This window comes from Colwellia sp. RSH04, assembly GCF_003545765.1.
Taxonomy (GTDB): Bacteria; Pseudomonadota; Gammaproteobacteria; order Enterobacterales; family Alteromonadaceae; genus Colwellia.
Genome location: NZ_QXIO01000002.1, coordinates 57,672 through 115,342, shown reverse-complemented (window position 1 = coordinate 115,342; position 57,671 = coordinate 57,672). Strand labels below are relative to the sequence as shown.

The 57,671-nt window shown below is 35.3% G+C and carries 53 protein-coding genes and 2 pseudogenes (2 of these 55 cut by a window edge); 15 read left to right on the top strand and 40 right to left on the bottom strand.

The features are described 5' to 3' along the window. Together D1094_RS04025 and D1094_RS04020 are read right to left on the bottom strand one after the other, a co-directional pair. A protein-coding gene (locus D1094_RS04025; RefSeq protein WP_118958816.1) for an ABC transporter permease crosses the window boundary here: on the bottom strand, window positions 1–1,296 show its 5' portion. The gene continues 1,209 nt to the left of window position 1, outside the view; the window shows 1,296 of its 2,505 coding nt (coding positions 1–1,296); its start codon is at window positions 1,294–1,296; its stop codon lies beyond the left edge, outside the window. Beyond that, the gene (locus D1094_RS04020; RefSeq protein WP_118958815.1) at window positions 1,286–1,999 is read right to left on the bottom strand and encodes an ABC transporter ATP-binding protein; all 714 of its coding nucleotides are present in this window, start codon (window positions 1,997–1,999) and stop codon (window positions 1,286–1,288) included. Before D1094_RS04020 ends, D1094_RS04025 begins: the two co-directional genes overlap by 11 nt. On the opposite strand from D1094_RS04020, the gene D1094_RS04015 reads away from it, so the two are divergent. Then, a complete protein-coding gene (locus D1094_RS04015) occupies window positions 1,998–2,627 on the top strand; it encodes an arylesterase (protein ID WP_118958814.1) in 630 nt (209 codons plus the stop codon). The genes D1094_RS04020 and D1094_RS04015 overlap by 2 nt on opposite strands. Before the next feature lie 216 nt (window positions 2,628–2,843). Next, window positions 2,844–4,427, top strand: coding sequence for a cation:proton antiporter family protein (locus D1094_RS04010; protein ID WP_118958813.1), 1,584 nt, complete (start codon window positions 2,844–2,846; stop codon window positions 4,425–4,427). A 211-nt stretch (window positions 4,428–4,638) separates the two neighbouring features. Here D1094_RS04010 and D1094_RS04005 read toward each other — a convergent pair whose 3' ends face one another. From D1094_RS04005 to yceD, 15 genes are all read right to left on the bottom strand, one after another. Next, entirely contained in the window at window positions 4,639–5,550 is a 912-nt protein-coding gene (locus D1094_RS04005; protein ID WP_182440094.1) for a hypothetical protein, read from the bottom strand. A gap of 50 nt (window positions 5,551–5,600) precedes the next feature. Next, window positions 5,601–5,945: a DUF4156 domain-containing protein gene (locus D1094_RS04000; RefSeq protein WP_118958812.1), complete on the bottom strand. Its 345-nt coding sequence runs from the start codon at window positions 5,943–5,945 to the stop codon at window positions 5,601–5,603. A gap of 539 nt (window positions 5,946–6,484) precedes the next feature. After that, a complete protein-coding gene (locus tag D1094_RS03995; RefSeq protein ID WP_118958811.1) occupies window positions 6,485–7,252 on the bottom strand; it encodes a TatD family hydrolase in 768 nt (255 codons plus the stop codon). 80 nt (window positions 7,253–7,332) lie between these two features. Continuing rightward, complete coding sequence (locus tag D1094_RS03990; RefSeq protein WP_118958810.1) at window positions 7,333–7,659, bottom strand: PilZ domain-containing protein; 327 nt, start codon at window positions 7,657–7,659, stop codon at window positions 7,333–7,335. 16 nt (window positions 7,660–7,675) lie between these two features. Further along, window positions 7,676–8,608: a DNA polymerase III subunit delta' gene (locus D1094_RS03985; RefSeq protein WP_118958809.1), complete on the bottom strand. Its 933-nt coding sequence runs from the start codon at window positions 8,606–8,608 to the stop codon at window positions 7,676–7,678. Between the two features lie 11 nt (window positions 8,609–8,619). Next, window positions 8,620–9,243 carry a dTMP kinase gene (gene tmk / locus D1094_RS03980; RefSeq protein WP_118958808.1) on the bottom strand — a complete coding sequence of 208 codons (624 nt, stop codon included), beginning with the start codon at window positions 9,241–9,243 and terminating at the stop codon, window positions 8,620–8,622. A 20-nt stretch (window positions 9,244–9,263) separates the two neighbouring features. Beyond that, on the bottom strand, window positions 9,264–10,271 hold the full coding sequence (gene mltG, locus D1094_RS03975) for an endolytic transglycosylase MltG (protein WP_118958807.1): 1,008 nt from the start codon (window positions 10,269–10,271) through the stop codon (window positions 9,264–9,266). Then, window positions 10,264–11,064 (bottom strand): aminodeoxychorismate lyase, encoded by an 801-nt coding sequence (gene pabC, locus D1094_RS03970; RefSeq protein ID WP_118958806.1) that lies wholly within the window; start codon window positions 11,062–11,064, stop codon window positions 10,264–10,266. Before pabC ends, mltG begins: the two co-directional genes overlap by 8 nt. A 109-nt stretch (window positions 11,065–11,173) precedes the next feature. Then, the gene (fabF, locus tag D1094_RS03965) at window positions 11,174–12,412 is read right to left on the bottom strand and encodes a beta-ketoacyl-ACP synthase II (RefSeq protein ID WP_118958805.1); all 1,239 of its coding nucleotides are present in this window, start codon (window positions 12,410–12,412) and stop codon (window positions 11,174–11,176) included. A gap of 132 nt (window positions 12,413–12,544) precedes the next feature. Continuing rightward, window positions 12,545–12,778, bottom strand: a complete 234-nt coding sequence (gene acpP, locus D1094_RS03960; protein ID WP_118958804.1) for an acyl carrier protein — start codon at window positions 12,776–12,778, stop codon at window positions 12,545–12,547. Window positions 12,779–12,954: 176 nt separating this feature from the next. Further along, complete coding sequence (gene fabG, locus D1094_RS03955; protein WP_118958803.1) at window positions 12,955–13,689, bottom strand: 3-oxoacyl-ACP reductase FabG; 735 nt, start codon at window positions 13,687–13,689, stop codon at window positions 12,955–12,957. Window positions 13,690–13,697: 8 nt separating this feature from the next. Next, complete coding sequence (fabD, locus tag D1094_RS03950) at window positions 13,698–14,633, bottom strand: ACP S-malonyltransferase (protein WP_118958802.1); 936 nt, start codon at window positions 14,631–14,633, stop codon at window positions 13,698–13,700. 62 nt (window positions 14,634–14,695) lie between these two features. Further along, window positions 14,696–15,751 (bottom strand): phosphate acyltransferase PlsX, encoded by a 1,056-nt coding sequence (gene plsX, locus D1094_RS03945; RefSeq protein ID WP_118958801.1) that lies wholly within the window; start codon window positions 15,749–15,751, stop codon window positions 14,696–14,698. 23 nt (window positions 15,752–15,774) lie between these two features. Beyond that, a complete protein-coding gene (rpmF, locus tag D1094_RS03940; RefSeq protein ID WP_116000475.1) occupies window positions 15,775–15,945 on the bottom strand; it encodes a 50S ribosomal protein L32 in 171 nt (56 codons plus the stop codon). A gap of 47 nt (window positions 15,946–15,992) precedes the next feature. Next, a complete protein-coding gene (yceD, locus tag D1094_RS03935) occupies window positions 15,993–16,505 on the bottom strand; it encodes a 23S rRNA accumulation protein YceD (protein WP_118959110.1) in 513 nt (170 codons plus the stop codon). Between the two features lie 154 nt (window positions 16,506–16,659). On the opposite strand from yceD, the gene D1094_RS03930 reads away from it, so the two are divergent. Beyond that, entirely contained in the window at window positions 16,660–17,253 is a 594-nt protein-coding gene (locus tag D1094_RS03930) for a nucleoside triphosphate pyrophosphatase (protein ID WP_118958800.1), read from the top strand. A gap of 54 nt (window positions 17,254–17,307) precedes the next feature. Here the strand turns inward: D1094_RS03930 and rluC are convergent, their stop codons facing one another. Continuing rightward, window positions 17,308–18,324 (bottom strand): 23S rRNA pseudouridine(955/2504/2580) synthase RluC, encoded by a 1,017-nt coding sequence (gene rluC, locus D1094_RS03925; RefSeq protein ID WP_118958799.1) that lies wholly within the window; start codon window positions 18,322–18,324, stop codon window positions 17,308–17,310. A gap of 794 nt (window positions 18,325–19,118) precedes the next feature. Here rluC and rne point away from each other — a divergent pair. From rne to D1094_RS03910, 3 genes are all read left to right on the top strand, one after another. Further along, window positions 19,119–22,133 carry a ribonuclease E gene (rne, locus tag D1094_RS03920; RefSeq protein ID WP_118958798.1) on the top strand — a complete coding sequence of 1,005 codons (3,015 nt, stop codon included), beginning with the start codon at window positions 19,119–19,121 and terminating at the stop codon, window positions 22,131–22,133. Window positions 22,134–22,401: 268 nt separating this feature from the next. After that, complete coding sequence (locus tag D1094_RS03915; RefSeq protein ID WP_118958797.1) at window positions 22,402–22,839, top strand: GYF domain-containing protein; 438 nt, start codon at window positions 22,402–22,404, stop codon at window positions 22,837–22,839. A gap of 65 nt (window positions 22,840–22,904) precedes the next feature. Next, window positions 22,905–23,813, top strand: coding sequence for a DUF4339 domain-containing protein (locus D1094_RS03910; RefSeq protein WP_118958796.1), 909 nt, complete (start codon window positions 22,905–22,907; stop codon window positions 23,811–23,813). A 113-nt stretch (window positions 23,814–23,926) separates the two neighbouring features. Here the strand turns inward: D1094_RS03910 and D1094_RS03905 are convergent, their stop codons facing one another. The 4 genes from D1094_RS03905 to zwf form a co-directional block, all read right to left on the bottom strand. Continuing rightward, window positions 23,927–24,583, bottom strand: coding sequence for a bifunctional 4-hydroxy-2-oxoglutarate aldolase/2-dehydro-3-deoxy-phosphogluconate aldolase (locus D1094_RS03905; protein ID WP_118958795.1), 657 nt, complete (start codon window positions 24,581–24,583; stop codon window positions 23,927–23,929). Between the two features lie 76 nt (window positions 24,584–24,659). Further along, window positions 24,660–26,474 (bottom strand): phosphogluconate dehydratase, encoded by a 1,815-nt coding sequence (edd, locus tag D1094_RS03900; RefSeq protein ID WP_118958794.1) that lies wholly within the window; start codon window positions 26,472–26,474, stop codon window positions 24,660–24,662. A 59-nt stretch (window positions 26,475–26,533) separates the two neighbouring features. Next, window positions 26,534–27,229 carry a 6-phosphogluconolactonase gene (gene pgl, locus D1094_RS03895; protein ID WP_118958793.1) on the bottom strand — a complete coding sequence of 232 codons (696 nt, stop codon included), beginning with the start codon at window positions 27,227–27,229 and terminating at the stop codon, window positions 26,534–26,536. After that, window positions 27,229–28,698 carry a glucose-6-phosphate dehydrogenase gene (gene zwf, locus D1094_RS03890; protein ID WP_118958792.1) on the bottom strand — a complete coding sequence of 490 codons (1,470 nt, stop codon included), beginning with the start codon at window positions 28,696–28,698 and terminating at the stop codon, window positions 27,229–27,231. Before zwf ends, pgl begins: the two co-directional genes overlap by 1 nt. A gap of 404 nt (window positions 28,699–29,102) precedes the next feature. Here zwf and D1094_RS03885 point away from each other — a divergent pair, with 404 nt between their 5' ends. Next, entirely contained in the window at window positions 29,103–29,951 is an 849-nt protein-coding gene (locus tag D1094_RS03885) for a MurR/RpiR family transcriptional regulator (RefSeq protein WP_118958791.1), read from the top strand. Between the two features lie 47 nt (window positions 29,952–29,998). Here D1094_RS03885 and D1094_RS18835 read toward each other — a convergent pair. Further along, window positions 29,999–30,199: pseudogene (locus D1094_RS18835) on the bottom strand (hypothetical protein); the annotation flags it as partial. A gap of 112 nt (window positions 30,200–30,311) precedes the next feature. On the opposite strand from D1094_RS18835, the gene pyk reads away from it, so the two are divergent. Continuing rightward, window positions 30,312–31,760 carry a pyruvate kinase gene (gene pyk, locus D1094_RS03875; RefSeq protein WP_118958790.1) on the top strand — a complete coding sequence of 483 codons (1,449 nt, stop codon included), beginning with the start codon at window positions 30,312–30,314 and terminating at the stop codon, window positions 31,758–31,760. Between the two features lie 63 nt (window positions 31,761–31,823). On the opposite strand, the gene D1094_RS03870 is transcribed toward pyk, so the two are convergent. The 3 genes from D1094_RS03870 to D1094_RS03860 form a co-directional block, all read right to left on the bottom strand. Continuing rightward, window positions 31,824–32,657: a LytTR family DNA-binding domain-containing protein gene (locus D1094_RS03870; protein ID WP_118958789.1), complete on the bottom strand. Its 834-nt coding sequence runs from the start codon at window positions 32,655–32,657 to the stop codon at window positions 31,824–31,826. 14 nt (window positions 32,658–32,671) lie between these two features. Then, the gene (locus tag D1094_RS03865) at window positions 32,672–33,736 is read right to left on the bottom strand and encodes a sensor histidine kinase (RefSeq protein ID WP_118958788.1); all 1,065 of its coding nucleotides are present in this window, start codon (window positions 33,734–33,736) and stop codon (window positions 32,672–32,674) included. A gap of 119 nt (window positions 33,737–33,855) precedes the next feature. After that, entirely contained in the window at window positions 33,856–34,206 is a 351-nt protein-coding gene (locus tag D1094_RS03860; protein ID WP_118958787.1) for an HIT domain-containing protein, read from the bottom strand. Between the two features lie 223 nt (window positions 34,207–34,429). On the opposite strand from D1094_RS03860, the gene D1094_RS03855 reads away from it, so the two are divergent. Continuing rightward, the gene (locus D1094_RS03855) at window positions 34,430–35,500 is read left to right on the top strand and encodes a succinylglutamate desuccinylase/aspartoacylase family protein (protein ID WP_118958786.1); all 1,071 of its coding nucleotides are present in this window, start codon (window positions 34,430–34,432) and stop codon (window positions 35,498–35,500) included. Between the two features lie 115 nt (window positions 35,501–35,615). Here D1094_RS03855 and D1094_RS03850 read toward each other — a convergent pair whose 3' ends face one another. Next, on the bottom strand, window positions 35,616–36,794 hold the full coding sequence (locus D1094_RS03850; protein ID WP_118958785.1) for a cystathionine beta-lyase: 1,179 nt from the start codon (window positions 36,792–36,794) through the stop codon (window positions 35,616–35,618). A gap of 140 nt (window positions 36,795–36,934) precedes the next feature. Then, a complete protein-coding gene (locus D1094_RS03845; RefSeq protein WP_118958784.1) occupies window positions 36,935–39,370 on the bottom strand; it encodes a DNA polymerase II in 2,436 nt (811 codons plus the stop codon). 114 nt (window positions 39,371–39,484) lie between these two features. Here D1094_RS03845 and dinG point away from each other — a divergent pair, with 114 nt between their 5' ends. Beyond that, window positions 39,485–41,617 carry an ATP-dependent DNA helicase DinG gene (dinG, locus tag D1094_RS03840; RefSeq protein WP_118958783.1) on the top strand — a complete coding sequence of 711 codons (2,133 nt, stop codon included), beginning with the start codon at window positions 39,485–39,487 and terminating at the stop codon, window positions 41,615–41,617. Between the two features lie 84 nt (window positions 41,618–41,701). Here the strand turns inward: dinG and D1094_RS03835 are convergent. The 3 genes and pseudogenes from D1094_RS03835 to pdsO form a co-directional block, all read right to left on the bottom strand. Continuing rightward, a pseudogene (locus tag D1094_RS03835) lies at window positions 41,702–42,247 on the bottom strand (di-heme oxidoredictase family protein); the annotation flags it as partial. A gap of 363 nt (window positions 42,248–42,610) precedes the next feature. Next, the gene (locus tag D1094_RS03830; RefSeq protein ID WP_118958781.1) at window positions 42,611–43,651 is read right to left on the bottom strand and encodes a sel1 repeat family protein; all 1,041 of its coding nucleotides are present in this window, start codon (window positions 43,649–43,651) and stop codon (window positions 42,611–42,613) included. 324 nt (window positions 43,652–43,975) lie between these two features. Beyond that, entirely contained in the window at window positions 43,976–44,755 is a 780-nt protein-coding gene (pdsO, locus tag D1094_RS03825) for a sortase-associated OmpA-like protein PdsO (RefSeq protein WP_182440093.1), read from the bottom strand. Between the two features lie 205 nt (window positions 44,756–44,960). Here pdsO and pdsR point away from each other — a divergent pair, with 205 nt between their 5' ends. From pdsR to D1094_RS03810, 3 genes are all read left to right on the top strand, one after another. Further along, window positions 44,961–45,653, top strand: coding sequence for a proteobacterial dedicated sortase system response regulator (gene pdsR, locus D1094_RS03820; protein ID WP_118958779.1), 693 nt, complete (start codon window positions 44,961–44,963; stop codon window positions 45,651–45,653). Between the two features lies 1 nt (window position 45,654). Next, entirely contained in the window at window positions 45,655–47,880 is a 2,226-nt protein-coding gene (gene pdsS, locus D1094_RS03815) for a proteobacterial dedicated sortase system histidine kinase (RefSeq protein ID WP_118958778.1), read from the top strand. 301 nt (window positions 47,881–48,181) lie between these two features. Then, entirely contained in the window at window positions 48,182–48,370 is a 189-nt protein-coding gene (locus D1094_RS03810; protein WP_118958777.1) for a hypothetical protein, read from the top strand. Between the two features lie 139 nt (window positions 48,371–48,509). Here the strand turns inward: D1094_RS03810 and D1094_RS03805 are convergent, their stop codons facing one another. The 4 genes from D1094_RS03805 to D1094_RS03790 all read right to left on the bottom strand — a co-directional run bounded on the left by D1094_RS03805 (window position 48,510) and on the right by D1094_RS03790 (window position 52,329). Continuing rightward, complete coding sequence (locus D1094_RS03805) at window positions 48,510–49,814, bottom strand: DUF3300 domain-containing protein (protein WP_118958776.1); 1,305 nt, start codon at window positions 49,812–49,814, stop codon at window positions 48,510–48,512. Window positions 49,815–49,891: 77 nt separating this feature from the next. Beyond that, the gene (locus D1094_RS03800) at window positions 49,892–51,268 is read right to left on the bottom strand and encodes an ATP-binding protein (RefSeq protein ID WP_310648345.1); all 1,377 of its coding nucleotides are present in this window, start codon (window positions 51,266–51,268) and stop codon (window positions 49,892–49,894) included. A gap of 58 nt (window positions 51,269–51,326) precedes the next feature. Next, the gene (locus D1094_RS03795) at window positions 51,327–52,001 is read right to left on the bottom strand and encodes a response regulator transcription factor (protein ID WP_118958775.1); all 675 of its coding nucleotides are present in this window, start codon (window positions 51,999–52,001) and stop codon (window positions 51,327–51,329) included. Window position 52,002: 1 nt separating this feature from the next. Continuing rightward, window positions 52,003–52,329: a PepSY domain-containing protein gene (locus D1094_RS03790; RefSeq protein ID WP_118958774.1), complete on the bottom strand. Its 327-nt coding sequence runs from the start codon at window positions 52,327–52,329 to the stop codon at window positions 52,003–52,005. A gap of 225 nt (window positions 52,330–52,554) precedes the next feature. On the opposite strand from D1094_RS03790, the gene D1094_RS03785 reads away from it, so the two are divergent. Then, complete coding sequence (locus tag D1094_RS03785) at window positions 52,555–53,430, top strand: choice-of-anchor H family protein (protein ID WP_118958773.1); 876 nt, start codon at window positions 52,555–52,557, stop codon at window positions 53,428–53,430. Window positions 53,431–53,501: 71 nt separating this feature from the next. Further along, window positions 53,502–54,455: a DUF808 domain-containing protein gene (locus D1094_RS03780; protein WP_118958772.1), complete on the top strand. Its 954-nt coding sequence runs from the start codon at window positions 53,502–53,504 to the stop codon at window positions 54,453–54,455. Here D1094_RS03780 and D1094_RS03775 read toward each other — a convergent pair. The 5 genes from D1094_RS03775 to D1094_RS03755 form a co-directional block, all read right to left on the bottom strand. Continuing rightward, complete coding sequence (locus D1094_RS03775) at window positions 54,452–55,459, bottom strand: NAD(P)H-quinone oxidoreductase (protein WP_118958771.1); 1,008 nt, start codon at window positions 55,457–55,459, stop codon at window positions 54,452–54,454. The genes D1094_RS03780 and D1094_RS03775 overlap by 4 nt on opposite strands. 27 nt (window positions 55,460–55,486) lie before the next feature. Then, window positions 55,487–56,317 carry an ABC transporter substrate-binding protein gene (locus tag D1094_RS03770; RefSeq protein WP_118958770.1) on the bottom strand — a complete coding sequence of 277 codons (831 nt, stop codon included), beginning with the start codon at window positions 56,315–56,317 and terminating at the stop codon, window positions 55,487–55,489. Window positions 56,318–56,432: 115 nt separating this feature from the next. Then, window positions 56,433–57,113, bottom strand: coding sequence for a peptidylprolyl isomerase (locus tag D1094_RS03765; protein WP_259337811.1), 681 nt, complete (start codon window positions 57,111–57,113; stop codon window positions 56,433–56,435). A 95-nt stretch (window positions 57,114–57,208) separates the two neighbouring features. Beyond that, on the bottom strand, window positions 57,209–57,547 hold the full coding sequence (locus tag D1094_RS03760) for a HopJ type III effector protein (protein WP_118958769.1): 339 nt from the start codon (window positions 57,545–57,547) through the stop codon (window positions 57,209–57,211). A gap of 51 nt (window positions 57,548–57,598) precedes the next feature. Next, window positions 57,599–57,671, bottom strand: partial view of a DUF2999 family protein gene (locus tag D1094_RS03755; RefSeq protein WP_118958768.1) — the 3' portion only. It continues 182 nt past the right edge of the window; only the last 73 of its 255 coding nucleotides appear in the window; its start codon lies off the right edge, out of view — the gene reads right to left on this strand; its stop codon occupies window positions 57,599–57,601.

The following is a 57,671-nucleotide window of genomic DNA, read 5'->3' as shown; positions in this document are numbered from 1 at the left end:
ACCAAATAATATTACGATAACGAGTAACGTAGAGAAGAATAAGATTAACGTTGTTTTAATACTGCCGCTAAACCCCAACATCAAAGCAAAAATAGTCGCTAATGAAATTGACACATGCAATCTACTTATCGCCAATTTATCACCTAGGTTTCTTCGCAGTACACGTAAAGGCGGAATATCAAATAAATCTAATAAGGGTTTTAATGAAAACATTAACGCACAGACAATCCCAATTAATGCAGAAAGTAGCCAGGGTTTGAACCCTGCTGCGGGTAAGTCTGTTCCCATAAATTGTGATAAATATCCTGCACCAATGTATTGAAGTATAAACCCTAGACACAAGCCAACAATAACCGAAAAAGACGTAACCAAGGTTAGGTGCAATAAAAATATATTCCTAATAACTTGTCTAGTTCCTCCCAATGTTTTCATCATGGCAACTGGGTCATACTGACGTTCACAATAACGTTTTGCTGAAACTGCCATAGCAACCGCAGCTAACATAATACCGAACAAACCAGCTAATAATAAGAACCGCTCCGCACGTTGTAAATTCTCTCCTAATGGAGATTGGCGATCTTTTATACCTTCCCAGTTTTGATTACGCTTTAATTTTGGTTTCAACCATGAATAAAAGGCTTGTATATTTTGCTCTTCACCTGCAAACAAAAATCGATGAAACACACGACTTCCCGGCTGCACTGCTTGGGTCGTTTCAATATCGTTATAATTTAATAAAACCCGTTTGTTGCCTGAAAGCGAAAAAAATGGCGCGTCTGGTTCATTAACCAAGACTTTAGAAACGGTAAAAACCCCTGCCCCCAACTCTACTTGATCACCTACATTAACATTTAAGGTGTAAAATAATCCTTCACTTAACCAAACGTTTCCTTTAGTTGGCCCTGAACTAGCGTCATAAGGCAAGGTATTTAACGAGTCTTTTACAGTTAACGTTCCACGTAAAGGGTATTCATTAGTTGTCGCCTTAACAGAGCCAAGCACTAACTCATCATTAGCAAATAACATAGAATCAAAAAACAACATTTGAGCTGTTTGTAATTTATACGCTTTAGCTTGTGTTAAATAAATATTATCCATTTCATGATTACTGGATAAACGTCTATCAGCGGCAATAAAGTCACTACTTTTTTGCTCTATGTTTAAACCAATACGTTCAGTAATAGAAGATAAACTAAAGACCGTTAATACTGCTAACGCGATAGCAGCAAAAATAATGGTAAGCTCCCCTCGTTTAAATTCTCGAGAAAATAATTTAAATGCTAATTTAACCCACATGAGAAACCTCTCCCTCCACAATCTTTTCAAGTTTTCCGCCTTCAATATGAATAATACGATCACATTGTGCAGCAAGTTGTTCGTCATGGGTTACTAGCACTAAGGTTGTTCCATTTTGTTTATTTAAATCAAATAATAACTTTTCAATTAAATGGCCATTCTTACTATCTAAATTAGCTGAAGGTTCATCTGCGAATAAAATTCTTGGGGAGCCAATAAAGGCTCTTGCGATAGCAACACGCTGTTGCTCACCACCTGATAGCTGTGATGGATAGTGTCCTAAACGATGACTAAGGCCAACTTTGTCTAATAATGCAATAGCCTGAGGTTTTGCATCGTGATCACCTGATAACTCAGCAGGTAACATAACATTTTCAAGAGCAGTTAAACTTTGCACTAACATAAATGATTGAAAAACAAAGCCTACCTTGTCAGCTCTTACTTTTGCTCGGGCTTCTTCATCTAATGTACTTAAAGCATCACCATCTAGATGAATTTCACCTTCGGACGCTACATCTAAACCTGCTAATAAACTCAGTAACGTCGATTTACCAGAGCCAGATGCCCCAACAATGGCGACAGATTCGCCTGACTTGACACAGAAGTTAATATCACTAAGGATAGTGAGGTTTCCCTCAAGGGTTTCAACACGTTTACTTAGCCCTGACGCTTGAATTACATTTAACTGAGAAAGTACAGACATGACTCGTATATTCCTAAAATCGATAATTATTTTCATTTATATTCTAACAGCCAATATAGCAAACGCTGAGAATAAAATACTACTTATAGGTGATAGCTTAAGTGCTGGTTATGGACTTGAGCAAGAGCAAGCGTGGGTTCATTTGTTACAAAATAAATATAATCAAGAAAATGCTTCAATTCAGATAGTTAATACAGCCATCAGCGGTCAAACCACGGATAACGCTCTGCTAAAGATAGACACTTGGTTAGCGACACATCAACCAACACATGTATTAATAGAACTTGGTGGAAACGATGGTATACGCGGTTTTCCAATTAGCTTAATAAAAAAGCACCTAATGGATCTCGTCACTCAAAGTCAAAAATCAGGTGCTAAAGTGGCACTCATGCAAATTGAAATTCCTCCTAATTTAGGTCCAAGATATACCGGAATGTTCAAAAAAAATTATCAACAAGTCGTTGACAAAACGGGGGCTTACCTAATGCCTTATTTCATGACTAAAATCGCCATCGATAAACGTTTAATGTTAGACGATAACTTACACCCTAATGCGAAAGCACAGCCTATGATAAAAGATTTTATGCACAAAGAGATCTCGCTATGGTTATCAACCTCATCACAATGATAAGAAAGATGATTAGAAATAATGAAATGATAACCCGATAAAGAAAGTTAACTGTTACACTATACTAGGTGAACCCAGCGTTAAATTTCATGGGAAAACATATTGTTATATTTAACTTTAACAATAACTTTTATTAAAATACCTCGATAAATTAGGTATATTTATATTATTACTTTCATTTAAACTTTTTCCGCTCTAATTCTAAAGGCAAGTTTCATGGATTTCATTTGGATTTTATTCGCTTTCATTTGTGGTATTGCAGCTAAAACTGTTTCATTACCCCCTTCTATAGGTTATTTGCTTGCCGGATTTTTACTACATTTTATTGGATTTCAAGCAGACGACACCATTACAGAGTTAGCAAACCTAGGTATTACTTTAATGCTATTTACTATAGGTTTAAAACTAAATATCAACGACTTAATCAAAACAGAGGTATGGGCTGGAAGCTTAACACACACTAGCCTATGGATTTTAATCGGAACTATTTTATTTAAACTATTCCTATTAATGTCTATTACGTTCTTTTCAGATTTAACCCTATCGACTTCGCTCATTATTGTATTTGCTCTGAGCTTTAGTAGTACCGTTTGTGTTGTTAAGCTACTAGAAGATCATGGTGAATTGAAGACACGGCACGGAAAGTTAGCTGTTTCTATTTTAGTAATGCAAGATGTCATGGCTGTATTATTCTTAGTTGCCGCAACGGGTAAATTTCCATCATACTGGGCAGGCTTATTATTGCTGTTATTTTTAATCAAACCATTGATTTATAAATTAATCGATAACGTTGGGCATGGCGAGTTAATTCCGTTAACGGGTTTCTTTCTAGCCTTTGGTAGTTACGAATTATTTGAATTAGTAAATATAAAGGGAGATTTAGGCGCTTTATTAATAGGAATGTTTTTTGCGTCACACAATAAAGCCAGTGAAATCTCTAAGTCATTACTCAGCTTTAAAGATCTATTTCTAATTGGCTTCTTTTTATCTATTGGTTTTACCGCGCTACCTACATGGGAAATGCTAGGGATAGCTGCCATATTAACCCTTCTTCTCCCATTAAAGTTTATTCTTTTTTATTTCTTATTTTTGAAATTGAGATTAAGAGGCCGAACCGCTTATTTATCAGCCCTAATATTAAGTAATTTTAGTGAGTTTGGCTTGATAGTCGCTTCTTTGAGTACAAAAGAAGGTTGGCTACCTAAAGAATGGTTAGTTATTTTATCTTTAGCAGTTACCTTATCATTTATTATTACCAACATACTTTACAACTATGCTCATGTATTTTTTGCACGTTATAAATCAGGGATTAAACGTTTTGAACACAACAAAAAGCTAAAAGAAGATAGTTTTGTACAACCTTGTGATGCACCGATTGTTATCATAGGGATGGGAAGAGTTGGCATGGGTGCTTATACAGCCCTTGCAGAGCAAGTTCCAAATTTAATCTGGGGATTAGATGCAGATAAAAGCAAAGTAACTTGGCTAAATAAGAACAATATACGTGCCTATAACGGAGATGCAGAAGATTCTGATTTTTGGGAAAACATTCAATTAGAGCGATTAGAATTAATTCTTTTAGCATTGCCAAGTGTACAAGACATTATGAATATAACAACGCAATTAAAAGCGGCTAATTATCATGGAAAAATAGCCGCTATTGCCCGTTTTGACGATGAACGTGAAAAACTACAAGAGTTTGGTGTAGATAAAGTGTTCAACTTCTACAATGAGGCTGGTGTTGGTTTTGCCAATGAAAGTTTATCGTTATTCTCCCCTACAACGAAAGATGCCGTTTAACGGTAACAATTCTGTAAATAAAGCAGACTATTCTAGGCAGCTATCAATCTTAATAAGCTGCCTATAAATACAGCCTTCAAATACTGCATAGCTACTAACTGGGCAATGCTTAACATCAGGATATATTAATCCTTAAACAGCTAATGTTTGTGATTTATATTTTCTAAATCATGATATTAAAATATATTCAAGGATAATTTAAAAAATTAAACTAACTCCCATAATAACTAATAAGACTTATTGCTATCCCAAACTCTCGCCTAAAGTCTCTAACTTGATTGAAATCTAAAAAAGGCTCTACTTCAATATAAAACCAAGATTTATAAGCTAGATGTCGGTAGCGCATTGATAAGTAATAAGTCTCGTTAGATTCATCGTTTTTATTATTGCTTTTATTATACTGAATACCACTGACTAATAATTGTTTTTGATTTACTTTTAAAATGTGAAATAAACCTACTTTTCTTCGTGATCTACTTTCTTTTTCTATTTTTTGCCAGCTAGCAGAGAAAGAGAATGCACTGTTCTTTAAATAATATGCCATTGCACCTTTAAGACCTGGTCCCCAACCATCCTCATAAAAATAATCAATGCGTGGCTTTAATTCAAAACCCATATTGTCTAATTGCCAATTAAACTTTGCTTCTGATCGAACATAAAGTTGACTTCGACTGACTCCTAGCCTTGTTTTAATATTATTAGACTTACTAAAGTCACTAGCATATTGAAATGCTAGATTGATATTGTCTTGATTATCTTTAAAAGGATCAGATTCATAATCAAGTAACAGTTCGTCCTCATTATCGTTATCAATAATTAAAGAAAGTTTGTCATTAATTTTTGGTAAATCAAATGCCACTTTTAGTTTTACATCAAAGTCATCTAAATCAGCGGTACGTGGCATCCATGATAAGAGTAAATAGCCATAAGAAGAGGCCTTTTTGTCATTATGTTCGTCAATATCATCTAACCATGAAGCCGTATCCTGCATCATGGTATTTAGTTTATTCTGGAATAAATCTAATCTTGGACGTTCAACTTCTACCGGTTGAGTTTCATCTTCAGCATGAGCATAACAACACATAAATAGCGTAACGATTAAAAAATAGTGAGGTTGTTTCATTTTTGTTGGTAGGCTTAAGGCTCATTAAAGTGTGAAGGCATAGGAGAGATTTATTTTTTAGTTAGCGGTTTACAGTAATACGCTTGAGCTAAAATGGTAACGGAGGTATTAAATGCCATATTTGTATGCACATGAACACTATTTGCGCCGATAGCTCGGGCTTGTGTTTTCAAATCGTTAATGGCACCTTGAGTTAAATTTTTATTTGAAATAAATAAATAATCATACCAATGCCCTTGAGTACCAATGACTTCATCAATATATCTACAATCTCTAATTTTTTCTTCATCAGAATATAACCTTACCTTTTCATCACCTGGTTTTATTTTTTTTATTTCCAGCATACTGCATGAAGATAATACAAAAATTAAAAATACTAATGAAAATCGAGTCATTATTTGATTTCCCCTTAAATGGAATGATTGCCATAAACAACTTTGAAAATTACAAAGTAAGCAGTACTCTTTATACACTAAAAAAAATATATAAGAACGTAATGACTATTAATGAATACTATAGCTTGATGTTACAGAGCCTTTTAACAAAAACCACAAAACAATCTGTGGACAAGGTGTGTCAAAACGGTTAACCAATGCTGCACAACCTGTTAACAAGTAACTTTTTCAAACAAAAAACAAACACTAACACATTAATAAAAATGAAGAAAATTAACTTATTTAAATATAAAAAATAAAATTAGCAAAAAACAAAAGATACACTAAACTTAATTACCATGTTTAAGAATATATTTATTCTTCTTAAAAATACTGACTTATCTTAATGAATAAATGCTCGCAACTTTATCAATTAGATATTTAGATTTTGTGTTTAAATTTGGTATTTTGGATTAGCGCACGGCTCAAACCCCTTGAGCCTTCCTTTTAAGCCCTACTTTTTGTTAGGGCTTTTTTTTGTCTGATATTTTATTTTTACATTATCTATTAAACAATTTATTAAAATTATCTGTTGATTGTTTAGCTACCTGCTCAATAGAAAGTCCTCTAATACTTGCTAAATGTTTAGCCACTTCAATAACAAAAGCAGGTTGATTTTGTTTTCCGCGATGAGGGACTGGTGCTAAATAAGGTGCATCAGTTTCAATGAGAAATTTATTACTCGGTACTTTAGCAGCAACTTCTCTTAAAGCACTGGCATTTTTGAAAGTTACAATTCCTGAAAAAGAAATATAAAACCCTAATTCAATCGCTTGTTCTGCCATTTCCCATGATTCGGTAAAGCAGTGTAGAATTCCACCTACCGATGCTGCACCTTCTTCACGCATGATGTTCAAGGTATCTTCTTGAGCGTCACGTGTGTGTATTATCAATGGTTTAGCTAATTTTTTGGCTACCTGAATATGCTTTCTGAAAGAGTCTTGCTGTAGCTGTTTAGTTTCAGGTGCATAGTGATAATCTAAACCTGTTTCTCCAATGGCAATCACTCGCTCATGTTGAGCCAGTGTTTGCAGCTCTTCAGGATTAATACTATCTTCTTGATTTAATGGATGAGCACCACACGTTAAAAACACATTATTATAATGTTTAGTTTGCTCTGCCATTAAAGGAAAGTCTTTTAAAGTGACACTAACGCATAGCATCTCAGTCACATTAACTTCGCTTGCCGCTTTTATTACGTTATCAAGGTTATTATCAAATTCAGATAAATCGAGACGATCTAAATGGCAATGTGAGTCTATAAACAAAATACTTCCTTACTGCTTTATTCAATTAAATAAAAAAGGCAGTTTAAAAACTGCCTGTTAAAAATTAATGTATTAACAAACTACATAGTTAACGTTGGTTCTGAAGAATTTAAGTGACGTGCTATCGCTTGTTCAATTTGATGACGAATTTTATCTGGATCATCCACAAAAGTAACACCAACACCAGGAGGAGTTCCATTTTGAGCACCAATTGGTGTTAACCAACACACTTCACCCTTTACTACTGAAGGCTCTAGAGAATCAGGTAATAATACATTAAGCTCTACTTCTGCTCCTAACTCATATACACGTGGCGTACGAACAAATATACCGCCTTCCTTTAAAAAAGGCATAAAAGCCATGTGTAAATCTCGTTCAGAATGAAATTCTACATTTAGTGGAACCAAAACTACTCTCCTATTTCTAGCTCTTTACTATTTTTATCATGCTAAAAAACAACTGCTCTAAAACAAACTGTTGGTTAACTTGCGCATATTGCTTTAATGTTTTGTTAGCATTAATTATAACGCCAAATAATTGATTAAGCACCGATGCTGTTAGTTTACTATTATTTAAGTCAACATACGAATGCTCAGGAAGGTGTTGTGCTCGTTGTAAGTTACAGGTGATTTTTTCTAACCATCGTAAAGCATGTTGATTAGTCTGCAACGCTTCTAACAACGCTTTATTCTTACCATTTTTCAATATAAAGTCTATATAGGTCTCTTTAAATTGAAGATATTCTTTGTAAATTTGTTGATCTTCTAATTCTTGAATGTGGCTAATATTTACAAACCCTGTATCTAGTTTTTCGATATTGCTTAATGATGAATTACTATTTTTAGCTTGAGCAATTAACTGCTCACCCGCAAGAGGTTGAATCGAAAATAACCTGCAACGACTTACTACTGTTGGTAAAAGTTGTTCAATGTCATGGGTTATTAAAATAATAACGCTATCAGCAGTCGGCTCTTCCAATGTTTTCAACAAAGCATTGGCAGCTGCAATAGTCATTGTCTCAGCATTAGGAATCAACACCGTTTTATATTGCCCAATGTGTGCGGTTTTTTGCAAAAACAAGTTGCTATGTCTGATGTCGTCGACACCTATAGTAGCTGTATGAGATTGAAGTGTTAAATGATCAGGGTAACTTTGGCTCCGTGTTAGTAAACAGTTTTTACAATGTCCACAGGCTTTTAAAAAATTAGCTTGTTGTTGTACGTCATTACACGATAATAAATTTGTTAACCATTCAGCTAATACATGTTTACCAGAGCCCTTAGGTCCTGAAATTAAAATGGCATGAGGGAGACGTTTTTGGGAAAATTGTTGACTTAAAAGCTGTTGATGGTTCATTTCGCCCTGCTTTATTTAATAAACGTCGTTAACGCTTCTTTAATATCTTGGTGAACCTGAGTGATTGATTGAGATGCATCAATAGTCACAATTGTATTATCTTCACGAGCAATCTCTTGATACTTATTGCGTACTCTTTCAAAAAAATCAATTTTTTCAAGTTCAATTCTATCAAGCTCTCCTCTTGCTTTTGCTCTAGATAACCCTATTTTAGGATCAATATCTAAATATAAAGTTAAATCAGGTTTAAAGCCCTTTAATGTAACATCTGCAATAGCTTGCATTACTGAGTCATCAAACATTCGCCCTCCTCCTTGATAAGCTTTTGAACTTAAATCATGCCTATCACCAATAACCCAAAGCCCATTTTCTAGTGCTGGTAATATTTTATTGGCTAGTAATTGGCTTCGGCTAGCATACATAAGCAACAACTCAGTTTCCTGGGTGAGTTTCTCTTCATGATCTATTGATTTCACAATGGTTCTAAGTGACTCAGCAAGCGCTGTACCACCTGGCTCTCGGGTCTTTATGAATGAAACGTTTAATTGCTGTAAAAACTCTTCAACAACCGTGATAGCAGTTGATTTACCAGCGCCTTCCATGCCCTCAATTACAATAAATTTACCTTTAGACATATCTTTCTCTAATCATCCATTTAATTATTTTGTGTTTTTTTTAAATACAATTTAACAGCCACATTGTGTTCTGCCAATGTTTTACTGAATGTATGATTTCCCTGCATATCACCATTGCTAACAAAGTAGAAGTAGTCACTTTGTGCTGGGTTTAATGCTGCTTTAATAGCAGATAACCCTGGCATAGCAATTGGAGTTGGCGGTAACCCAGAAATTCGATAGGTATTATATGCAGTTTTTTCACGTTTATGTGCATAAGTAATATCCCCTTGATAGCGATCACCTAAGCCGTAGATAATGGTGGGATCTGTTTGCAAACGCATCTTTATATTTAATCGATTAACAAAGACTGATGCGATAAGGGGCTGCTCAGGGATATAACTGGTCTCTTTCTCAATAATAGATGCCATAATAAGCGCTTGGTACTTATTCTTATAAGGTAAATCTGACATTCTTGACTGCCATGCCTCATCTAAGTGCTTGTTCATTTTCGTTTTAGCACGTAATAAAACATCAACATCGTTAGTCTTTGCGGTATAAGCATAAGTATCAGGAAAAAATAACCCTTCTGGGTTGTCTTGCTCGACTCCTAAAATTTTAACAATTTCTGCAATACTTTTATCTTGCAAGGTATTATTCAAATAAGGTTGTTTTTTTAATAAAGCCAACCATTCTTTAAACGTTGAACCTTCAATAAAGGTAATAGAAAACTGGTGCTCGTTGCCAGATGCTACCTGAGTAAGTAATGTCAGTGTCGGAGTCTGTGGCTTTACTAAATAGGTACCTGCTTTAATAACCGTGTTTTGTGGGGAAAAACGAGCATAATTACGAAGCCAAAAACGATTTTCAAGCCAGCCTTTATTCACTAACTGTTGAGAAAAACGACTAATTGAACTGCCTTTTTCAACAGTAATCAACTGCTCTACTGAAATATTAAGTGGTTTATTCAATTGTTGCTTGAAGGTTAACAATAGTGCTAAACAAGCTAACGCACATAAGAATAAAGTAAATACAATCTTTTTAATCAAGGAGTTGTTCTCTTATTTTTTTAGACTGAATCATCGATAAGTCACGTTGCTTTAGACACCTGACGGGCATTAATCCCATGATAGAGTTACAAATGAATACTTCAGTGGCACATAATAACTCATCTATAGTGGTTGATGTTACTTTTACATCACCGATTGTCTTGATTATGTTTTGTCTCATTAAACCATCGACACCAGACAGCGAAAGATCGGGTGTTTTCCATTGCTGATCATCTAAATAAAAAATATTCGCACACGTTGTTTCAACAACAAAGTTATTGGCATTACAAACAACTAAATCATCGAAGGGTAATAAATCAAGCTCTTGCCTTAAAATGACTTGCTCTAAACGATTTAAGTGCTTAATACCTGCTAACATAGGACTCACAGATAACGCATTTTTACTGATACCAAGACTCATACCTGTATTTACAAGTTCATCATAATGCTTGGGATAATCAGATACCATGATAATCAATTGACTAGCATTTTCATCTAGGTTGATACGAGAATATCCCCTACCACCGCTGCCAGCAGTAATAATTACCTTTAATACGGCTAATTTGTATGATCGTGCATACATTTCTATACTATGTTTTATATCGCCAAGATGCTCAATGTTAATACCTAAAAACTCACATCCTTTGATAAGTCTAATCAAGTGTTGCTCAAGCAGCTCAACTTGCCCGTTAACTATTTTAGCAGTAGTAAATAGACCATCACCATAGGCTAAACCTCTATCATTAACTGATAGACTATTAACTTCTTTTCCATTAATTGAGCAAAAAATCATATTTATCTATATAAAAATAATTGCTTTAGTATAAATACAAAAGCCTGAATATCTCTAGACAGAGTATTCAGGCTTAGCGTTTTAATAGCAAGGGTTTTAGAACTGCCTCTTAAATCTTTTTGAAGATCAAAGATCCATTTGTTCCACCAAAACCAAATGAGTTACAAAGTACATATTCTAAATTAATATCACGCGCACCATCACGGATATAATCTAAATCACACCCTTCATCAGGGTTGTCTAAATTAATTGTTGGTGGGACTTTATTGTCATTTAATGCTTGAATACTAAATATCGCTTCAACAGAGCCCGCTGCACCTAACAAATGACCTGTCATCGATTTGGTTGAGCCCATGTATAAATCGTAAGCGCCTTCGCCAAATACAGATTTAACAGCATTTGTTTCTGCAATATCTCCTGCAGGTGTTGAGGTACCATGAGCATTAATATAACCAATTTTCGTTTTATCAACTTTAGCGTCATTAATCGCATTTTGCATTGCTCTAGCTGCACCTTCACCACCTGCAGGGGGTGAAGTCATGTGATAAGCATCACCGCTCATTCCAAAACCAGCAAGTTCTGCATATATTTTGGCCCCACGGGCTTTAGCATGCTCATACTCTTCAACAACGATAACACCCGCACCATCACCGAGAACAAAACCATCACGGTCTTTATCCCAAGGGCGAGAAGCTGCTTGTGGGTCATCGTTTCGAGTTGATAACGCCCTAGCTGCACCAAAGCCTCCCATACCTAGTGTAGTGGAAGCTTTTTCTGCACCACCAGCAACCATCACATCAGCGTCACCGTAAGCAATCATGCGAGCGGCATGACCAATATTATGAACACCACTAGTACATGCTGTAACAATAGAGATATTTGGACCTTGCAAACCAAACATAATAGATAAATGACCTGATATCATGTTTATAATGGTTGAAGGGACAAAAAATGGTGAAAGCTTACGTGGGCTACCTTCAGCTTTAATCATTTTTTCATGGTTTTGCTCAATAAGACCTAAACCACCTATTCCTGAGCCAACAGCAACACCGATACGCGGAGCATTTTCACTGGTAACTTCAATGCCAGAATCTTTTATTGCTTGTACACCCGCTGCGACACCATATTGAATAAAAAGATCCATTTTCTTGGCTTCTTTTCGTTCCATATAGTCTTGTGCATTAAAACCTTTAACTAAACCCGCAAAGCGAGTTGGGTAAGCAGATGTATCAAAATGCTCAATATTGCCAATACCACTTTTTCCAAGCAGTAAGTTTTGCCATGTTTCTTGTGCTGTATTGCCTAATGGGCTAAGCATACCAAGACCAGTTACTACGACGCGTCTCATAAGATCGGCTGCCTCCAATATAAAATACTAGGTATAAAAAAAGCGGTACTCTTTGATAAGTATACCGCTTTATTGTTCAGAATAAATCTTGCGAAATATTATGCTTCAAGTCACATACCGACTTGAATAAAATTACTGGTTAGCAGTAACGTAGTCGATTGCTGCTTGAACTGTAGTGATTTTTTCAGCTTCTTCGTCAGGAATTTCAGTATCAAATTCTTCTTCTAACGCCATAACTAATTCAACAGTGTCTAATGAATCAGCACCTAAATCATCAACAAAAGAAGATTCAGTTTTAACTTCTGCTTCACTAACACCTAATTGTTCGATAGTAATTTTTTTTACGCGTTCTTCGATAGTACTCATTTTATTTCCTTTACTTACTGAAAGTGCAATTTTTCAAATTGCGTGTAGTGTATTCGCCAACAGGCTGCCATGCAAGCATCTAATTTTACTTTTTTAGCTGGTCTAACCTGTTGAGTCGATTAAATTTAATTTTATCTATATCCTAATATAATAGTCAACCCCTTATTATTAAAGGGTTAGACCATATACATACCACCATTAACATGGATTGTTTCACCAGTGATATAAGCGGCGGCATCTGATGCCAAAAATGCCACTGTACTGGCAATTTCTTCTGGTTTACCTAAACGATTAGCAGGAACTTTAGAAAAAATGCCTTCTTTTTGCTCATCTGTTAAGGTTTGTGTCATATCAGTGTCGATGAAACCAGGTGAAACTGTGTTCACCGTAATGCCGCGAGAAGCAATTTCAGCCGCTAATGATTTAGTAAAACCAAGTAAACCTGCTTTAGCTGTTGAATAGTTTACTTGACCAGCGTTACCCATACTACCCACAACAGAGCCGATATTTATTATACGACCAGCACGTTTTTTCATCATAGGGCGGATAGCAGCTTTACTAACTTTATAAATAGACGTTAAGTTAGTATCAATGATGTCATGCCACTCATCATCTTTCATACGCATGAATAAATTATCACGTGTAATCCCCGCATTATTAACTAAAATATCTACTGCGCCATGTGCTGATTTAATATTGTCAAATAATTGCGCTATAGAATCATCATTAGTGACATTTAGTACTAATCCGTTTCCTTGACCTAAATATTCAGAAATTTTCTCTGCACCATTCTCTGAGGTGGCTGTACCTACTACGGTTGCACCTAATTCTTTTAATTGAACAGCAATGGACTTACCAATACCACGACTAGCACCGGTAACGAGTGCCACTTTACCTGTTAATGAAAACATAATAGTCCTTAGTTTATTAATTCTTTTGTTTTAGCGAGTGAAGCTTCATCATTAAACGAAACACTGCTTATAGATTTATCAATTCTTTTCATTAGACCTTGTAGTACTTTACCGGGCCCTACTTCAACAGCTTTAGAAACGCCTGCTTCGGAAATTTTCACAATTGTTTCACTCCAACGAACGGGAGAGTATAATTGTCTAACTAATGCAGCTTTAATTGCTTTAGGTGAGCTTTCAACAGCCACATCGACATTATTTACTACATCGATAGTTGGAGTATTTATTGTGATGTTATTCAATTCTACTTCTAATTGCTTGGCCGCTTCACTCATTAATGCGCAATGAGAAGGAACACTTACTGGCAAAGGCAATACTCTTTTTGCACCTGCTTCTTTACATAACTCCCCTGCACGCTCTACAGCAGCTTTATGACCTGCAATAACCACTTGACCTGGAGAATTGAAATTTACCGCAGAAACAACTTCTGATTCTTGAGCGTTATCACATGCACTGATAATAGTTTTATCATCTAAACCGATGATAGCAGCCATAGCTCCAACACCTGCTGGTACACAAGCCTGCATAAACTCACCGCGTTTTTCTACTAACTTAACACCGTCAGTTAAAGAGAGGACGCCAGCACAGACTAAAGCAGAATACTCACCTAAGCTATGACCTGCCAATACATCAGGTTTAATCTTTGATTCACTTAACCATAAGCGCCACAAAGCAACGCTGGCAGTTAATAACGCCGGTTGAGTTATATGGGTTTTATTTAGCTCTTCAACTGGACCTTGAGCAACTAATTGCCATAGGTCATAACCTAGAGCTTGAGAAGCTTCTTTGAAAGTATCTTGAACAATACAGTTATCAGCAAAATCAGATAACATTGAAACGGCTTGAGAGCCTTGACCTGGAAAAACAAAAGCTAATTTGTCTTGCATGTTTATTATTCTCTTTAATTTAAAATAACGGATTTTTTGAGGTTTTATTTCATTATCAATGTTTATTGATGTGAAAGCCCTTGTTCGAGCATGACCTTAATTTTTTCTGGCACTTGCCTTTCAACTTCTTTTGCTGCTTCTAAAATTGCAGCAAAAAAGGCCGTGGAATTAGCATTACCATGACTTTTTATCACAATACCGCGCAATCCTATCAAACTTGCACCGTTATACTGGTCGGGGTTCATAGTTTTAAATAGTTTTTTAAAGCTTGGCTTTAATAAATAGCTCAAAATTTTTGCAATAAGATTACGTGTAAAAATTGTCTTAGATTTGTGATAGACAAGCCTGGCTACTCCTTCACAGGTTTTTAACGCAACATTACCAACAAAACCATCGCATACGATAACATCTGCTTTATTAGAAAAAATATCACTGCCTTCAATAAAGCCAATGTAGTTAATTGTTTTATTTTCTGATAACTCCAACGCTGCGAGCTTGATATGATCACTACCCTTTATCGCTTCCTCACCCATATTTAGTAACGCGATACGTGGATTTTTAATATTATCTACTTGTTCAGCAAGCACTGAGCCCATAACGCCAAACTGATAAAGCACATGTGAATCACAAAATACATTCGCGCCAAGGTCTAACATAAAAACATTTTTATCATGATCGCGACTAGGAAGAGAAGAGATCAAGGCTGGCCTTTCAACACCAGGCAATGTTTTTAAAACAAAGTGCGCCATTGAAAACAAAGCACCTGTATTTCCTGCACTAACGCAAGCTTGAGCTTTACCTTCTTGCACAAGATCTAAGGCTTTACGCATGGACGAATCTTTTTTCGTTCTCATCGCATAAGCAGGCTTTTCATCCATGGAGACAATTTGACTAGTATGGAAAACGGATAACTGGGGATGATTTTCTAAAGTTTCGGCTGAAATGCCATGTTCAGATAACACTTGCTCTATTACAGAGCTATCACCACAAAGGATGAGGTGAAGATTTGGCTGATGATGAATCGCCATTATTGCTGAGGGTATTGTTATAAGGGGGCCTTTATCGCCCCCCATAACATCTAACGCGATGGTTAGATTATTTGAACTGTTCAAGCTCAAACTTATCGATTAAAGTTGATCGCTTATTTAGCGATTACTTTAACACCTTTGTAAAAGCCATCAGCTGTTACATGGTGACGACGATGAGTTTCACCAGAAACTGGATCTACTGATAAGTTTTCTGCTGTTAATGCATCATGTGAACGGCGCATGCCACGTCTTGAACGAGACTTTTTGCTTTTTTGAACTGCCATGAGTTACTCCTAAAACGATTATAAGTTAAGACTTAAACAATGATTAATTATTTAAGTTGTTTTAAAACATCAAATGGGTTCGGTTTCTCAAGCTCTTCCGGCAATTCACCCCAAACACTGTCTGCATCAGCAGAGCAATCTTCAAGATCATGCCTTGGAATTAATGGAATAGATAGAATTAACTCCTCTTCCACTAATTCACGCAAGTTCACTTCACCATTTTCATCTAATTCTATTACGTCATAATATGACGGAATTTTTTCAGCGGCTTCAGCATTTTTCGCAGGACTAAAAGTAAATTCAACTTCAAGTAACTGTTCATAAGCTTCGTTGCACCGCTGACAAGTTAATGCAACTAATGCCGATGCGTTGCCACTAATAACAGTAAGACCACGTTCATCCACATCAAACTTAACACTAACTTGAGCATGCTCGCTTGCGCTTTCACACACAGCCAACAGCCTAGTCATTTCCGACAACTTAAAGACACCTTCACACACAAGTCTTCGTTGTGCGCTACGTAATGGACTAATTGTAATCGGAAGTTTAAGATTCTGCATAAGGCGCGCATGATATAGCCCATACAGGCCAGTGTCAAAAGAAAATTTGCTAAAATTGTTTAAAAACTCAAGAATACCCATATATTAGCAGTAAATCTGACTATTTTGTTTAGTTCTTCACCAAAAAGTCATTAATCAACAAATTAGGATCCATATGCAAACTGTTGTCTTAGGCTCTACCTCTGTTTATAGAAAATCTATTCTAGACAAACTTAACATTTCATTTGAGTGCGCTAAACCCAATATTGATGAATCCCCCCTTGAAAATGAAACTCCTCAAGCATTAGTTGAACGCTTGGCAATAGAAAAAGCAAAAGCAGTTGCACATTCATATAATAACGCATTGATTATAGGAAGTGATCAAGTCGCCGTATGCGACAACATTATATTAGGTAAACCTCACAATTTTGACAATGCGGTCAAACAGCTTTCACAATTCAGTAATAAATGTGTCACCTTTTATACTGGTTTAGCTGTACTCAATTGCCAAACAAACCAAGTTCATTCTCTAGTTGAACCCTTTGAAGTACATTTTAATGAGTTAACACAAAATGAAATATCTAAATACTTATTAGTAGAAGAGCCCTACAACTGTGCTGGCAGTTTTAAAAGTGAAGGATTAGGTATTTGTTTATTTAAAAAGTTAGTTGGTGACGATCCTAATACATTAATAGGTTTACCATTAATTAAACTCATTGATTTATTAAAGAAGCATGGATATATCGTTTTAGATAATCAACAGTCGTAATACCAACAAATAGAGCAATTACATCTATAATTAAGTTGTAATTGCTTATATTTGCTATTTATCTGTTTTGACGAGGTTTGAGAGTAACTTTTCTAAACTATTTTCCAATGGCGCTTCAATTTTAATTTTCTGCTCTGTCTTGGGGTGAATGAACTCAATGCTTGCTGCATGCAGAAATAGTCGTCGTAAACCTTTCGGCTTTAAAGTAGCATCGAAATCATCATGTCCGTATTTAGCATCACCAGCAATAGAGTGCCCTGCTGATTGGCAATGAACGCGTATTTGGTGTGTTCTTCCCGTTACAGGAAAAGCACGCACTAACGTCGCACCTTGGTAACGTTGTAATACTTTATATCTTGTTTCTGACTCTTTGCCATTAACATTGTCTACCACGACAACTCGCTCTCCTGACTTTAAATCATTCTTTTTAAGACTATCAGTGACTCTCGTTAATTTTGTAGGCCAATGACCTTTAACTAATGCATGGTAGAACTTTTGTACCCTTTTATTACGCAATTGTTCATGGAGGTTTCTCAAAGCTGAGCGTCTTTTGGCCACAACTAAACAACCTGAGGTATCTCTATCTAAACGGTGAACAAGTTCTAACATCTTAGCTTGTGGTCTTAATGCGCGTAGTGCTTCAATTAAACCAAAACTTAAACCACTACCACCATGTACTGCCATGCCAGAGGGTTTATTGATAACTATCAACCGATCGTCTTCAAATAAAATTTGCTCTTCTAAACTTGCGACAATATTTAAACTCGTAGACACTTCGCCTGTTTTCTCAGAAATACGAATAGGAGCAACACGCACAACATCTCCTGCACATAATTTATAAACGGGTTTAATGCGCTTCTTATTAACCCTGATTTCACCTTTTCTCATTAATCGATATAAGTGGCTCTTAGGAACCCCTTTTAAAGTTCTTAATAAAAAATTGTCAATTCGCTGTCCTGAGTCATCTTCTTCTATATCAAAATACCGTACCTTTGGCTTTGCTTCATTGTTACTTGGAGCAGGCTTAACTTCGCTATTTGTTAAATTATGATTTATTTCTTTTGAGGGCATAAACGTATCATTGAGTTATTCTTTAACCTATTAGCACAAGTTTACCATACTTTACCCACTAATAATTTCTTTATATTTGGACTTTATTTTAAAAACCCTCACTTTTTTTCGCATTTTTATTGGCTTAAATGCAGATATAGTGTGATAATAAGAGGGTTATGGTTAAGTATTTACCTTAAAAGCCTATTTATGACACATATCTAATGGCTTTTAACGAATACGCATCAATATGATAAATCATTAACACAAATAGCTTTAAAGAGAGACGTAAGAGGCAAACTGCGGCTACTTATTTATGCATAATCTACATGAGACTAATGACATAAGTAACGAACAGCCATTTGTATTAATTGAACCAGGTAGCTTAAATTTAGCAGTATTAGCCTGAAACAAGATCAATTAAACATAAACAGTAAATCAATAAAAATTTTGATTTGTCCTGCACCATAAAGCAAATTTTATTAAATATACTTATTGCGAAAAGAACATTTTCCATCAGCAAATGAGATAGTTAACGTTTTAAAGAATAAACGTACCTCACGTGTTTAAATACTTTCCAATAAGTTTTGCTCAGCAAAATATTGCAAGCACATAAAGAAACAAATTTACTGTAAATTCTTAAATTAGAGTTTACAAGAAACTATTAACAATCAGAATTTATAACAGCTTAGCGTGGTAAAATGACACGTTAACTATGACATCCGTGAGGCTGACAAACTGCTGTTACCAACGAAGTAGATTGCTTTGTGTACTTAGCAATAGTGTGCTGTGACTAAAAATGAGTCCCAGAAACTATGAAACGTATGTTAATTAACGCTACCCAATCAGAAGAATTGCGCGTAGCACTAGTCGATGGCCAAAAGCTTTATGATTTAGATATCGAAAGCCCTGGTCATGAACAAAAAAAATCTAATATTTATAAAGCCAAGATCACTCGAATTGAGCCTTCTTTAGAAGCAGCATTTGTTGATTACGGTGCCGAGCGTCATGGCTTCTTGCCAATGAAAGAAATTGCTCGAGAGTACTTCCCTAAAGGCTATACATTCCAAGGCCGTCCAAATATCAAAGAAGTTCTTAAAGAAGGTCAAGAAGTCATTGTCCAAATTGATAAAGAAGAACGTGGACAAAAAGGCGCTGCATTAACAACTTTTATCAGTTTAGCTGGTAGTTATTTAGTCTTAATGCCAAATAACCCAAGAGCCGGTGGTATTTCACGCCGTATCGAAGGTGATGAAAGAACCGATCTTAAAGCATCATTAAGTAAACTAGATTTACCAAAAGGAATGGGCTTAATTGTACGTACTGCTGGTGTTGGTAAAGATTATGATGAATTAGAGTGGGATTTAAGTGTTCTATTACATCATTGGCAAGCCATCAGCGACGCAGCAGCTAATCGCCCTGCTCCATTTTTGATCCACCAAGAAACCAATTTAATTCTACGCGCTATTCGTGATTATTTACGTCGTGATATCGGTGAAGTTCTTATAGATAGACCTAAAACATTCGAAAGCGTTAAGAAACATATCGAAGTAGTACGTCCAGATTTTTTAAGTAAAATTAAGCTTTATAATAGTGATGTACCGTTGTTCACGCACTACCAAATTGAAACGCAAATAGAAACAGCGTTTCAACGTGAAGTAAGATTACCTTCAGGCGGCTCTATTGTAATAGACCCAACCGAAGCAATGACATCAATTGATATTAACTCTGCTCGTGCGACTAAAGGTGGTGATATTGAAGAAACAGCATTCAATACCAACCTTGAAGCAGCAGAAGAAATTGCTCGTCAATTAAGATTACGAGATCTTGGTGGTTTAGTTGTTATTGATTTTATCGATATGACACCGGTAAGACATCAAAGAGAAGTAGAAAACCGTATGAGAGACTCTGTTCATCAAGACAGAGCACGTATCCAATTAGGCCGTATTTCTCGTTTTGGTTTACTTGAAATGTCACGTCAACGTTTACGTCCATCAATTGGCGAAACGAGCCAAGGTGTTTGTCCACGTTGTAACGGTACAGGACAAGTAAGAGGCGTTGAATCTTTAGCTCTTTCAATACTTCGCCTAATGGAAGAAGAAGCAATCAAAGAAAATACGCAGCATGTTCAAGCTCAAGTACCGGTACCTGTTGCAACATACCTTCTTAATGAGAAGCGCCGTTCAGTGATGCATGTTGAAAAGCATCATAATGTTAAAGTATTGATAATCCCTAACCCTCATATGTCAACACCTCAATATGAAGTTTTACGTGTTAAAAAGGATGAATCAATTACCGAGGCAAGCTACGAGTTACCTGTTAAACAGGCAGAACTTGAAGAAGCAAAAATGCCTAAATTTGACAAAGAAGTAGCTAAAAGAGATGAGCCAGTCATTCAAGGCATGTCTGCACCTAAGCGAAATGTAACTCAAGAGGTAGTAAACCCTAAGTCTGATAACACCTTAAAAGCTAAAAAACCTAAAGGTGTATTTGCTTGGTTAAAATCACTTTTTCTTACTGAAGAAGTGGTTGAGCAAGAGAAGCCACAATCGAAACCAAGAAATAACAGAAATAAAAGCCCGCAAAATCGAAAACAAGGGCAGCGTAGAAATAATCGCGGAAATAGAAATCGTAATGATGAACGTCCTTCAAAAGATGATAAAGCAGCTACTCAAGAGAAAGGTAATAAACCTGAGCGTAGTAATCAAAAGAAAACTCATAGCAAACCGAAGCGTCAACCAAGGAAGCCTGAACAAGATAACAGCCAGGTTGTTAAAGAAGAAAAAGTAGCTGAACGTCGTCAACGTCGTAATAACAGGAAAAAAGTACGTGTTGAACAAAGCGCCAAGCCTACAGTTGATGAAGTGGCGAAGGAAGACTCTATTAAGCCTACCAGCTCTTCTGAGCAAGTTGTAGATAATAAATCAGAAGATCGCCAACGAAATAGACGTTCTCCTAGACATCTTCGCTCAAATGGACAAAGAAGAAGAAAGAACTCAAATGAAAGTAATGAGAACAATTCGGTCTCTTTAAAGGACGAATCTGTTAGTGCACGTTACCCTGATGTTGAGAAACATAGCGAAGATGTAACTCCTGTAAATACAGTTAACAATGTTGAACCAAAGGCAACAACTCACGAAGCTGTCACGAGTGTTGAACAAAAAATAATTAAGGATTCACGACAAGAAAGTGTTTCCACTGAAGTTCAACAAGATTTACCTTTTGGTGATGACCAAGCGACAGCAGTGACTAAAAGTGATACTGACATTAATGTTGATAAGCCTGTAAGTGAAAGCAACAATGACAAACCTGAGGTTAAACCTACACCTACTATTGACACAACTGTAAGTAAAGAAGCGGAAAATATAACTAATACAGAGCTAGAAACGCCATCAATACCACAAGAAAGTGTTGATGTTAGAGATGACTCTGATACATTAGATAATAATGATGCTCAAGCTCAGCTAACTGAATCTGTTGAACCAGTAATAAAACCTGAAGAAACGATGCAAGAAGAAGCTAATTCAGCAGCAGTAGACACTAAACCTGAACAATCAGCTAAAATTAAACCTAAAAATGTCGTTAAGAAGCAAGTGAAAAAATCGCCTGTTAAAGACAAAAAGCTAGCACGTCAAGTTAAAAAGGCAAACCGACTGTCTGGACGAGCGTCGGCTCCAATGACCAAAACAGAAACGATAACGACTATTAATGATATTCCAACTGACTTCATGAACAGTAGCGAGCGTAAGACTCATTTAACATCAGGTAAATATGCTGTTGTTAGTGATGCAAGTAATCATAGCTCTGCTCAAGCCAAGAAGACCTGTTAGTTAATTATTAATTCATTACTTCAATTGAACCACTAACTTTATAAGTTAGTGGTTTTTTTTTGAACTATTTTTAACTAATAACATCTAATACCTAATGAAAATTAAAAACTGAAAAGAGTTATTGAAAACAATAAACTTCTTGACGAATATCAACCCGTCACGTTACATTTAATATTAAGGTAAGGATATGCAACACACCTTCAATTTTTAGCGCAGTTAAGCGATAATTATTGGAAAGCGTATAGAATCAAAAAGAGTATTTAAAATTATGAAAAAATGGTTTTTTTCTGACAACGGTAAAGTAAGCGGCCCTTTAGGACTAAAAGAGTCAAATGATTTGATAGCAAAAAATCCTAATTTATATGCTTGGCACCCCTCTTATACCCATTGGGTACCTGTAAATTGCATAAGTGAATTTGAGCTAAACGTCAAACCGCCAGCGCCACCAGTAGAAATTCCAAAAGACTTAATTGAAGGACTTATTGGTGAGGAAAAAGATTTAATATCAACTCTTGATAGAATTGATAAGACAATTTCAACAACTTCAGATTCTTTATACGAAATAGATGCAGAAATTGACAACTACAGTCAAATTACACACAACCTAACTGAAGAAGTTAAAGTTGTTGTTCAAACAATAGAAGCACAATATGCATCTTTACAGAAAAATTTAGCAAATGTAATCAAAACTGATTACGATGTATAAAGATACACTATAAGCTATAATAATAATAACAAAGTCAATTGACGAATTAATAAAGAGTAATAGTTATGGAAAAGTGGTATTTTTCAGACAATGGCCAAGTAAGTGGCCCTTTGACCCTAGAAGAGGCTCGTGAAGAACTTGCCAAAAATCCAAATGTTTACGGTTGGACTTCTTCCCTAAATCAGTGGAAGCCTGTTAACTGTATCAGTGAATTTGCTGATATTGTTCCTGCAGCTGAACAAGCGCTACTTGTGCCTAAAGAACTTACAGAAAAGTTCTTAGCTAAAAAGAAACGACTTCAAGGTAAATTAACCTCAATTGAAGACAGCATTAAGCATACTGAGTCTACATTTGGCAGTTTTGAGAAGCAGATAGAAAATTACAAAAAGCTTACAGTAAATTTAAATGATGATGTTAAAGCTGCGATAAATAATATTGAGAAAAAACATTCTAGCTTAACGAAGAAGTTATCACAGGTTAAGAATGCTATTGATATAGCCGAAGATGAAATTGATGATGCTATCAAGTCATTTGATCAACGTGTCAATTCAAATGATGTATTTATGCCATCGTTTAGTGGTGTACAACCATCACGTAGTAATGATGAAAACTCTAATATTAGTAGTATTGATAATGCGCCAAGTAAAGCTAAGATTGCTGAATCAAAATTAGCTAAACCACATAAGCGTGTTGATCTAAAAGAAGTTGAAGCAACAGAGAAACCTTCGGTTCAAAGTCAAAAAGCTGAAGAACAACAGTTACCACCAGATGTTCAATTAGCTAACAAAATGGCTAGTGAAAGCTTTGAAGGTATGAAGAACATGATGAAGTCTGTGTTCAAAGGAGACAATAAGGTTAAAGCTGACTCTAAAGCCGTCGCTCCTCAACCTGAGAAAAAGCAAACTAAAGCTAAAGATAACGATAAACCATTATCAATGGCTGAAAGGCTTAAATTAGCACAAAATAATCAGTAGTAATTAGCTGCTATAGGTACAAAAAAACCACCTTTAAAGGTGGTTTTTTTGTACCTATATTAGTAACAGGTCGAAATTATTAATTAATCGATGTAACAAATATAATAGACTTTCTAAAATGGTTGCTTAACATACTCTAAAGCTTCATTAGCAAGTTTAGTAATATCCTGCCAATTCCTATTTTGTATTGTTTCATTAGTAACTAACCATGAACCACCACAACACATAACATTGGATAATGCTAAATAATCTCTTACATTGTTTAAGTTTATACCTCCTGTCGGGCAAAACTTTATATCAGGAAAAGGACCACCAATAGATTTAATAGCTTTTACACCACCCGATGCTTCTGCCGGAAAAAATTTCATATGGTCATAACCATAATCAGCCCCATCCATTAGTTCTGAAATAGAAGAGATACCTGGAATTAAAGCAATCTCTCCTTCATTACCCGCTTGTAATAAGTCTTTAGTTAACCCTGGGCTAATCGCAAATTTAGCACCAGCATCATATGATTGCTGTAATTGACTTCTATTTGTTACCGTACCCGAACCAATAATGGCTTCAGGTAATTCCTTTGCAATACAGCTAATAACATCTAGCGCAGCTGATGTACGTAAAGTTACTTCGAGTACATTAATATTTGCTTTTAGTAGTGCTTCGGCGATAGGTAAAGCATCCTCTACTTTGTCAATAACTAATACAGGAACAATGGGTCCCATAGCAAAGAGATCTTTCGGCATTATTTGCCAATTTTTTGTTACTGTCATAAATCCTCAATATCTGACGTATACTCGTCTAATTCTTTATTTTTTTACTAACCTGATAACTCAAATTACAAGCCAATTATTCATCGAATAATGAACATGCACCTGTTTCTGCGGAACTTAAGTTACGACGCATAAAACCAAAAAGCTCTCTACCCATGCCTTGGTGATGACCATTGATATTAAATTCAGAGGTCTCTCGTAAATTAAGCGTTTGCTCATCAACCTGTAATGTTAATTCACCTGTTACACCATCAAGCATAATCATATCGCCATCAACAATTTTACTGATTAAGCCACCATCAACAGCTTCAGGGCATAAATGAATTGCTGCAGGTACTTTCCCTGATGCACCTGACATACGACCATCAGTCACTAAAGCGACTTTAAAGCCTTTGTCTTGTAATACACCAAGTAAAGGCGTTAACTTATGCAATTCAGGCATACCTCGTGCTTTAGGGCCTTGAAAACGCACGACCGCAACAAAGTCCTTCTCTAATTCACCAGCATCAAAAGCAGTCTGTAGCTCATTTTGATCTTCAAAAACAACAGCAGGAGCATTAATAACAAAGCTACCCTCTCTAAGAGATGACGTTTTTAATACTGATACACCTAAGTTTCCTTTTAATACTTTTAAACCGCCATCAGCTTTAAATGCTTTATCAACCGTTGTAATAACTTCGGTATCACCTGATTTTTCTAGACCATCAACCCAAATAAGTTGACCATTTTCTAAAACTGGTTGTTGCGTATAACGTGTTAGACCTCGGCCACAAATAGTTTCAACATCTTCATAAAGTAAACCTGCTCCTAACAACTCTTTAAATAATAATGCCATGCCACCTGCCTGTTGAAAGTGGTTAATATCTGCATGCCCATTTGGGTAAATACGTGTTAGTAAAGGAACTTGCATTGATAAGTCATTAAAGTCTTGAAAGTTAATGATTATGCCAGCAGCTTTCGCAAAAGCGATAATATGCATGGTTAAGTTAGTGGAGCCCCCCGTTGCTAATAAAGCGACAATTGCATTAACAATAGACCGTTCATCAATCATTTTACCTACAGGCATATAATTACCTGATTGTTGAGTTAAACGGGTCACCTGTTTTGAAGCAGCTTTAGTTAGCGCTTCACGCAAAGGAGTATTAGGAGCAACGAAGGAAGCACCAGGTAAATGTAAGCCCATCACTTCAACCACAAGTTGGTTTGAGTTAGCTGTACCAAAGAATGTACAAGTTCCAGGTGCGTGATACGAGGCTGATTCAGCATCAAGTAATGCTGCTTCATCGACTTCACCTTTAGCAAATTGTTGCCTTACTCGTGCTTTTTCTTTATTAGGAATACCTGATGGCATTGGACCTGCCGGAATAAAAACAGTGGGTAAATGACCAAATGTCATACTAGCAATTAATAAACCCGGTACTATTTTGTCACATATGCCTAACATGACTGCACCATCGAACATATTATGAGATAAACCAACCGCAGTAGACATCGCTATAACATCTCGGCTCATCAAGCTAAGATCCATACCTGGTTGACCTTGAGTAACGCCATCACACATTGCGGGTACGCCAGCAGCAAACTGAGCAATACCACCCGTTTCTCTTACTGATTCTTTAATAACTTCAGGGTAAGTTTGATAAGGCTGATGCGCACTAAGCATATCGTTGTATGCGGAAATAATAGCGATATCAGAATGATTCAAACCTTTTATTGTTTGCTTTTCTTCTTTACCACAAGCAGCAAAACCATGAGCCAAATTACCACACGATAAGCTAGCACGATGCACTGTTGTTGATTTAGCGGCATCAATCTTTTTTAAATAAGCTGCGCGAGTCTTTTTACTACGTTTTATAATTCGCTGGGTAATGTCTTCTATTTGCTGTTTCATTGCTATTCTCAAATTACTTTATCTAATTGATTAAATATTAAAACGATTATCTTTTTAACTTATGGTGCCCAAAATATTTGGGTATTTAATGTAGGGTGATGCAAAAACGCACGTATCGGCATTTCAAATAAATCACTACCTTCTATTGCTTTATTGACAACATCCTTCTTTGCTTTTCCACAAAGATGTAAAATGACAACTTTACTCATAGATAGGCTAGAGAAAGTAAAGGTAATTCGCTGATGAGGCGCAGTTTTGGGTTGTACACTCATCAATGCATTATCATTTTCAGGATTTAACCCTTGCTTAATTTGTTCGCTGCAAGGGAATAGTGAAGCAGTATGACCATCCTCTCCCATACCCAATATCAATACATCTAAGGGAAGAATTGTTTTCTCTGCAGCTAAGTTTAAGTCAGCTAACGTTTCATTAGTTAACACATCACCTTGTTTTAAATAAAAAAACTTCGCTGCTGCAGCATACCCTTGTAATAAGTTTTCATGGACTAAGCGAGTATTGCTATCATCACTGTCAATATTAACCCAACGTTCATCAGCCAATGTTATCGTTACTTTACTCCACTCTAAATCCATGGCAGCAAGCTGCTTAAAAAGCCCTTTAGGTGTTGAGCCGCCTGAGACTGCAATACTTGCCTTTCCTTTATCTTTGATTGCTTGATTTAATAAAACAGCAATTTGTTCTGCAAGTGTATTATCTAGTTCATCTCGAGTACTGTGTTCTAAAAATTGATACATTATTCAACCCACTGGCGATCATCGCGTGCAATTAATGAAATAGATGATACTGGACCCCATGAACCAGCAGCATAAGGTTTAGGTAACTCATTAGTTCCTTGCCATGCTTCAATAATACAATCAGCCCATAACCAAGCGGCTTCTACTTCATCACGACTAACAAACAACGATTGATTGCCATTTAAGACTTCAAGCATTAAACGCTCGTATGCATCTACAACCCTTTCATCGTTATAAGTTTTAGAAAAGCTTAAATCTAACTTGTTTTCTTGAATGTTCATTTGTGAAGCAATACCAGGTATTTTGTTCATCATCTGTAATTCAACGCCTTCATCTGGTTGAAGTCTAATGGTGAGTTTATTGGCAGGTAAATCGCTATAGCTGTCTTTAAATATGTTATGAGGTTGTTGTTTAAAGTGAACAACAATTTCACTATGTTTAACAGGCATTCGTTTACCGGTCCGTAAGTAAAAAGGAACCCCCTTCCAGCGCCAGTTATCTATTTCAGCTTTTATTGCTACAAACGTTTCAGTTTTACTTGTTTGGTTTGCACCTTCTTCATTTAAGTATCCAGGTACAGAAACACCATTTAAATAACCGTCTGCGTACTGACCCCTAACCGTTTTATCTTTTATATTATCTCGGTTGATTGGCCTTAATGCTTTTACCACTTTTAACTTCTCATCACGCACACTTGTCGCACTTAAATCAGCAGGAGGCTCCATAGCTAACAACGATAATATTTGTAATAAATGATTTTGAACCATGTCACGCATTTGACCGGCTTCATCATAAAAGCCCCAGCGACCTTCAATACCAACACTTTCTGCGACAGTGATTTGAACATGATCAATACTATTTCTATCCCAATTATTGGTAAATAACGAATTTGCAAAACGTAATACCATTAAATTAAGAACTGTTTCTTTACCTAAATAATGATCGATTCGGTAGGTCTGCTCTTCTTTAAAAAATTCAGATACTTGATCATTAATGACTTTAGAAGATTCTAAAGAGTGACCAATAGGTTTTTCCATTACCACCCTATCGTTATTGGTAATAAGGTTTGCGCTATTAAGTCCATGGCAAATATCTCCATAAATTGCTGGCGGAGTTGAAAAATAATAAACGCGTGTGTCATTACCGTTTACTAATGCTTTATATAAATGACTAAATGATGACTGATCTTTAAAGTCTAGCTGTTGATAAACCAAGCGTTGAATAAATCTCTCTACAACAGATTGATCCAATTCTTCCTTAACAAAGTTATTTAAACTATCTAAAACAATGTCTTTAAATTCATCTAACGTATGCTCTTGTCTTGCTGCACCGACAATTCTACTGTCTTTGTGAATGAGCTCACATACTTCCAATTGATAAAGTGCTGGAAGTAATTTTCTGCGAGATAAATCCCCTAAGGCACCGAAGATAACGATTTCACTGGCTGTTTGATAATCTGTTGTTTTCATATAACTCTCATTCAAAGCTTAATTAATACGTCTCAATATACTTATATTATAGTGTTAAGCTAACTAAATTTGTAAATAAACTACATATAACTCTAATTTAGCGCTTGTTTAGCCATCAGTAAAGAACTTTCTGTAATTTTACTACATTAATTATCTTTAATACTGTTTCGTCGCTATATCAATGTTAAAGCGAGACTTAAGGAAGCAATGTTGTAAGTTTATAATTAAACATTTGCAAATTTTAACCATTTTGCATTATATTAGGTGCAATTATGAAATAAAATTTCATTTTAGCTGTTGCTAAAGTAGAAAATTAATTACACTTAGCTTACATAAAACGTAATAATATTTATTTCTATAGCGAACTATATTAACGATAAAAAAAGATCTAGGATCATAACGTAATGAATATATTAGAAAAGATTGCAAGCGAACTAGACATGTTAAGTAAATCTGAAAGGAAAGTTGCAGAAGTTATACTTTCTTCACCTAGTACCGTTATTCATTCAAGTATTGCTGCACTTGCGAAACAAGCAAATATTAGTGAACCGACAGTAAATCGATTTTGTAGAAGATTAGATACTAAAGGATACCCTGATTTCAAACTCCATTTAGCTCAAAGTCTTGCTAATGGTACGCCGTATGTGAACCGACATGTTGACGAAAATGACACCGCAGATGAATATACCTCGAAAATTTTTGAATCAACCATGGCAAGTCTTGAGTTAGCAAGGAAGAGTTTAGATCCTAACGTAATCAACCGCTCTGTAGATCTGTTAACACAAGCAAATAAAATATCATTTTTTGGTTTGGGTGCTTCAGCAATTGTTGCACATGATGCTCAAAATAAATTCTTTCGTTTTAATGTGCCTGTTGTTTATTTTGATGACATATTAATGCAAAGAATGAGTGCTATAAATAGCCAACAAGGTGATGTAGTGATTGTCATTTCTCATACAGGAAGAACTAAATCTCTTGTTGAAGTAGCAAGTTTAGCGAAAGAGAATGATGCAACTGTCATCGGTATCACAACTGAAGGCACTCCTTTAGCCAAAGAATGTAATATCGTATTGTCAGTAGATGTCTCTGAAGATACAGATTTATATATGCCTATGTCTTCTAGAATAGCTCAGTTAACACTTATTGATGTGTTAGCAACTGGCTTTACTTTAAGACGTGGGAGTAAATTTAGAGATAACCTTAAAAAAGTAAAAGACAGTCTAAGAAGCTCGAGATTTGATAGAAAAGAGTAACCCTTTAAAAACAGCTTATAAATAGCAACCAGTTTTAAATTACATCTAGGGGCTGTTGATCTTTCGGGGTTGTTTTTGCAGCTTTTTGTTGGATATTTGTACAAAGCAGAGCCTTTGTCATGTGGTTATTCCACATAAAAAGGCGATAACGCCGTAAAAATGACCAACAAACGCTGTCCGAAGGATTCGGCTAAAAGCATTTTATGCTTTGTTGAGTAGTATTTGCTTAGAATGACTAAGCTACACACTACTCGCCGCGAATAAAACGCTTTTAGCTCGAACAAAATTTAATCGCGAAAGATCAACAGACCCTAATTACAAGATATAAAGTTAAAAATATTTAAATTAATAAGGATTAAGATGCCTAGAAGAACCAAGATAGTTGCCACTTTAGGTCCTGCAACTGATGATAGAGATATGTTGAAAAAAGTTTTGGCTGCTGGAGTAAATGTGGTGCGATTAAACTTTTCTCATGGTGTTCCACAAGATCATATTGAACGTGCTAATAATGTTCGAGAAGTCGCTAAAGAGTTAGGTATTTACGTTGGCATACTTGGAGACTTACAAGGCCCTAAAATTCGTATTTCAACGTTTAAAGATGGTCCTATAAGACTTGCTGTTGGTGATAAATTTGAGCTTGATGCAACACTTGAAAAAGGTGAAGGATGCCAAGAAAAAGTAGGTATTGATTACAAAAAACTTGTTCAAGACGTTTCTACAGGTGATATTTTATTACTTGATGATGGTCGTGTTCAACTGAAAGTATTATCAACGTCTCAAAGCTCTGTATTTACAGAGGTTACTGTAGGTGGGCCATTATCTAATAATAAAGGCATTAACCGTCAAGGTGGAGGTTTAACCGCCCCAGCCCTAACAGCAAAAGATAAAGAAGATATTAAGTTAGCCGCTAAAATTAACGTAGATTTTTTAGCCGTTTCTTTCCCGCGTGATGCGGCCGACATGAGAGAAGCAAGGTTACTTGCACAAGAAGCAGGTTGTGATGCACGTCTTGTTTCTAAAATTGAAAGAGCTGAAGCCGTAAACGATGACAAAATACTGGATGATATTATTCTTGCTTCTGATGTTGTCATGGTGGCACGTGGTGATTTAGGTGTTGAAATTGGTGACGCTGAATTGGTCGGTAAACAAAAACATATTATTGCTCGATCGCGTCAATTAAATAGAGTTGTTATTACTGCTACGCAAATGATGGAAACAATGATTGAACAACCTATGCCCACTCGTGCTGAAGTTATGGATGTATCTAATGCTGTATTAGATGGTACCGATGCTGTTATGCTCTCAGCAGAAACAGCTGCTGGTAAATATCCCATAGAAACAGTTACAGCAATGGCTAATGTTTGCGTCGGCGCGGAAAAACATCGATTAGTCAATATTTCTAACCACAGATTAGAGCTCACCTTTAAAGAAGTATCAGAAACTATTGCACTATCTGCAATGTATGCTGCGAACCATTTAGAAGGTGTTAAAGCAATTGTCGCGCTAACTGAATCAGGACAATCAAGTAAATTGATGTCTAGAATCACTTCTGGCTTGCCGATTTTTTCTCTCTCTAGACATGCAAAAACATTAAATAAAACCGCTATATACCGCGGTGTATATCCTGTAGCGTTTGATTCGACTCACTCAACAAATGACACACTTTCTGATGAGATATTACAGGTACTAAGTGCTAACATTAAATTAGCTATTGGCGATAAAGTTATCCTTACACATGGTGACATGATGGAAACTGTTGGTGCTAGTAATACAGTTAAAATATTAACTATTTCTAAAAAGCACTTGTAAACTATATAAGAGCCATAAACTAAAAGAGCTACATGCTGTAGCTCTTTTAGTGTATATAATTAATTAGCTATTTATCGCCTGTTTAACCTTATCTTTATAACTTCTACTCACTTTCAACTCTTTACCATTTTTCATCACTAAAAAGTATTCACCATTAATTTGGCTACAAAATTTATCAATAAAGGTTTTATTGACAATTGTTGAACGATGATTTCTGATAAATTGTCTTGGATCAAGAGCTTCTTCTAGCTCTTTCATGGTTTTACGCAAAATATGCGTTGTTTCATTTTGAGAAGCATCAATTGCATGAACACACATGTAATCACCCGCAGCATCTATCCATAAAATATCTTTTACAGGGACTCTGCTAACTTCTCCACCATCTTTTATAGGCAAAATATCTGAATAGCTAGAAATACTCAACTCTTGATCATTCGCTAATTCCGACAAAATTTGCTGGTAATCATTACCTGTAACATCACTCACAAGTTTTACCAGTTTTGATTTATGTGCTTTATCGGTTGAACCTTGAAAATGTTGTTTTATTTTATCAATCGTTTGTGACAACCTTTCTTCATCTGCAGGCTTCATAATGTAATCTAAAGCGTGAACTTCAAATGCTTTAATTGCATATTGATCATAAGCCGTCACAAAAACAACCACAGGCATCTTTAAGCCTTGCTCTATAATACTTTCTAACACCTCAAACCCATTTAAGCCTGGCATTTGAATATCTAGGAACATTAATTCAACTTGATAAGCTCTAATTGCCTCTATCGCTTCTCGACCATTTGAGCATTGAGTAATTAAGTCAATCTCTTGGTGTTCTTGTAAACGAACAGACAATCCTTTTCGAGCAAGTGGCTCATCATCAACAATAATGGTTGATAACAACATGCATACTTCCTTTATTAAGTTAACTCATACGGTAGACGTATGTTAACTTTAACACCTGATGGTTTATTATGGGAGACAACCAAAGAATATTTTTTATTATAAAGGGCTTGTAGCCTTTCTTTTGTATTAACCAAACCTACACCACTTTCCCTATGCAAATTACCATTTACAATATCTGCACCGGGCCCATTATCAGCAATTTCGATCAATAAATCATGAGCAAACTGAGTTACTGTGATAGCAATTTCTCCGCCTTGTTCCTGCACGGCAACAGCATACTTTATCGCATTTTCAGCAAGTGGCTGTAATATCATGCTGGGTACAAGTGCATCTTGACACTCTTCATCAATATTAAAGGTAACGGTTAGCCTATCTTCAAAGCGGACCTTTTCTATCGCTAAATAAAGTTCAAGGGCTTGGATTTCACTTTCTAACGGGACTTTTTTCATCGGATCTTTATCTAATGAATAACGGAGAAATTCGCTGAGTTTGGTAACCATGCTATTGGCTGTTTTATTCTCTTTTACCAGAATTAAAGTCGAAATAGCATTTAAGGTATTAAATAAAAAATGAGGATTTAACTGATACCGTAACATTTTTAATTGTGCTTGATGAGCAACAGTATTCGCTTTTAAAACGTTTTGTTTCTCAATTTGCAACATTTGATAATACTTAGTACCAAAATACAAACAACTCCAACTTAATATGATATAGAAAGACCACAAACTTGATTGTGTATACATTAAGAGAAAATCAGGTTCATAGCCGTGTTTATATATTTCCCAATAATTAATATTTTTAACTATCTGCCATAACACACCCGTTACATAAGAAGAAATGATGACAACTAGGGCTATTTTAATCGGGGATAAATTCCAGGCACGTCGATATATATAGCGAAGAGGAACGGTTAACAACCAACCTGCATAAGCATTTAAAAAAATTATCACAACGAAGATATCTCGCAGATCATGCAGCAGAGATCCTAAATAATGCACTAATGCAAAACCAAACCACCCTGCTGTATGCACAAACCAAAAGAGACGCGTTCTATCTTCTAAAAATTCTTTCCAATTCACTCAATATGTCCATTTAACTATCACATAGTAAGTATGCGCTAGTGAAAATATAAGTCATTGCCTTTAATCGTATCATTCCATCCACTTATCGCATTTTCACTTATTGTTGATAGCTTACATCAAACACTTAGCATTGAGCCTAACGGTTGACCACCAAGTAAATGCATATGAATATGGTAAACCTCTTGGCCGCCATGTTCATTACAATTGATGATTAAGCGATATCCATTTTCGTCAATTCCCTCATCTTTAGCTAAACGTTTAGCGACGGTAACCATTCTTCCTAACGTCAACTCATCTTGCTCTGTAACATCATTAATTGTCGGTATTACTTTATTAGGCACAATTAATATATGACTTTCAACACGCGGTGCAATATCTCTAAATGCTGTTACTAAGTCATCTTGATAAAGTAAAGGCGTAGGTATTTCTTGACGAATTATTTTTGAAAAGATTGTTTCTTCAGACATTTATTAACCCTGTTAAGTTGAATATAAACATTTTTATTTTACCTAAAAACAAACTGAAATCATAAAAACATGATCTAAAAATAGAAAAATAAAAGAAATTATTGAATAACTTCAGTTTGTTGACCTTAATCAAAACCTTTTTTTAATACTCGTTCATGCTAAGTCATACCAAAGGATGTGCACATAGCAACATAATTATAAAACGAACAAATTAGGCAATATGATGGATATAGATTTTAGCGAAATCATTTATTTAAAAGATCCACAATGGCAAGAACTTCATGCTGACTATGTACAATTTTTATTATCAATGACTGGTCCAACCGTTATTGATATTACTGGAAAGGACACCAGTAAAAGCAGAGTATTTCTTACATTGATGCAAGGCGATGAACCCTCTGGATTTATAGCGATACATCGCTGGTTAACGACAAGAGAAGAAGAACTTCCACAAACCAATATTCGGTTTATTATTTGTTCAGTTGAGGCTGCAGCAGCTCACCCGCTATTTAGTCACCGTTATACTAAAGGCGGTATGGATATTAATCGCTGCTTTGGAAAGGCCTGCGATTCTGAATGTAATACCGAACTGCAAAAAGGTTACTGTCAACGAGCAAACCTCATCGAAACAGCAATTCGAGAAGTTAATCCTGAAATGGTTATTGATCTGCACAACTCATCAAGCCCTGGGCCAACGTTTGGTGTTAGCTCAATGATTACAACAGATACCTTATCGTTAGCGTCTTTCTTTTGCCAAACCTTAATATTATCAGATTTACATATTGGTTCTATTATGGAGCAAGATTTTAACTGCCCATTTATCACTATAGAATGCGGTGGACGAAAAGATGAACAAGCCCATGAAGTGGCTTTTGCGGGTATTAATCATGTCAGTCACTGTGAAAATATTGGCTATATCCATCAAGAAAAATCTGTTGATGTTATTTATAGACCGCTTCGCTTGCAACTAAAACCAGAAACCAAACTCTCTTACGCTGCTCACGACGAAGGATTTAGAGGAGTTACCCTAAAAGAAAATATTGAATTCTTTAATTACGGTAGTGCGCACCAAGACGAAATGCTTGGCTGGGTAGATTGCAACGGCCTAGAGAATTTACAGTTATTAAATAAAGGTGGTGAAGATGTTATTGATGAGTATTTTTATACCCGAGATAACCAATTAGTATGTCGCCACAACTTAAAACTATTTAAAGCAACAACTGATGTAAGTCGTGCAAAAAATGACTGTCTTTTTTATGTAGTAAAATTAACGAATAATGACCATAACCACTAGGGCGTGTTAATTTTTTCCTATAAATATTCTAGTATTTTAGAAAGCAGCAATGAGCAACACGACTAGATAGAAATCATATCCCCCTGAAATTATACTCTCAAGGGGATATCGTAGCTTAAGAATCAATAGCGTTATTTAATCTATCGAATGCTTTCTCTAAATCCTCAATTAAATCATCGGCGTTTTCTAAACCTATATGTACTCTAATAAGCGGATGCTTAGCTTGCCATTGAGTGGAAGTTCTTAATGATGCCACATTGGTAATACCTAATATCAAGCTTTCAAATCCGCCCCAAGAATAGCCCATTTTAAAATGCGATAAGCCATCTAAAAAAGGTTTTATTGTTTTTTTATCACCACGATTTAACACAAACGAAAATAAGCCATTTGAACCATTAAAGTCTCGATTAAAAAACTCATGACCTGGACATGATTCAAACGCAGGATGCAATATTGTTTCTACTTCGGGACGTTGTTCTAGCCACTTAGCCACTTTTAAAGCGTTTTCTTGGTGCTGCTTTAAACGAACCCCCAAAGTACGAACTCCTCTAAGGGCTAAATATAAATCATCTGGTGAAGTACATTGGCCCATCAAATAGCTATTGTCTCTGAGTTGTGGCCAGTATTTTTCACTTGCAGTCGCTGTACCTAACATAACATCAGAATGACCCACAATATATTTTGTTGCCGCTTGAATACTAATATCAACACCGAAATCAAAGGGTTTAAAGTTAATACCTGCTCCCCAAGTATTATCAAGCATAACAATACAATCATGCTGACGTGCCACTTTACTTATTGCTGGTACATCTTGTACTTCCATCGTAATTGAGCCGGGAGATTCTAAAAAGACGACACGGGTATTAGGCTTAATTAAACGTTCAATGTCTGCACCAATTAATGGATCGTAATAGGTAGTTGTTACCCCCATTTTAGCTAAAATCTTATCGCAATAATCCCGAGTCGGCTCATAGGCTGTGTCAACCATGAGAATATGATCTCCTGATTCAACAAAAGCTAATATTGCATTGGTAATTGCTGCTGTACCTGAAGGATACAGAGCACAACCTGCCCCTCCTTCTAAGGTTGTCATGGCATCACTAAATGCAAATGATGTTGTTGTTCCACGACGACCATAAACCATGGTCTCATTAAAGCGATTAGCAACAGCATTATTCATTTCATCAACAGTTTCAAACACGACAGTTGATGCCCTTGTTACGGGTGGGTTTACAACCCCTTTTGTCCATTTTGCACTGCGTCCAGCTGTAACTATTTTTGTTTCTTCTTTCATTAGTGAACCTTTTTTACAATGATATTGCGTAAGTAGAATGCTGAATTATTCAATTCGTACCAGCTATCTAGCCATCTAAACGTTTATAAGTAATTTATACCTTGAAATGAGTATTGTTGCACGTAATATATTGCTCAAAGTTAAAATAAACCGAGTTGGTTTGTCGTAATATCATTAAAATTTTTATTGATGAAAGGAAGAATGGCATCCGCCACTGCACATAATTGTCTATCAATATAAAACTGATAATCTATGGTACTTTCACGTTGTTCCTTTACTTGCGGGCCATTAAGCGTAATAAAATATTCTATCCAGCCCTTTCCTTGATATTTTAATGGTTTACCTAGCTCTGCGTTATGTTTATCAGCTAAACGCGCTGCTTTAACATGAGGCGGTACATTTTTTATATAGGATGACAGCTTTCTTCTGATACGTTTTCTATATACTAATTTATCGTCGTACTGGCCAGATAACGTCTTTCGCACCGTATCTCTAATATATTCGTCAACATCTTCATCATTAAATACTTTATGATAAAGCGTTTGTTGAAACTCTTTTGCCAACTGAGTCCAATCAGTTCTAACACTTTCAAGGCCTTTAAATACGATATGACTTTGACCATTTTCATTAGTGATCATGCCAGCATATCGTTTCTTAGTTCCTAGTTCACTGCCTCGAATTGTCGGCATAAGAAACTTACTAAAGTGTGTTTCAAATTCAATTTCTAACTCACAATCAAGTTGGTATACCTCTTTAATATGATGTTGCCATTTATTATTAATATAGTGTTGCAATTCAGTCCCTAAAGACATAATTTGATTTTCTTCGCCGTCTTTAACATGAACAAAAATTGAATCAGTATCACCATAAATAACTTGATATCCTTTATCATGTATCCATTGCTTAGTCGTTTTTAAAATATCATGTCCACGTTTAGTTATCGCACCTGATAAGCGAGGGTCGAAAAACCGACACCCTGTGGACCCTAGAACGCCATAAAAGCTATTCATAATAATTTTTATCGCTTGTGACAAAATAGCATTACGCTCTTTTTTCGCTTTATCTCGCTCATCCCAGAGTGACGTTATGATATCGGGTAAAAAGTGTTTTTGACGAGAAAAGTAAGCGCCGTCGTAAGCAGGAATTGCTTGATGGCCAACAGTTTTTTGTGCATTTTCTTTGTGTTCTAGTAAGCCTTCAATTAAGCCCATTGGATCAATTTTAAATGTTCGAATAATACTTGGGTACAATGACTTAAAATCTAGAACCAACACATTATTGTATAAACCCGGTATTGAATCCATAACATAGCCACCTGGAGAAACTAGCTCAGAATCACCATCGCCCATATTAGGCGCTATATAGCCACTTCGGTGTAATTTAGGTAAATAAAGGTTAGTAAACGCAGCAACCGAACCTCCAACACGATCAATAGATAGACCTGTTAATTGAGCTCTTAATATTGCAAACGCTAATAATTGTTCTTGTGAAAATATTAGAGAAACTAAGCGACAGTCCTCTAGATTATATTGAGCCAATGCAATTTTATCGTGCCGGAAGTTATTGATGATTTCTTGCACTCGATTATCAACATCACTGACTTTTTTTGATAAGCCCAATAACGAATTCGCGACAAAATCTAAGGAAAAACTTGGAAAACTGTATGTGGCTGTTTTTAATAAGTCGATACCATCAAGAACAACTCTACCCGCAATATAAATATAATATTGTTCATTATTTTGACTACGCCACCTTACTTTAGTGTTATCTCTACCGATGACAAATAAAAGAGCATGATAATCACAACGCTTTTGTAATAACCTAAAATCAAAATTAATGACATTCCAACCAATGATAATATCGGGGTCAAAAGATCGCACTTCATTAATAAAGTATTGTAAAAGCGCTTTTTCATCTTTTACCCAAACAATATATTGCTCATCGCATTCTTGTGGTTGACCTATCATAAACACTTTTTGATAATCACAATGGTTTATCGCGTTGTGTTGCGAAGCTAAAGAAAACATACCTATAGAAAATAGCTCTCCTTCCATTGAGCACTCAATATCAATGGAGAGCATGGATAATGTCGTTTTATCACTTTTCTTTGCTTTTTTGCATTTTACTTGTGAATACGAAAGATAGTTGTCTTTAACATGTACGTGACCGGTGAAGTCAATATCCGCAGTTATAAAGCGCTCCATTAAAAAGCGCTCTTCTGGTCTTATATCATCTTCATAGCACTTTATACTGTTAGACTTAAGTAACTCTCTTGCTTGGTAAAAATCATTTAATGAATAAAAATAAATACCTGCTACTTGTTGTTGATTAAACGTTTTGAGATCTAAGACTTTATGCTGTGCAGAAGGTATACGATTAGTGCTTAATAGAGTTAAGGCACTCCCGAGTACTTCAATTTCTACGAATAATAAAGTAAGTTCGTCTTCAATGAGTAGCTTAGTTATACCTGAAGCTGTTTTTACCCACAAAACAATGTGTAGCTTGTTATCTACATCAAACGCACTTTTAGAAAGTACAAAACCAGAATGAATGTCTTGCTTAGTCAATTGCTTCATCTTTTAAGTTCGTGAAACATGATTTATCACTAACACCACTAGGTCAGCCATAAAAAACCTGTTAATATATACAGCAGTGTACTGTATTCTACTATCGATGGAAATAGCCAACTAATGCTAACTGATAAGTTAAAAGAAACAATTCGTAATGCGCACAAAGCTATTGGCGAGAATTTGCCAAACTATATGCCACGTAAACAACAGAATTTATTAGTTGCAGAAATTGCAAAAACATTAGCGGGTGAATATTCAAAAGACAGAAGAATAATCACCATAGAAGCTGGAACAGGAACAGGTAAGTCGTTAGCTTATTGTTTAAGCACAATTCCACTCGCCTTAGCAAAAAGTAAAAAAGTGTGTATTTCTACAGCGACCGTAGCATTACAAGAGCAGTTGGTTAATAAAGATTTACCCTTTTTAAAAAAGTATGCTGGCCTAAACTTTGAGTTTGTCCTTGCTAAAGGCAGGCAAAGGTATGTATGTCGTCAAAAATTAACTCAGGCTGTATCAACAGACTCCCCACAAGTAGGTTTTACTTTTGCTGAAAAGCCAAAAGCAAATGATATACGAACGTTAAATGCTATGCATAAAGCACTTTTAGATGGCAGTTGGCAAGGCGATATTGATTCATGGCAATCAACCTTACCTCAGCATATTTGGCATCAGGTACAATGTGATAAACACAGCTGTTTAAAGCATTTATCCGAACATAGTCATTGCCCATTTCACAAAGCAAGAGAAACAATGGAGCAAGCAAATGTATTAGTAGTAAATCACAGTTTATTGCTTGCTGATTTAGAGCTAGGTGGTGGTAGAATCCTTTCTACGCCAGAAGATACCTACTATGTAATAGATGAAGCTCACCACCTACCCAAGGTAACGCGTGACCACTCAAGTGCTAATATGACCTTAAAAGGTGCGATAGATTGGCTTAAAAAAATAAGTGAAACTGGCGACAAAATGGCAAAGCTTATCAAATCACAAAAAGCAATTTCACCAGCATTAAAATTAGCAGACGACTGCCAAGACTTACTGATAGAAATACAAAAAGTACTTACTTTCATCGAAAATAATAGTGCTGTGTACTTTCCTGCTAGCCATGAAGATGAACAATCAAATTTTAAGAAGAATGATGAGCAAGTCTATCGTTTTGAAAATGGAATCATACCAAAAACACTGAAAAACTGGTCTCACGATATAAAAGAATTGAGTAAAAAAACGCTTAGCAGTTTAAACAAGCTCTACAATATTTTAATTGAAGCAGTAAAAGAAGGTGATACTCAAATGTATCTAGCTGAACCTCTGTTGGGTGAAGCTGGCTTTTTAATACAGCGTTTAGAAAACTTAGAAGCGTTATGGACTATGTATGCTAAAACAGATAGAGAACACGGTGCACCAACGGCAAGGTGGTTAGAAAACCTCACCGCAAATGATAAAAGAAAACGACAAGATTATATGCTTTGTGCTTCCCCTATTGATGTCGGTTTCGCGCTTGAAGATATGCTTTGGAGCCAATGTGCAGGAGCAGTTTTATGTTCAGCAACGCTTATGGCATTAAATTCTTTTGATCATTTTCGTTACCAAGCAGGCTTAAGAAAAGATGATGGTAGTCAATATCAACATGTTAATTCTCCTTTTGATTATCAAAAAAATGCCGAATTAGTGGTTGCAAAAATGAATAATGAGCCTAGTTCACCTGAGTTCACTGACGAACTGATTGAAAAGATCCCTTCATTACTGGCCCAATCTAAAGAGCAATGTGCAAGCTTAGTATTGTTCTCTTCTTATTGGCAGATGGAGAAAGTCGCAAAAAGTTTACGAGATGATCATCAATTAAAAATTTTGGTTCAGGGTGAAGACTCAAGGCAATACATAATTGATAAGCATAAAGAGAATTGTGATAACAATAAAAGCAGTATAATCTTTGGTACACAGAGTTTTTCTGAGGGACTTGATTTACCTGGTAACTATTTAACAAACTTAATTATCACTAAACTCCCCTTCTCGGTGCCAACGTCACCTGTTGAACAAGCACAAGCCGAGCATGTAACGGCAAAAGGCGGTAACCCGTTTATGACATTATCAGTGCCTGACACATCAAAAAAACTGGTTCAAGCATGTGGTCGTTTACTTAGAAATGAAAAAGATACTGGACAGATATTTTTGTTAGATAAACGAGCAGTTACTAAACGTTATGGCAAACAACTTTTAGATTCATTGCCTCCTTTTAAGCGTATTATTGAGTAACATTTCTACTTAGTAAATCAAGCTTAAACCACACTTTAAAATGATTTAAGCTTATTTGCATTTGCTCAAGCGTTAATTTGCCATTTATAAAGAGATGACAAAAGCGATTAATGCTTTTCTGTTATCGCTGGTTAACGCCATAAAATCTTGTTTACTTTTATTGGCTTCACCACCATGCCATAAAATAGCTTCTTCGATGGTAGATGCTCTGCCATCATGTAAAAAACCAGCTGCAGGGTTAACCGTTTTAGTTAAGCCTATTCCCCAAAGTGGTCTTGTTTTCCACTCAAGTCCTGAAGCCATAAAATCTCTTCTATTGTCTGCTAAACCATCACCTAAATCATGAAGAAGCATATCGGTAAATGGATATATTGTTTGATTTTTTAAACCTTCTGGAGCAATAACACCACCAATAGTTTGTTCACTTGATGTAACAAAGCTCGGGTTATGACATCCGGTACAATTAACTTGTGTAAATAACTGAGCTCCTTTTATTACAGATTCATTGTCAATATTTCTTCGTTGAGGAACAGCTAAGGTTTCAGCATAGAAAACAACATTATCAGAAAATTGTTGGCTTGCTTCAGGATCGCCATTTTCATCTGCTCCTGTATCGACATAGCCAGTTCTCTTTTCTATTGCTTTTAACTGCTCTTTCTGAAGATCAAATTGTTTTTGTAAGTTATCTTCTTTTGATGCATATGTGCTAGTAGAAAACAGACCAATTATAATTATTGAATAAGTTATTTTATTGAATTTCATGTGTTGTTACATTTGTTAATTTCAACAAATGATAATGATTATCAAACACAAATGCAACTACAAATGATAACAATTATCACTTGCATAATTGTTGTTCGGCTTTATGTCTTCGTTATTGGACTTTGTAGATTTGTAGACTATTTTAAAGTGTCTGAAGGTTTAATAAAGAACAGACAAAAAAAAAGTACTTAAATTACTTTAAGTACTTTTTTAACAAAATAAACTAGAATATTATTTTGTAGCAGTTGCCGTTTTAGAGAATTTTATATTAACTCCTGAATTAACAAGGTCTTGATAAAAGTCATCTATAGTACAGCTTTCCACTTGTTTACAGACAATTGTGTATTTTAAAACTGCAGGCTCATATGCTTGTAATGCTGCTTGTTTTAATATCGCTAACGCTTCAATTTCATCTTTAGAAACACCTTTACCTGTTAAGTAAAGCTGAGCGAGATTAACCTGCCCTGGTGCATAACTCTTTGCGGCAGAATTTGAAAATTGCTTATAAGCTTGTTCATCATTCATCACACCGTCAAGTTTTAATAACTCTTCACCAGCAGCATTTTCTTTTTTGCCCGGAATGAATAATTTATTCTTACTTTCAAACTGTTTGTCTGGTATTACAACATTACCATCTAACATGTTTCCATCTGGTCTGCGTGCAAGTGTAATTGCGCCACTGTCAATCATGGCTTCAAGTTCAGCTATTTTGAAATCATGTCTTCTTTCTTGGAAGAAACGACCAAAACGTAATTGACCATAACGAATTGCTTCACCTAATTCGTGTTCTTGTAGATAAAAATAGCTACTGTACTTAATTGTAACAACATCACCTGTTAAATCAGTTACTTTAGCCATTCTATATTTTTCAGAAGGTCTTAAGTTATCTTGAATTAAGCGAAAATCAAGATAATATAAATCACCAATAACAGGATCAGCAATATAAGCTCTTGTTTGTGTATCAAGAACATGTTTTTCATAGAAGTAATTACCCGCAATGGCACCTACTAATAAAATAACAAAAGCAATCAGTTTAAAGCGATGTTTTACTAACCAAGGATCAGGATCTGATTTATCAATGGTATATCGATAAAATTCACCCTCTTTTTGGTTTTTATTCTTCTTTCTTTCTCTTTTTTCTTTACGAGAAAGTTTCACAGGCTTTTGCTCTGCACGTGCTTCTTCTTGCATATTTTCGGGCGCTTTAGAAGAAGTTTGACTTTCTGGCAATACTTCTTCTTCTTCATATTGGCGAATTGCTGCTTGTGGCATAACCGCTCCTTATATTTATTTTGTCCATTAATACCATTCGTGTACAAATTATACAAGGGTTAATTTCATGTTAATAAAAATTAATGTATTCATTATGTTAGTACCGTATTTTTCGTAGTTTATTAAAACTAATTATTAAATGCCGTTTTACCATTCATAATAAAAATACTTATCAACAACTTATAATTGTATAATGTATACTCAAATTGTAACAAAAAGTACATAGGATCACTACTGATCCTATGTACTTTTTTTCTTATATTTTATAGGCGTTTATTTTACCTCCATTTCAGTATTAGTACAATTGTTTAATTATCAAACGATTCATCTTTTTGCAGTTTGGACATGATCATGGTGAATTTTAAGTACAACACGACGATCATAAAAATTTCTTTCTTGTTTTTTATTCGCTGCTATCGGTGATTTCTCTCCAAATGCGAATGTAGCAATTTGACTTTCATTAACACCCTGAGCCATTAACAACTTTTTAACACTGGTTACTCTTTCTTTCGATAAATTTAGATTTATGCTCTCTTCACCAAACATGTCGGTGTAGCCTGAAAGGTCAATTTTCATCTCTGGCTCATTATTTAAAAGCTCTGCTACACCAGCAATTTGCTCTTGATAGTGAGGTGCTATATCACTAGAACCTGTCGTAAACTGTAAACTCATTAAAATACTATTAATGCTTTCAAAATTCCGCTCCTGTTCAGACATTGATACCGAGGCTAATTGGTTTTGAAATTCTCGTTCTATTTCTCTCATCTCCCTTTTATGTTCAGATAATTGGATATCATTTTTTTCTTTTGCTTTAAGTAAGCTAATAGCTAAACTTTCAGCCTCATTGGAAACATTTATATGTTTTGCGATTAATGTCCCTGTTATTCCAGCGACAAAAGCGCCAATAGGGCCTGCAACGACAGCACCAATAACAGCACCCGTGCCAAAGCCAATGTTCTCATTATCTACCTTCTCTTGATGCAATTCTTCACTGGATAAGGCGTGATCTTTGGGTGCCGTTGCGCTTGCCTGTGCAGGTAAATTAATTAAACTAGCCATTAATACACCAATAACTACATTGTGTTTAGTTATAATATTTTTCATCATTATTTCCTCTGTTTCGTTTTCATTACGTTGTATTGTTTTAACAGCCTTAATTAAACAGGAATAATCAGTTCCTCAAATGTTGTAAAAATGGCGATATAAGGAACAAATGTGGCAACAATATGGCAATATCAAAAATGTGGCGCACATTATAAAAATATTCGTTATAGTCCTTTCATAAAAAGTAAGAAGGTTTTTAAGAGTTATGTCAAAAAGAATTGCTATTGTTGAGGATGAGTGTGCTATTAGAGAAAATTATGCTGATGTATTACGCAATCAAGGATATCAAGTGCAAACCTACGCAAATCGTGAAGACGCCACACTAGCCTTTAATTTGCGTCTACCTCATCTAGTTATTTTAGATATTGGACTTAATGATGATTACGATGGTGGCTTTATACTTTGTCAGCATTTAAGAAGTCTATCAGCAACCTTACCTATTATATTCCTAACAGCCCGCGATAATGATTTTGATACTGTGTCGGGTTTAAGAATAGGTGCTGATGATTATCTAACTAAAGATATTAGTTTGCCGCATTTAACAGCTCGTATATCCGCGTTATTTAGACGTGAAGATGCGCTAAAAAAGCCTGTAAATAATGATCATATTTTAACTTGTGGTGACTTATCAATTGATAGTCAACGAATGTCTATTAGCTGGTTGAAACAAAGTATAGATTTAACAATTACTGAATTTTGGCTTGTACATGCTTTAGCAAAACACCCTGGCCATGTAAAAAATAGAAACCAATTAATGACAGATTCTAATATTTACGTTGATGACAGTACCATTACCTCACATATTAAACGAATTAGAAAAAAGTTTGCCTTAATTGATAATCAATTTGATTGCATAGAAACGGTTTATGGCATGGGCTATCGCTGGGTAGCTAGTTAATATGTCTTTACGTGATATCCGTTTTGGTTTACGTGGCAAATTATTACTTTTATCGAGTTTTTTATTCGTCATTCCTTGGTTTGGATATCAATACGTTTGGGAGATGGAAAAATATTTAAGATATGGCCAAGAACAAACCATTGTTGGTACTGCCCGAGCTCTTGCTACCGCTCTTCACGAACGTCCTAATCTATTTGAAAACCAAGCTAGCTTTTTACCTAGTGTTGAAAAAGGTAAAGACTTATATGGTTACCAATTGAATGAACCTATTCGACTAGACGGCCTAAAACACGATTGGCCTAAATTCGAGCAAGGTACATTCTACTATACAGATAAGCATCTTATTGCGACTGAAAATGTCAATGCTTCTAATCATAAACAACCAATAAATGAATCGACCAATAGTTTTAGTGTAAGTGTAGGTAAATATGACAAATACCTTTATATATTTTTTAGTGTTATAGATAACAAAGTAGTATTACGTGGAAAAAATAATCGTAGTGTCGTTAACAATGATCACTTGCTCTTATCTTTCATCGATGAAAATGAACAATTCAAACGTTTTGTCGTCAGTAATAAAGTTGCGGGATGGCTTTCAGCATTTGAATTAGTTGATAATAAAATCGCTCCGCGAACTCCATCTCCTCCACTTATCCCTGCACCAAAAATTCAAGGTCACTGGTTAACCACAACTCAAGGTTATAACATTGAGTTAAGGATCCCTCTATCCGATATAGGCGATAAAATTGCTTTTGCCATTGCTGACGTTGATGTCGATGATGGCAAAGTACAAAGTATTATAGGCTCTGCAGATCCAAATAATGAACACAGTTTAGGCACTATATTAGTACCTTCACCAGAAATAGAAAGAATAGTAAATGGTATGAGCCACACAAACTCGAGTATTTGGGTGATTGATCATCACCATAGAGTATTAGCAAGTACCGGTTCATTAAAAACAGCGGGAGGATTTTGGCAAAATAATACATTGCCTCAAGATGCCGACAATAATAGCTTATGGGGAAACTTTAAAGAAAAGTTACTTTTGCCCTTGTACTACAAGATACTAACGAAACCGCCAACAAACTTTATTGATAAACTTTATGATGCTCAACATTTAACAGGCAAACACATAATTAAAGCGCTTTCAGGTAAAGCGACCTCACAGTGGCGTTTAACTACCGATCAGCAAGCATTAGTGCTTTCAGCAGCATACCCTATTTTTATTGAAGGTAATGTAAAAGGAGCTGTTATTGTTGAGGAAACAACTAATGGTATTAGAACGCTTAGAAACCAAGCATTAGAAAAACTATTTAGTGTCATACTTGCCATTATGATTTTAGGTGCATTAACCTTTATTTTATTTGCCACGCGAATTACCTCAAGAATAAGAACATTGAGTAATCAAGCTGAATTGGCGATTGACGAACATGGTCGAATTACAGGTGATATAGAGACCTCTGTTACTAATGACGAAATAGGCGATCTTTCTCGAAGTTTTTCTCGTGCAATAGACCGCTTAAAACAGTATAACCATTATTTAGAGCATATGTCTTCTAGGTTATCTCATGAACTAAGAACTCCCATTGCAGTAGTAAAAACGTCGCTTGAAAACCTTAACCTCCAACAAGGTAATAGCAACAGTAGTTCAAGTCATTTATATATTGAAAGAGCCCAAGCAGGTATTAACACCTTAAATCAAATTTTAACTAACATGAGTGAGGCCACAAGATTAGAGCAAATGTTGAATAATACTGAAAAAACAGCTTTCAATATTAAACAAATTATCTCAGGTTGTATTTTAGGTTATCAAGAGGTGTACAAAGGAGTGAGCTTCAACCTTAATTATCATGATTTAGATAGTACTACACCACTATATATAAACGGTTCTCCTGAACATATCGTTCAATTACTTGATAAGGTAATTAATAATGCTGTTGATTTTAGTGAAGATAATATTATTACCATTGATGTAAAAGGTGATAAGGAGGTTGTAGAAATTAAAATTACTAATAACGGCATCCATTTACCAGAAGCCATGGTAAATGGATTATTTGATTCAATGATATCAATTCGAACTAAAAGTAAGCATAGCCAACCGCATTTAGGCTTAGGTTTATATATCGCTCGATTGATATGTCACTTTCATCACGGCAGTATTAGTGCTCAAAATCATGACAAACCAAAGGGTGTCACCATAAAGATTGTATTGCCATTGTTAAAGTAATGTGTAAATTATAAAACAACAGCAATTGCATGATCTGCATTAGGTCAGGCTACTCTTGCTTGAAACTGTTAATTAGTTTACTGATTAATTTGGGTCTGTCAGGAATGATTAAAAGATTTCAACAATATTTTCTCGTTTACACTCATAGTTAACCTTATTTTTATTCTATTTTAAGTGCTTTTTCCTAGACATAAATTAAATATTAATTAGAATACCAACATCTTAGCAAAGACGCTTGGATGGCTAAAGAACCTCGGATTCATGGCCAAACCTTGAAAATTTATTGACCTGGAGAAGTAAAATGAATGTTGATCAACATATTAAAGTAGCACAATGGCATTTAGAACAAGCACGTTTACACAATGTAAGCGAGCACACCTGTGGTTGTCCACCAAACAAGCACGACCAACGCGCAATTGACGCTGTTGAAGCTGGTTTAATCGAAGAAGAAAAGTCTTGTACTCTAGAAGCTAAAGAAGCTCGCGCTTAATTGACTTCGTGATGTTGGTATGACTTAGGCATAACCAACATCACTCTTTACTACTGTCTTCTAATACACACCCCCTCCCCCAAAGAACACATTAATCAAAATTATCACCCCTACTTTAATTACATATCGTCCTAGATGTTTACCGCTCTCTTGGTTTTGAATGTTTATTAGTCTTGTTATATCTTGTCTTTGTTTGCTGTTTGGTCTTATGTTTTACTTTTGATCCAGTATGTAAAGAATATTTATGCTTGCTTACTTTTGTTTGATTAAAATGTTTTGACTGTTTAGGTTCTCTAACATTATGTCGAGCAATGGTGTCCTTAGTATACATATTGCTGTGCCTGACTTTGTTGGCATATTTCACATGTTTATTGCTCTTTATAACACTATGATCATTAGCTATTTTTACTTTGTTAACGTGCTTTACAGTTCGACCAGCCTTTTTATGAGTTATTACATTTTTATGTGGCTTTGCTAGCTTATTTTTAACTTGAATATAATGTGGTTTAATTTTTGTTATACGACTTTTAGGTTGGTATCTATGATTCAATTTAGCGTGACTATACTTTACACCTCTTCTATGTGTTGGCTTATGAAACCAGCGTTTTGAACCTGAACTTCTTACTACCTTTCTTCTACTATGGTGTGGGTAATGAATTCTTTTCGGGTAAGGTGTTACAACAACATGCTTTCTATGCCAATGAAACGTACCAAAGTAAAAATGTGCTGAGATATGAACCGCATTATGCCAATAAAATGGATTATAGCGTCCATAACTATAATGCCTTGCATATATATTTCTTGGTACATGCCAAAATATTGGTGGGTAATGCGACCATCCCCAATGTCCATAAACAACACGAGTATCATAATAAGGCACATAGATGACTTTTTGTTCAATAGGCTCAATCACAATATGACTTTGTTCATAGCTAATCGTCATATTCGACATATTATCTAAGCTACCTGACGCTTGAGCCTTTCTTCTAAGTTGTTGAATACTTTCTAAGACTTGACTTTCATTGAGTAAAAAAGCATCTCCAACTTTTTGAGTCCACGCTAAATCATCATTTAGTCGTTTTAACACAGAAGGAAAGCTAATGAGCACTTTAACACTTTCATCCCATTCTTTCTTTTTAAGCTTTTTCGCTATTTTCTGATCTGTATAATTTTGGTGTTTAGTTAGCCAGCGTTTTGCATGAACTACTTCTAAAGGATAAGTTGTCGCAATAAGAATATGTGTGAGTAAAGTGTCTGGGTAGAGAGCAATTGGCGCTAATAATTGTGCAAGTTCGCCCTGTTCTAATTGAATATTATCACTGTTATCTGGTTCGTAATATTTTGATGACTCATATTGAAGGTTCTCAGATGTTACCCCAGTTGCATAAGCAAATGGTTGTAATAAAAATAAGACACTTGTAATCATTAATTTATAGTTGTTCATAAGCTACCTCCTGCTATTTACAGCAAGAATACATTAAGGTAACTGAACAAAGCCTGAACAAGTATTATTAGGGGCTGCTATGCTTTTTGACTGTCAAACTGAAGTATAAATTTTGCACCTGATAGTTTTTCTGAGGTAGATATCAGTAATTGACCTTGATAACTACTCACTAAATCTCTAACAATGGCAAGACCAATACCATGTCCCTGCTGATAACTATCAATACGAACACCACGCTTAAATATTTGCTCACGTAATTCGGTATCAATGCCTTTACCATCATCTTCAATGTTAATACTTAATTTTAGGGTATCACGCTTTACTGACACCGCAACACTGCTATTACAGGCTTTACAAGCATTATCAAGAAGATTACCTAGCATTTCTAACAAGTCTGATTCATCACCTCTAAAAGAGGCACTCGATTGGCAATCGAGCTTAAAAGTAATATTTTTGTCTGCGTAAATTTTACTTAATGTCGATATTAATTTTTGTAATACAGCATTGATCGTTATGGCTTTATGCCAAGATACTTCACCTGCACTTTGAGCACGTTTTAATTGATGCTCGATCATATTATTTATAATATCTAGTTGCTCTTTAGTGCTGTGAGTTATGTCGTCATGGCTCTGAATAACTGCCAATGGGGTTTTTAAACTATGAGCTAGATCTGATAAGGCATTTCTATACCGGGTGCGTTGATTTTGTTCTGTTTTTAACAAAAGGTTTACTTGCTTTGTTAACGGGTGCAACTCTGTAGGATATTCTTTTTCTAATGATGAAATGTTTCCTTGTTCGATTTCATGTACTTCTTCTTTAAGTTGCTGTAATGGTTTGAACATCCAGCGTAACCAAAACCATTGCATAAATGCAATAAATGACATTAACAAAAAAAGCCATAACCATAACGATTGAGTAAATTGATCGATTGCATCGTTAAACTCATTTTTATCTTTAATCAAATGTAGCGTAACGGGAAAATCAACCAGCTCAGAATCATCTCCGTTGCTTGTAAAACTCACGGAAAAACTATAAATAAAATGAGCTTGTTCGTTGATCATTAACGTAGAGAACTTACTCTCTCCCACTTTGGGGCTGCTTTCTATAATGGGCAGCTCTACAGTAAGTAATGAATTTGATTGCCACAAAACATAATTTTTGTTGTGAAATACATTATTTTTAGCGGCAGTAATCACACTATATAGGCCTGAACCACTTACATTAAACAAGTTTTCCGTTAATTGTTCAGGCATGTATACAGCATTATTCTCAACTTCAGTTACCGCTAAAATAGAATAACTATAGGCACTTAATTCTTTCTCTAGCGCATTGACTAATCTATTTTCAAAAGATTTAGTAAGCACTATGCCTATTGCTGGTAGCAATACAAGTACGATAATACTCGCACTAGCGAGCATACGAAGTTTTAATGAATGTATAGGGATATTAAGCACAATAATAACTATCTAGCCAAAGGACAGTTTAAATTGAAATAGCTACATAATAACTTCATTAATCAAGTGACCTTAAACGATAGCCAGCGCCTCGATGTGTTTCAATGAAATTATAATCCCCTTGGGGATCAAGCTTCTTACGAAGCCTTCTTATAAAGACTTCAATTACATTTGAATCTAGGTCAAAGTCTTGATCATATATATGTTCAGTTAACGCCGATTTTGATTTTACTTGGTTTTGGTTGAGCATTAAGTATTCAAGTAGACGATATTCCGAACTACTTAAAGAAATGTCTTCACCATTTACGCTTACTTCAAAGCTGGAGGTGTTAATTGAAAGTGCACCATTAGTCATTATGGGGCTTGCTTTACCAGCAGCTCTTCGAATTAATGCATTCAGACGTGCTAATAATTCTTCATTATGAAAAGGTTTAGTTAAATAATCATCGGCACCTGAATCTAAACCTGACACTTTATCTTGCCAATTATTTCTTGCTGTTAAAATTAATACCGGATAGCCAATATCTTGCTCGCGAACTGACTTTATCAGGCTAATGCCATCAATTTTTGGTAACCCTACATCAATAATGGCTGCATCATATTCATATTCAGTTGCCTGAAACAAGCCATCTTCACCATTATCAGCAACATCCACTGAATAACCGTATTTTTCTAGCGTGATTTTTAAATTTTGCTGTAGGTTTATATCATCTTCAACAAGTAACAAACGCATATTATTTACCTTTTATTCGACCTGACTTTGCATCAACAACGACTGAAATAACATGACCATTTTCTCGAACTAATTTTACCCGATACGCAAGGCTATTTTTACTATTCAGTTTTTTTACTTTTAACACTTTACCGCCGTAAGCGCTTTTCACGACTTTTGCAGCATGTTGAGTATTCTTAATCACATATTTTTTTGACTGATTGCCAGAACTTTCAGCTTGAACGCCCATAGCAAAAGTATTTGCGTTAAAAGCGTGTGAAAAAGAAGAACAAACAAAACAGGATAAAAGTATTAAAACAACATAACTATTTTGCACAACTTGTTTCATCTACACCTCCTTAAAGAACTTAACGTATCAAGCTAGTGTAAAAGATCAACCAAGCTAAAGAAAGTTAACTTATATAAGTTATTTACAATAATTGTTGATGACTTATTAAAGCATCTTGTAGATGAACATTAACTGAATATAATACTGTACTTTATTATGTTCAGCTTTTATTCAGTTTAGTCATGATTAACTCATATCTACTTCAAATAGCTTTTAGGTATTAATATGATTAATTTACTTGCAAAAACCTTTACCACCACAATGTTATTAATGTACTTAACAACCAACGTAAATGCTGAGTCATTAGTACTATCACATGAACAACAAAATATAATTGATAGCACAACGATAAAAGTTAACTCGCAAGGTAGCTTTAAAAGACAAATTAACAACACTGATGTCTTAGTTACAACAAAAAGACTTAACAAAGATAATAGTAGCTACAGTGGGCTTACCCGAGAAGAACATTTAAGACTAAAATCTCTCTCTAAAGTTATTAGTAATAACGTAATAGAAAACAAAGAAGATAATAAAAGCCGCTATAACCTATCGGTAAATGCCCGGTCCAACAGTTTTTATCATGATAGTTATAGTATTTATGATGCCTTCAGCTATTTATTAACAGATGTAGATTATGATGGATATTACCAAAGCTTCTCAATAATCTTTGACGCAGATTATTACCCAGTCGACTATATTAATTACGCCAATGTTTATGCCGAGCTTTACTTAAGTCATAACGGAGGACCTTGGATTCATTACTATTCAACCGACATATTTACGCTATATGGTCAATCTGAAGAAGATGAGTTTGAAGTAAAAACAACCTTACAGCAAGGCTTTGTCTCAGGTGAATATGATGTACTGATTGATTTATACGATGCTGATTATGATGAGTTAGTCGTTAGCTATAATTCTGATGATAACAACGCACTGTATGCGCTACCGTTAGAGAGTGAAGAGTACGATCACGTTTATGAATCTGAAGTAGTGTATAGTTCAGGTGGTAGTTTTAGTGTTATTGCACTTGTTTTCTTGAAATTTTTACTTCTTCACAAAATTTCACGTCCTACTTTTTTAAGACGCTCTAATAGTCAATAGTCATTGACCAAGTAAGCCTTGATTCATATAGTATTGATTAATTTACTTTAATTTATCAGCAGGAAATAATAATGGCAGGAGCTAGTTTACTCACTTTACTAGACGATATTGCACTTATACTCGATGATGTTGCGGTGTTATCGAAAGTAGCAGCAAAAAAAACCGCAGGAGTACTTGGTGATGACTTAGCCGTTAATGCTGAACAACTTTCTGGCGGTATAAAGGCAGATAGAGAGTTACCTGTGGTATGGGCTGTATTTAAAGGTTCACTGATTAATAAGTTTATACTAGTACCTATCGCACTGTTGTTAAGCTATTTTTTACCCATTTTGATAACACCATTATTAATGATCGGAGGTGCTTATCTTTGCTATGAAGGGTTCGAAAAAGTTTGGCATAAATTTGTCCATAAAGATGAAGTACAAAAAGATCATAAAAATTTAGTCGCTGCACTTAAAGATACTCAAGTTGATATTCAAGAGTTTGAAAAAGAAAAAATTAAAGGTGCGATTAGAACTGACTTTATCTTATCTGCTGAAATTATAATTATCGCCCTAGGGACGATAACTGATAAACCTATTGGAATGCAGATTATCGTTTTAGCTTTTATTGCGTTAGCAATGACAGTTGGTGTTTATGGCTTAGTCGCTGGTATTGTAAAAATTGATGATGGTGGCTTAAGGTTATTAAAAGATAATGGGATAAACCTTTGGTCTAAATTTAAGCGTCAATTGGGTAGAGTTATGCTTAGCTTTGCCCCAAAACTTATGAAGTTTTTGGCCATAGCTGGAACTATTGCAATGTGGCTAGTAGGTGGTTCATTGATAAGCCATGGTATCCACATAATAGCCCCTTATATCAACTTACTAAGTGATAATGTTGTTAACATACCAATGATAGGTAATACGCTGAAAATAATGACCCCGATACTCATTGATTTAATAATAGGCTTTACTCTAGGGGCTATTCTTGTTTTTGCCCAAACCTTAATCACATCTATATTTAAGAAGCCGTCAAAGAGCTAAGGTAAAGTAAGTACCACTTTACCTATAGTTTGATTACTTTGAAGTTTATCATGTGCCTGTTCGACCTTTTGCCACGCATAGCAAGTATCTATAACAGGCTTAATCTTTTTATCAGCCAACAGCGACATAAAATCGTTTTTAAATGCTTTTATGAGTGCTGATTTATAATCGTCAGAACGATTTCTTAATGTCGAGGCCTTAATGGTAATTCTTTTACTTAATAACTTAGCTATATCTACAGGATCACTATAGCGACCTCCAAGCATTGCTAGCATAACAATACAACCATCAAGTGCGCAGACAGCAATATTTTTTTGTAGGTAATTACCACCGACAACATCTAAGATGACATCATAACCATTTCGATAATGCTCTTTGCTCCAAAGTACAAAATCATTTTTATGATAGTTTATGGCATGATCAGCACCTAACGAAAGACACGCTTTAACTTTAGTATCGCTCCCAGCCGTCACTGTTACATTACATCCAAGTGCTTTAGCTAACTGTATAGCTGCCGTACCCACACCACTTGCGCCAGCATGTATCAATACATGACATTGTTTATTAACTTTCTTTTTATCGTGGATAATAGATTTAATATCACCAAGTAAGAACAAGCTTTGATAAGCAGTTAAAAACACTTCAGCAATAGCGGCTCCTTCAATTACGGTAAAGTCTTTCGGTAAGGGTAATAAATGCTCAGCTTTAACTTTCACATACTCAGCATAACCACCGCCTGGGACTAAACAAAAAATAAGGCTACCAGTTTTAAAGTTTGATGGATTAACAGATGAGCCAATCGCAACGATAGTTCCGCAGACTTCTAATCCTAAAATGGTCGACTCCCCATTAGGCGCCGGGTATTTACCTTGTCTTTGCAATAAATCAGCACGATTAACGCCTATTGCTGCAACTTTTATTAGACACTCGTCAGGTGCTAAAAGTGGTTTTTCGATTGTTTGTATACTGAGCGAATAATCATCATTTACGTTAATGAAATTCATTAAGTTAAACCTAAAAATAAAGACTGATTACAGTAAACCATCATCATTGATTTGCCATTTCGTTTTAATCTTATCTAATTCACCACTATCTTTTAATTGTTTAAAAGCGAGTTTAAATCGTTTAACTAAGGCAGGGTCAGATTTTTTACTTAATGCAATATCAAGGGAATTATCAAGCGCAGGAGCACTAGCAATAGGCATTAACAAACTGTCTTGGAAACCTAAATCAAGTGCTTGTCTTTTTATTATAAGGCTATTACCTAACACCATATTTACTCGGTGATTAAATAACATTTGTATTGGTTGATCATTGTTCACAACCCGATAAACATTATTAAATCCCTTTTGAGTTAAGTACTGTTCAGAATTGTGTTCATTCGTTGCAGCAACAGAAATATTCTTCAACTGTTGAAGGTCACTAATAGGTTGTGAAAAGTTAGTGTTTAAGCCCCAGAAATGAAATTGCTCATACCTTAAAGCACCAACCCAATGAAATTGTTCATGTCTGCTTTCTGTATGAGAAATTGAATAAATTAAGATGTTCTTTTCATTGAGCGCTCTATCATAGGCCCTTGCCCACGGCACAACCTTAATATTGGCTTCATCTTTCGTTATTTCAAATAGACGATGAATCACTTCAGTGGCATATCCACCTATTGAACCATCGTCATTTAATTGTTGAAATGGCGGTAAATGCTCAGTTAACACTTCGATGGTTTGAGCTTTTATAGTGAAACTAGCAATAAGAGGTAATAGCGCTAAACCTAAACATACTTTTTTAGAAAAATTGTTAGTAAATAACGCTAGAGTACAAATATCATTTGATAATATATTTTTTCGAATAAATTTTAAATACATGCTACAACATAAAACACAACTTAATAATGGTAACAATATATTAACATAGAACCCAATATGCAATCATAAATTAATTATTATTTGTACAAGAGTATAAAACTATGTAGTGAATTGTTTACTCTTTATCCTGCACTTCATCTTCAACGAGAATAGTTGCTTTGATTATTTTTATTTCTTGTGTAGGCTTTCCTCTTCTACTTCCAAGTTTTTCAATCGCTTGCAATGTTGTTTCTAATCCTTGGGTAACTTCACCAAATACAGTATGTTTACCATCTAAAAATGTTGTTGGTTTAAAAGTAATAAAGAACTGACTACCATCTGTATTAGGGCCTGCATTTGCCATACTTAACATCCCTGCTTTTGTATGTCGTGCTTTACCATCAAACTCACCAGCATACCTGTAGCCTGGGTTACCGCGACCATTTCCAAGTGGGTCTCCACCTTGCGCCATAAATCCTGGAATAACCCGATGAAAGGTTAAATCATCATAAAAACCGAGTTTCGATAAATAAATAGTACTTGAAACGTGCATAGGCGCATCTTTATGCAATAGCCTAATTTTCATGATGCCTGCACTAGTTTCTAAGTTCCAAAAATATGTTTTTCCTTCTGTAAAGGGTAACAGTTCTGGCTTCGTTAATTTTGTTTTCCATTTGGCATCAGTTTTATCAATATTTTGAGAGGCTATAAACTGCTGTACTCGCTTTATTGCTAGATCAGGTCCGCAGCAAGCAGACAAAAAGATGACCAAGCATATCGGCAGAAGAATTTGATACTTACTTAACATATGTTTCATGATTTTCCTTTTATTATTCTATTTATTCGTTATTCGTTATTCGTTATTCGTTATTCGTTATAAATTGTGTATACAAAAGTCGTTAATAAGAAACATTACTTCACAATGAGAGGTATCGAATCAAATGTAACGCCAGCCCAGCCAGTTTTCATAAAATTACGAATATTACCGTGGTCATTTCCCTCAGCATTTTGTAATACATCTTTACGATAGTAGTCACCAAAGCATGCTAATGTTTGTTGTTCTGACAGATTATTGAGTTTTGCAAAATAAAAAATTTTACAAGAACCTTCATTTGTCCCTTTATCATTATGTAATGTGCCATTACTAAAATCACTGCCAACATAATCATAATGCTTTTCTATGACGTCAATAACTTCTTTAAAGCTGACTTGCTCTGGTTCCTGAACTAGTTTATTTATTAAATTTTGCATTAGACTAAAAGTACTCTTTCAATTTATTGTTTTATTGATAAAAAACTATACTTACGGATTATTTAATTTTTCTTTGGCTGCTTCTACTTTTGAAAAATCTAAGCCTAATTCTTCAACAGCTTCT

Coding starts and splice junctions, on each gene's coding strand:
- D1094_RS03885 (WP_118958791.1), top strand. CDS start 29,103: ATGAATATATTAGAAAAGATTGCAAGCGAACTAGACATGTTAAGTAAA.
- D1094_RS03785 (WP_118958773.1), top strand. CDS start 52,555: ATGATTAATTTACTTGCAAAAACCTTTACCACCACAATGTTATTAATG.
- D1094_RS03790 (WP_118958774.1), bottom strand. CDS start 52,329: ATGAAACAAGTTGTGCAAAATAGTTATGTTGTTTTAATACTTTTATCC.
- D1094_RS03765 (WP_259337811.1), bottom strand. CDS start 57,113: ATGAAACATATGTTAAGTAAGTATCAAATTCTTCTGCCGATATGCTTG.
- pgl (WP_118958793.1), bottom strand. CDS start 27,229: ATGTATCAATTTTTAGAACACAGTACTCGAGATGAACTAGATAATACA.
- pdsO (WP_182440093.1), bottom strand. CDS start 44,755: ATGAAAAATATTATAACTAAACACAATGTAGTTATTGGTGTATTAATG.
- D1094_RS03870 (WP_118958789.1), bottom strand. CDS start 32,657: ATGTTGTTATCAACCATTATTGTTGATGATGAGCCACTTGCTCGAAAA.
- tmk (WP_118958808.1), bottom strand. CDS start 9,243: ATGTCTAAAGGTAAATTTATTGTAATTGAGGGCATGGAAGGCGCTGGT.
- fabG (WP_118958803.1), bottom strand. CDS start 13,689: ATGTTTTCATTAACAGGTAAAGTGGCACTCGTTACCGGTGCTAGTCGT.
- D1094_RS03775 (WP_118958771.1), bottom strand. CDS start 55,459: ATGAATTTCATTAACGTAAATGATGATTATTCGCTCAGTATACAAACA.
- D1094_RS03860 (WP_118958787.1), bottom strand. CDS start 34,206: ATGTCTGAAGAAACAATCTTTTCAAAAATAATTCGTCAAGAAATACCT.
- D1094_RS03830 (WP_118958781.1), bottom strand. CDS start 43,651: ATGCCACAAGCAGCAATTCGCCAATATGAAGAAGAAGAAGTATTGCCA.
- D1094_RS03795 (WP_118958775.1), bottom strand. CDS start 52,001: ATGCGTTTGTTACTTGTTGAAGATGATATAAACCTACAGCAAAATTTA.
- D1094_RS03805 (WP_118958776.1), bottom strand. CDS start 49,814: ATGAACAACTATAAATTAATGATTACAAGTGTCTTATTTTTATTACAA.
- pabC (WP_118958806.1), bottom strand. CDS start 11,064: ATGATTTTTTGCTCAATTAATGGAAAAGAAGTTAATAGTCTATCAGTT.
- fabD (WP_118958802.1), bottom strand. CDS start 14,633: ATGCAAGACAAATTAGCTTTTGTTTTTCCAGGTCAAGGCTCTCAAGCC.
- D1094_RS03910 (WP_118958796.1), top strand. CDS start 22,905: ATGGAAAAGTGGTATTTTTCAGACAATGGCCAAGTAAGTGGCCCTTTG.
- D1094_RS04000 (WP_118958812.1), bottom strand. CDS start 5,945: ATGACTCGATTTTCATTAGTATTTTTAATTTTTGTATTATCTTCATGC.
- D1094_RS03770 (WP_118958770.1), bottom strand. CDS start 56,317: ATGTATTTAAAATTTATTCGAAAAAATATATTATCAAATGATATTTGT.
- D1094_RS03985 (WP_118958809.1), bottom strand. CDS start 8,608: ATGAACCATCAACAGCTTTTAAGTCAACAATTTTCCCAAAAACGTCTC.
- rluC (WP_118958799.1), bottom strand. CDS start 18,324: ATGCCCTCAAAAGAAATAAATCATAATTTAACAAATAGCGAAGTTAAG.
- D1094_RS04010 (WP_118958813.1), top strand. CDS start 2,844: ATGGATTTCATTTGGATTTTATTCGCTTTCATTTGTGGTATTGCAGCT.
- D1094_RS03780 (WP_118958772.1), top strand. CDS start 53,502: ATGGCAGGAGCTAGTTTACTCACTTTACTAGACGATATTGCACTTATA.
- pdsR (WP_118958779.1), top strand. CDS start 44,961: ATGTCAAAAAGAATTGCTATTGTTGAGGATGAGTGTGCTATTAGAGAA.
- fabF (WP_118958805.1), bottom strand. CDS start 12,412: ATGAGACGCGTCGTAGTAACTGGTCTTGGTATGCTTAGCCCATTAGGC.
- D1094_RS03915 (WP_118958797.1), top strand. CDS start 22,402: ATGAAAAAATGGTTTTTTTCTGACAACGGTAAAGTAAGCGGCCCTTTA.
- D1094_RS04005 (WP_182440094.1), bottom strand. CDS start 5,550: ATGAAACAACCTCACTATTTTTTAATCGTTACGCTATTTATGTGTTGT.
- D1094_RS03930 (WP_118958800.1), top strand. CDS start 16,660: ATGCAAACTGTTGTCTTAGGCTCTACCTCTGTTTATAGAAAATCTATT.
- pdsS (WP_118958778.1), top strand. CDS start 45,655: ATGTCTTTACGTGATATCCGTTTTGGTTTACGTGGCAAATTATTACTT.
- zwf (WP_118958792.1), bottom strand. CDS start 28,698: ATGAAAACAACAGATTATCAAACAGCCAGTGAAATCGTTATCTTCGGT.
- rne (WP_118958798.1), top strand. CDS start 19,119: ATGAAACGTATGTTAATTAACGCTACCCAATCAGAAGAATTGCGCGTA.
- D1094_RS04020 (WP_118958815.1), bottom strand. CDS start 1,999: ATGTCTGTACTTTCTCAGTTAAATGTAATTCAAGCGTCAGGGCTAAGT.
- rpmF (WP_116000475.1), bottom strand. CDS start 15,945: ATGGCAGTTCAAAAAAGCAAAAAGTCTCGTTCAAGACGTGGCATGCGC.
- acpP (WP_118958804.1), bottom strand. CDS start 12,778: ATGAGTACTATCGAAGAACGCGTAAAAAAAATTACTATCGAACAATTA.
- D1094_RS03855 (WP_118958786.1), top strand. CDS start 34,430: ATGGATATAGATTTTAGCGAAATCATTTATTTAAAAGATCCACAATGG.
- D1094_RS03810 (WP_118958777.1), top strand. CDS start 48,182: ATGAATGTTGATCAACATATTAAAGTAGCACAATGGCATTTAGAACAA.
- D1094_RS03845 (WP_118958784.1), bottom strand. CDS start 39,370: ATGAAGCAATTGACTAAGCAAGACATTCATTCTGGTTTTGTACTTTCT.
- yceD (WP_118959110.1), bottom strand. CDS start 16,505: ATGCAGAATCTTAAACTTCCGATTACAATTAGTCCATTACGTAGCGCA.
- pyk (WP_118958790.1), top strand. CDS start 30,312: ATGCCTAGAAGAACCAAGATAGTTGCCACTTTAGGTCCTGCAACTGAT.
- edd (WP_118958794.1), bottom strand. CDS start 26,474: ATGAAACAGCAAATAGAAGACATTACCCAGCGAATTATAAAACGTAGT.
- D1094_RS03850 (WP_118958785.1), bottom strand. CDS start 36,794: ATGAAAGAAGAAACAAAAATAGTTACAGCTGGACGCAGTGCAAAATGG.
- D1094_RS03760 (WP_118958769.1), bottom strand. CDS start 57,547: ATGCAAAATTTAATAAATAAACTAGTTCAGGAACCAGAGCAAGTCAGC.
- D1094_RS04015 (WP_118958814.1), top strand. CDS start 1,998: ATGACTCGTATATTCCTAAAATCGATAATTATTTTCATTTATATTCTA.
- D1094_RS03905 (WP_118958795.1), bottom strand. CDS start 24,583: ATGACAGTAACAAAAAATTGGCAAATAATGCCGAAAGATCTCTTTGCT.
- dinG (WP_118958783.1), top strand. CDS start 39,485: ATGCTAACTGATAAGTTAAAAGAAACAATTCGTAATGCGCACAAAGCT.